This is a genomic window from Immundisolibacter sp. (genome assembly GCF_041601295.1).
Lineage (GTDB): Bacteria > Pseudomonadota > Gammaproteobacteria > Immundisolibacterales > Immundisolibacteraceae > Immundisolibacter.
In genome coordinates, this window is record NZ_JBFIII010000005.1 from 1 (window position 1) to 49,630 (window position 49,630).

A 49,630-nucleotide genomic window follows, 5' to 3' on the forward strand; every position below is an offset into this window, starting at 1 on the left:
AGAACAACGAAGCAGTCAAATAGGAGAGAGCACAAATGACTGGTAAGATCATCTTTAATGTGGCGAGAGCAGGCTTGCTGTTCGCCGCCGGAACTGCAAATGCAGCCGTCATACAGGTTAGCGAAGGTGATTTCATAGCGGGTTCCGGGTTAATCACCTTCAGCGAATTCGGTGTAGGCACAATCAATCCTATCTACGCCCCGGTGACCTACGGCGGTGGCGTGGGATCGCCAACAGTCACGTTTGATGGCTTCTTCGCTGGTCAGGCTCTTAGCGGCGCTCCCGGCGTTGATTGCCCAGGCGCGTCAGCAAGCGCCTGCGTGGCCGGGAGCCCAAGCGATCCTTTGGCGCTTGATGCCGCCTCGCCCGATACCTTTATCACTACGGATAGCGCCAACCCAACGTCGCCAGTTCTTTCCGGTTCGCCAAGATTCAACGGACCGATCGCGGTGTTTTTTGATGTTGATGTCGCCGGAGTTGGCTTCGACGGCGGCTTTTTCGACGCGGTCGGCAGCACGGGCATTACCGCCTTTGCGCGCGATGGCGCCCTTCTCGGCACAGTTGTTAATAGCATCACAGGCATTGAGTTTCTCGGTCTGGTGACTGAGAACGGTCGGGCTGCGATCGCTGGCGTGTTTCTTGACATGGAGGGTTCCGAACCGGCCGGCTTCGCCATCGATAATCTGCGTTTTGGTATTGCCAGCGAGGTTGGTGTTCCTATCGCCCCCGGCCCACTCCCCGGCGACGTTCTCGCGGCCACCGAGGCTGCCAAGACCATGAAGCCCGGCCTGTTCCAGATTTTCTCGGATTCCGGGTTCGCCGATGGGGTGGATGGCTTCGACCCAGCCAAAGAGACCTTTGTACTGGTGAATGGCTGGAATGGCATAGACACGTAAGAAACTTCCGGAAAGAAATATGTTCCGGAGTGGATTTCGGACATGGCCGGCGAGATCCGGAAGAAAAGTCCCGATGCTAATATCCTGGCGTGGAACTGGACGGATCTCGCCGACAGCTTAGCCCCGGATTCGAAATCCGATATTTTGGCATGTCTAGCGGTCGCCGGTGCTTCTCCCGCTTGCGGCATCGTCCCCGTCTCCATGGTGGATTTTCAAGCCGTATATCTCGCGCGGGCATTCGAGAGTATCTATTTGGAGTTCGACGGTGAAGCAGGTGACGTACAGTTTCTGGGTCACAGTCTGGGCGCCGGGATCGCCGCCAACGCGGCCAAGTTACTGGGTTCGGCTAGCTCGGGACCAGCGGAGGATATTGAGAGGCTTACCCTTTTCGATGCGCCCGAAAATATCGCGGCAATCAGTATCGGCGGTAAAGTCAATCTGGATACCGTCCTGCCACGAATAATTCGTAATACCCCCGACATCACGATCGAGAACTATTCTGCGGCGGGGCTTACAGCTGCAGATTCCCTGCTCGGATATGGAATCTCTTACGAAGATGTAGCGAACACACGGCTTCTTGGTTATGTGCATACCAAGGAGTTGCTCGGTCCCACGCCCATGGACTGGTATAAGCCTACCGTCAATCCCGCAGGAGGCGGCAGTAAAAGCGAGCGTGGATTAAGCGAATCGAATGAAGATCTTCACGCCCGAGACGACCAAGTGTGGGCCAACTTGGACACTGACGACGATTGGAACCTGTCTTTGCTGGTTCGCGACATTTCGCGTGTTTCCGCAGTGATGATGGATACTTGGCACGATCTGAAAGACTGGGGGACGAAAGTGATCGTGGATACGGCAAAATATATCGCCGACGCCACCACAACCCTTATGAGTAAGATAGGGACTGAAATTGCAGGGCTGGCGGCGGGAGTTAAAGTCGAACTGTCCGAGCTCACCGACTGGGCGAGCACCGGATTTGCGCGCTTTGTCGTAGGCAAGGGGCTGGAACTGGTTTCGAGTTCGCCGAGCTACGCTTACAGGACGCTTCATATCCCCGATTCGGCCGATAGTCTGTATATCGAATTCCTGCCCGAGGTCTGGGGAGTGGACGATAGCTATGTCGTTTTCTTCGATGACGAGGTTATATACCGACTCGACGGGACTTTCTTCAAGAACGGGTGGATGGACACGGGGTTCCTGGATATCTCGCGCTGGGCGGGGCGCGATGTTCTTTTCACGATTGGTTTGCTGTCCGGTGAAACGGGCCACCAGATCACCACGGGCGGTTTCGGATTTACCAGCCGGGTTTTGGCCAGGTCTCACTCTGTTCCCGCGCCGGGAACCTTGTTCCTGTTGGGCATGGGTCTGGTGGGTATCGCCGCCATGCGTCGCCGTCGAGCGTAATCGCGACCATGGCAGCCGTAATCTGGATCAGCGGAAAGGAATCCGGGATGAGGCAGCTACGGACTCGGCGTATTCCGCTGTGCTCCATAACGGGTATGAGTTGACCTGCGTGGACTAAGTTGACCGACGCGCGGCGCTTTTCTTACGCCTGGTCGGGCTTGGGCGCGGCGATCGCGAGGCGAGCCATTTCTTGAAGGACGCCTGACTCTCGGCGGAAGCTCTTCCGGCCAACAGACCTTCTACGCTGATGTCCTCATCAATGGCCTCCCAATGTATCCCGCGACCCATCCCGATGAAGCGCCAGTTTTTTTTTTCGTCGGGGGTAGCGTGCAAGAGACGCGGATACCACGCGAGCGGCACCGAAATCGTTCGTCCGTCGGCAAGATCGACGTGCAGCGAATCTTGGGTGACCCTCATTGCCTTAGCGAGAGCAACCTCAATTTCAACCGCGGAAATACTCATCCCATGCCTCCATGAGTTCAGACTGATGCTGGCTCACCAACTTCTCGATCCGTCCGATCTCGACGCGCGACAACCCGCCACTACTCTGCAAACGAACCGGATCGAGCCAGAACTTGGCGACGTTGTCCTGGCGTTCAACGTGAACATGGGTCGGCTCACCCCGGTCACTCGCATAAAAGAAAAATCGATACGGTCCGACACGCAGGACAGTGGGCATGCAGCTTATCCCAGCGACGTCATGCAATTATGGGCACTACAACAGCCACGGGAAGCTTGGTCAGGTTCTGCTGGTACGGAAGGTTCTTGTCTACGGTGATGAACGCGTCGAAGCCTCGCCCGGCCAAGACGAGTAACGCTCCGTTCTTGACACCGCCCCAGCCCATTTCCACGACGGTCTTGACGTCGTGAAGGGGAAGATGCTTTCGAAGCCGCCTCGGGACCGACTCGTCAAGCAGCAGACGCATCGTCGAAAAGACGGGCTTTGGCTGCTTCAAGTACGGCTACTGCGACGTCGCGCGGTACGGAAGGGAAGTCTTCCAGGGAACAGGTTCCTTTCAGATAGTCGAACAGGTTTTGGACGGGTACGCGCGTACCGGTGAAGCAAAGCGCTCCACTCATGATTTCGGGGTCTCGGCTGATCAAGGATGCTTTCATGGCTGATTCCAGTTCCACCGGGTTGGCGCGTGTGGGCAGTTAGCCTACTGATCCTCGACGGTCTAAGCAAGGGTGGGAAACGCGCAGCGTGCCACCCATTAACCGCCGATCCGCCTGGGCAGATCCTGACCGCCCTATCCGCGCTGGAGCCGGCCCAGCCACTCGCCGGTACAGATATGTAACGCCGGGCGAAGGCTGATCGGTGTCACGCACGCATCCCCAGCAAGTTGGCCAAGGCGTGATGAACGGTCTGTTCGTCAACTTGGGCCAAACGGCCAAGCTCGCCCCGTACCAGGCGATGGTCGAGGGTGAACAACTTGAAGCGAACGGTGGAAGGGGCAGATAGGCCCGCCGCGGCATGATCCCGCAACGGGCAGTCCAACGGCCATGGGGCGCTGCCGGACGAAGTAATCATCGCCATCACGGAATGTCCCGCCACGGTGTTGAACGCGCCGGCCATGGACAGCACCAGTGCGGGACGGTTTTTTGTGGCGCTGCGTTCGGTGAAGGGAAAGGGCACGCGCACCACGCTATAGCGTTCAAAGGTCACCGTAGGCTGCCTCGTCGGCTTCGCTTGCCCATTCGGACAGGGTCCTTTCGACTGCCTTCAGATACTCGACATCAAGCGGCTGTACCCGTTTGACCCGTGCCGTGCCGTCTTCGAGCACCTCCCAGGCGATCAGGTCTCCCGACACAACGTGCAGCGCGGAGCGCACTTCCTGCGGGATCGTGGTTTGTCCTTTGGCAGTGATTTTGGCGATGGTACCCATTTGCGCCGTCCTCATAGTGCAATGCATTACGTCCTTACGGTAATGCGCTCCTTCCAGCTTGGCAAGCAGTTCGTAAGCAGCCGGTGGCGATGGGGTAGCGCCATGTTGAAGCGGTTTCTGGGTTTCGGTGGTCCCGCGGCGCGCTCAATGAGACTGGGATTGAAACGTGAGCTTCAGATGGCCGGCGACATTCGCCAGACGCTTGTCGCGTGTCCACAGCCGGGCTGGGCTAGCAAGCGCCATCGACGCGATCAGCTGTACGTCGAGTTAACCGATGCCGCGGGGCCCACCAGTTTTATCGATAGCGCGGCTGCAAACGGCGCCGCGGAATCGGCCTGACCTGCGGTTCGCTGCCGCCCAAGCGCGCCGGCCGGCGGGCGCTTTCGCGCTCGATCAAAGCTTTCAAGCCCTCGTGGATCAGCGCCGTGCGCTCGGTCAGACCGGTGATGTGCCGCGCGGATCTGGTCATTTTCGACCCCGCCACGGTCGCCAATGGTGACAAGGAATGGGCCAACGACCTGCCAGGTGGCGGTCGGCGTTTCGTCACCCGCTCCACCGGCATCCGCGCCACTATCGTCAACGGCACCGTGCTGTTCGAGAACGGCGCTTACCGTTCGGACACACTTGCCGGGCGCATGCTCCATAGCTACGACGCTTAGGAAAACTACTAACCGGCGCGCAAGACAAGGACCCACACAGACCCGGCTTTGGGCCAATCCGTCGTGATCTTCTTTCGCAGGCGCGCCTGGCACCCGGAACCTTGCCCCCGAAATCCCTATAATCGACCACAACGCGATACCCATCGCTGCGCTGGGAACCGCATCGCGACGAAGCGATGGGCTGGGGCCATGCCTCCGCCCTGCCACGATTGACCAACGACGCACGCCTCAGTCAGCCGCCCAACCACGACGGGAAAAAGAACAATGGTCGAAAGCCTGCTGCGCAAAAAATTGATCGGTCGGGCGCTGGCCGATGGCGAACATGGCCTGGCGCGCAGTCTGTCCGGGGTCGATCTGACCCTGCTGGGGGTCGGCGCCATCATCGGCGCGGGTATTTTCGTGCTGACCGGAGTCGCCGCGGCGACCAAGGCCGGACCGGCGCTGTCGCTATCCTTTGTGGTGGGCGCCTTTGCCTGCATGTTCGCGGCGCTGGTCTATGCCGAGTTTGCCTCCACCGTGCCGTTGTCGGGCAGTGCTTACACCTACACCTATGTCACGCTCGGCGAGCTGCCGGCCTGGATCATCGGTTGGGACCTGGTGCTTGAGTACGCGCTTGCCTGCGCCACGGTCGCCATCGGCTGGTCCGGCTACTTCATGCGCTTGCTGGAGGGTGTCGGCCTCGGCCTGCCGACGGCACTTACGCACGGACCCACACAGGGCGGAATCATCAACCTGCCGGCCTTTTCCATCATGTTGCTGGTCAGCGGCCTGCTGGCACTTGGGGTGCGTCAGACCAGCCTTGCCAACGGCCTCATCGTGGTGCTGAAACTCGCGGTTATCGGTATCTTTCTGTACACCGCCGTGCCGCATGTCGATCCGGTGAACTGGGAGCCGTTCATGCCGTTTGGTTGGTCCGGGGTCATGGCTGGGGCGGGGCTGATCTTTTTTGCCTACATCGGCTTTGACGCCGTGTCGACCGCCGCCGAGGAGGCGAAAAACCCGCAGAGGGACATGCCAATCGGCATCATTGTTTCGCTGGTCCTGTGCACGATCATTTACATCGCGGTGACGGTGGTGCTGACCGGCATTGCCCCCTACGCCTCGCTGAACGTGTCCGACCCGATGGCCTTCGCCTTGGCGCAGGTGGGCGAGCGCTTTGCCGCCGCCGCCATCGCCGTGGGTGCGGTGGCCGGGCTGACTTCGGTGTTGTTGGTGATGATGTACGGGCAGACGCGGGTGTTTTACGCCATGTCTCGCGATGGGCTGTTACCGAAGGTGTTCTCGGACGTGCATCCGCGTTTTCGCACGCCGGCTCGAACCACGCTGATTACCGGCCTGGTGATCGCGGTGGTCGCAGGACTGGTGCCCATGCAGGAGGTGGCGGCGCTGGTGAATGTCGGCACCCTGGCGGCCTTCATCATGGTGTCGCTGGCCGTGTTGTACCTGCGCCGTGCCCAGCCTGACCTGGCGCGACCGTTTCGCACGCCGTTCATGCCCTGGACGCCGATTCTGGCCATCCTGTCCTGCGGTTATCTTATCTCCAGCCTGGGCGCGGCCACGCTGTGGCGCTTTGCGGTGTGGATGCTGATTGGCGCCGTGGTGTATTTCGCATACGCCCGGCGACGCAGTCTGCTGGGCTTGCCTTCGACACCCTGACCTTACGCACCTGTCGGACGGCAATCCGCTCCTCTGCGGCGTGGTTTCGCCTGTTCTCACCCGCAGGGAAACAGGTCCCCGCCGTTGGCGCGGTGCCACTCCTGGATGCCGTCCCAGACTTCCTGCGCGGTCTCGGCGTACCAGAACAGATCACGATCCTCGGGATCAATGACACCCTCTTCGACCAGAAAATCGAAGTCGACCGCCCGCCGCCAGTAATCCTCGCCGACCAGCACCACCGGCACCGGCTGGATCTTGCGGGTCTGTACCAGGGTCAGGGTCTCGAACAGCTCGTCCAGGGTGCCGTAGCCACCGGGAAACGCCACCAACGCCCGCGCCCGTTGCAGAAAATGCAGCTTGCGCATCGCAAAGTAATGGAAGTGGAAACATAGCTGCGGGGTGATGTAGGAGTTCGGGAACTGCTCGCGCGGCAGCTTGATGTTAAGGCCTACGGACTCGGCACCGGCATCGAAAGCACCGCGGTTGGCCGCCTCCATGATGCCCGGGCCACCGCCGGTCATAACCACCATGCCGCAATCCCGCGGACCGTCACCCGAATCACCGACCAGCCGACCGAGCTCACGCGCTACGTCGTAATAATGACTTTTGGCGGCACGCCTTTCGGCTATTTCCAGCGCGCGCTGGCACTCAGGTTTGCCAGGATCGACCGCCAGCGCGGCGCGGCAGGCCGCCACTTCCCGCGCCGCAGCCGCCGGCTCACTGATGCGCGTGCCGCCGAACACCACGATGGTGTGGCGAATGCCATGCGCCCGCAGCAGCAGCTCGGGTTTCAGATAATCCACGTGCAGACGCAGGCCGCGCGTATCTTCCAGACTCAGGAAATCGGCATCCTGATCGGCGATGCGATAACTCGGGCTGTCCACAATCGCCTGCACCCGGACCGGGGTATCGGGATCCTGGCCAGGCAGGGTTGGCTGCTGGCCAGGCAAGGGCACCGCCCGGCTGAGTGGCGGCGGGACCGGCCAACGGCCCTTACTCACGCCGCGGCGGCCTCGCCCGCCGCCCGCCGCGGACGCCAGCGCAACAAACCATTCTCGACCAGCGAATACACCGCGGGCACTACAACCAGTGTGAGCAGCGTCGATGACACCATGCCGCCGATGACCACGACCGCCAGTGGACCGTTGGTGTCCGAACCGGCGCCAACGCCGAAAGCGGCCGGCATCATGGCCAGGATCACGGTCAATGAAGTCATCAATACCGGCCGCAGGCGAATCGGACAGGCTTCGCGCAGCGCCTCACTGATGCTTTTGCCCTCGGCGCGCGCCTGATTGGTCAGGTCCACCAGCAGGATGGAGTTTTTCGCCACCAGACCCACCAGTAACACCATCCCGATCATCGAATAGACATTCAGCGTATGGCCTGTCAGCCACAAGCCGGCCAGCCCCCCGACCATGGCCAGCGGCTGCGCCACCATGATGATCAGCGGTTGCAGGAACGAGTCAAACTGGCTGGCCAGCACCATGTACAGCATCACCAGGGCCAGCACGAAGGCGGTGGCGACGTAGCCCATGGTCTGCGAGAACTCCCGCGCCGACCCGAGCAACTTGATCGAATAACCCAGCGGAATGACCTCCGCCGCCACCCGTTGGACGTGGTCCACCGCTTCGCTGAGCGGCAGGTCGGGATTGTTGTAGAAACGCGCCGCGTATTGCAGGTCGAAGCGGTCGATGCGGGCCGGGCCAAGCTTCTCGACGAAACTGGCCACCGAATCCAGACGCACCAGTTGCCCGTCCGCCGCGCGCAGGAAAATCTTGCTCAGGTCCGCCGGGGTCTGGAAGGTACCGTCCGGCGCTTTCAGGCGCACATCGTAACGCTCGCCGTCACCCGGTTCGTCGTTCCATTTGGCGATGTCCATACCACCGGACAGCACATTGGCGGCCAGCGCCACATCGCGACTGGACAACCCGAGCACAGCGGCGCGCGAGCGGTCGATTTCGATCTTCAGTTCCGGCATATCCAGCAGCAAGTCCAGATCGATGAACCCGAATCCCGGGATCTGCGACAAGCGCTGGCGCATCTTCTCGGCATACTGCCCAACTTTCTGCAGGTTCGGGCCGCGAACCGCAAATTGCAGCTTCTCGCCGCGCTGCCCGCCAATGGCCGGCGTCGGCACCGCGAATGCACGCACACCAGGCAGAGCGGCGAACTTCGGCCGCAGCTTCATGAGCATCTCGTGCTGGCTTATGTCCCGCTCGGCAAGCGGCTTCATGGTCACGAACACCATGCCCTCGTTGGCCTGGGCGGTAGTGAACAGACCCACCGCGCCGAAGGCGTATTCCACCAGGGGCTCAGCGCTGAGCACATCCTCGATCAGCTTCATGCGCGAGCTGGTGTACTCGACGCTGGACCCAAGCGGGGTCTTGAAGATCACCATGAAACGGCCTTCGTCCTGATCCGGCACGAACTCCTTGCCCAGCGCGCCGAAGAAGTAACCGCTGCTGGCAACGATCAGCGCGGTCACCGCGACCACTCCCCAGCGGCGCCGCAGACTGACATCGAGCAGCCGCCGATAAGCCACTTCCATGCGCTCGAAGAAGCGACCAAAGGTCCCGTACAGCCGTCCATGGCGGGCGCTGACGTCGAGGTAGCGCGAACACAGCATCGGCGTCAGCGTCAGCGACACGAACCACGACACCAGCACGCCGCATACCACGACTACCGAGAAGGCCGCGAAAAACCGGCCCACCATGCCACTCATGAACGCCACCGGCACGAAAATGGCAACCAGCGACAGAGTCGCGGCCAGCACCGCGAACATCACCTGCTTGGTGCCCTCCACCGCCGCGCTGCGCGGGTCGGGATCGATATGCTCGCGATGACGGTGGATGTTCTCAAGCACCACGATGGCGTCATCCACCACCACACCGACCAGCAGTAACAGCGCCAGCAGGGTCATGGAATTGAAGGTGTAATCCAGCACATACATCATCGCGATGGCGCCCAGCAAAGACACTGGAATCGCCGCGGCAATAATCAGCGTGGCCCGCAGGCTGCGCAGGAACAGCAGTACCACCACACCAGCCAGCAGCGTGCCGGCGATCAGATGCTCCTTGAGCGCATCCACCATCTGGGTGATGAACAGCGAGTTGTCGGTCCCCTGTAGCACCTCGATTCCCGCCGGCAACTGCGGACCGATTTCCGTGGCCAAACGCTCCTTGACCTCGTCGACGATGGCCACCGTGTTGGCACCGGTGACCTTGACGATCCCCATGCCGACGACCGGTTTGCCATTGCGACGGGCCAGCCGGCGGTAATCGGCCATGCCATCAACCACCTCGGCGGCCTGCGACAGACGAATTTCGGCGCCATCCCGGTAACCAATGACCATGTTTTCGAGCTGGCGCGGGTTGTGATACTCCAGGTCAAGCTTGAGTAAGCGCTCCTGCGTGTGCGAGGTGACGAAGCCCCCAGGCAACATCAGGTGTTCGTCGCGAAACGCAGTCAGCACATCCTGCACCGTCAGGCCATGCGCGCTCAGGCGGTCCGGGTGGACCTCGACCCGGATGTTGCGCTCGCGCAGGCCACCGATGCGGATGTCACCGACGCCACTGATGGTCTCGATCTGCCGACGCAGGGTATTGGCGACAAAGGTATTCAGCTGTTGCAGCGTGCGGTCGCCCTGGATATGCAACCACAGGATCGGCGAGGCATCGGCATCGACCTTGAAGACCACCGGTGGGTCGGCATCCTCCGGCAATTCGGAGACCACCTGACTGATCTTGGACTGCACCTCCTGGAAGGCGACGTCGATGTCCTTCTGCAGCTTGAAGGTGACGATGACCTGCGACACGCCCGGCGTGGAGCTCGACTGGATGTAGTCGATGCCCGGCACGCTGTTGATCTTGCGCTCGATGATGTTGGTGATGCTGGCGTCGACGATCTCGGGGTTGGCGCCGCGCTGCGTGGTGGTCACCGAAATGATCGGAAAGTCGATGTGCGGGAAGCGATCCACGCCCAGGCTGCGGTAGGCCACCAGTCCGAACAGGATGATGACGCCGCTGAGCATGTACGCCAGCACATGGCGGTTGATGGAAAGCTCTGGCAGGCTCATGAACCACCGTCCTGCACCCGGACCAGGGCACCGTCACTCAGGAAACCGGCGCCGTCCAGCGCCACCTTGGCCCCGACAGGCACACCGGACACAATCTCGACCAGACCGTCACGGTAGGTGCCAGTCTGCACCTTGGCCGCCCTGGCACGGTCGTCCTCGATGATATACACGGTGCTCCCCGAAGGGCGCAGCACCACCGCCTTCTCCGGCACCACCACGGCCCGTTCGCGGCGACCAAGGATAACCTCACCGTTGACGCTGGAGCCGGGCTTCCAACCCCCGGGATTTGGCAGGTCGACCATCACCTGCAGGGCGAGGTTGCTCATGCCCACTGTGGGACGAATCTCGGTGATGTTCGCCTCGACGGTGGTGTCCGGCGCCGCGGGCGAGCGCAAACGCACGGGTAAGCCTGGGCGCAGCGCATCAGCCAGCGATTCCGGATACGGCAGGGTTACCCGCAACATCTGATCGGTGCTCAGGCGCACGATAGGCATGCCCACGGCAACATAGTCCCCAACATCAACCATACGCGCCGCTACGGCGGCGTCCAGGGGGGCCACAATGCGTCCACGCTGCAGGTTGTGGCGTGCCTCGGCATCCTGGGCCACCGCCGCTTCGCGCTGACTGTGCAGGGCAGTCAACTGCGCCCGCGCGTCCTCGACCGCATTCTTGGCAAAGAAATCGCTCTTGGCCAATGTCTCGTAACGTCCCACCAGGCGTTCCTGCTGGGCAATCAGCGCCGCCAGGCGAGCGAGCTCGGCCTGGGCCGAACCCTGACGCAAGCGGTAATCCTTGCTGTCGAGTTCAACCAATGCCTGACCTTTGCGCACCCGGGCGCCTACTTCCACGTTCACCGCCACCACCCGGCCGGCGACCTCGGCCGATACCACCGGCTCGTCCATACTCTCGATCTGGCCAACGCTGGTTTCCAGCGTCTCCATCGCCGCTGTTCCAGCAACAGCGGCGGTGATCAGGACGACCGGTGGTTTAACGCGCGGCTCCTCTGTTTTTCCGCAGGCGGCAAGCGCGACAACACAGACAAAAACCGCAACCGCGGTCGCAAAAAACGGGCGCAAAGCTGGCATGGAATCTTCTTGATGGTGCGTGGGTACGATCAGGGCCAGGCAGGTACGCAACCGCGTGACCCGCGACAGCGGTCAAGTGCGGCGTCCCTGCCTGACGGGCTGTACCGTGTGCCCCGTGGCACGCGAATGTGGGCTGACCAGCGTGCCGGAAACATGCAAGGGCTATCCCGCCCTTTCTTGAAGCCGCCAGGGCCGCCACAAAACCAGCCCGCCCAGCATGAACAATCATGCACAGGCGATGCCAGAGCGGCCCTGGAAACGGCGGTATTTATACCACAAGGCAGCGCCAAAACATGACACAACCGATCGGTCGGTCAGCCAGATTCACGTCGTTAGGCCCCAAGTTGCTGACAGCGTTTCCAGGCACGGTCATATCGAGGTGGGGTGCCAAGGCCGCTCGGCACGCAACACGGCCTGACGCTCACGAAAATCCGGCACAACGGCTGCCAACAGGGCATAAAAGCGCGGCCCATGGTTCATCTCGCGCAGGTGACACAGCTCGTGCAGCAACACATAGTCGATCAGATCGGGTGCCAGCAGCACCAAGCCGAGGTTCAGCGTGATACGGCCGTCACTGGCACAGCTGCCCCAGCGACTGCGCAGGCGTACCACCCGCGGGGCCTTTACCGTCGGCCGTCTGAGCCAGGGCAGGGTTTCGGCGAGCACGCTAAGACGCGGAGGCAACAACGCCTGAGCCTGACTGCGGTACCAACCGTCAAGTGCCCGTGCCACCAGTGATGGGGTCTCCGGTGCGCGGACCCGGACCGAGAAACCGACATCGGTCAGCGCCACTTGGGTGCGTCCCTGCGTGAGCCGCAGCGGGTGGGCCTGGCCAAGGAAGCGCTGCCTGCTGCCTGGCCCGAAAGTGGCGGGCGGCGGGGGCGGCGTTTGCGCCAAGCGTTCCAGCTGACCCACTATCCAGCGCCGGTGACGAACCAGCAAACCGGGCCAGCGGTGCGCGGCCAGACGCTGTGGCACGCGCAATTCGAGCCCGCCATCGGCGCTCACCCGCAACGCGTATGTTCGGCGGCGGGCGCGCAGCACCCGGCAGGTTATCTGGCGACCCTCGAGTTCGAAGGCAAGTTCGACCGGTGCCGGCTCGCTCATACGCCGTCGCCCGGGTACTGAAGACGCTCGAATACCTGCACGCAACGGGGTGGAATCAGACACTGTGCGTCCGCGCCAAAACCCTGACCGTCGCCCTTTCCGTCAACCTCGACAGTGTCGAACACACGCCGCCAGCCGATGCCAAATTCCGGGGCCGGGGCGCGGAACAGCACGGTCTGGTCACCGGCGTACAGGATCACCAGGTAGCTGGCATCAAGGCGCGACTCGTCCTGCGGACCCAGGTGCCCCACTCCGGCCGCGCCATCGATGATGAAGGCGAGCAGCTGCGGAGCAACCGGCCAGTCACCGGCCAGCTTCTCGCTACCGTCCGGGTTCAGCCAGCGGATGTCCTTGCCGACCCCATCCGGCAGCGCCTCGCCCTTGAAAAACCGGTCGCGGCGAAACACGCCGTGGCGACGGCGCAGCACCAACAAACGCCGCAGGTAGCGGTACAGCGAGCCGCCAGCCGGCTGCTGTAGTCGCGCCCAGTCGGGCCAGGCGATGTCATTATCCTGGCAATAGGCGTTGTTATTCCCCAACTGGCTATGGCCGAACTCGTCCCCGGCGAGCAACATCGGCACGCCCTGGGATAGCAGCAACGTCGCCAGCAGATTACGCATCTGACGCAGGCGCAGAGCCTCCACCTGCGGGTCATCGCTCGGCCCTTCGACGCCGCAGTTCCAGCTCAAATTGTTATCGGTGCCGTCTCGACCCTCCTCCCCGTTGGCGCAATTGTGCTTGTGCGCGTAAGACACCAAGTCCCGCAGGGTGAAGCCATCGTGGGCGGTGATGAAATTGATGCTGGCTGTCGGCCGGCGGCCGTGCCGGGCGAAGATATCGCTCGACCCGGTTATGCGCGACGCGAGCGCCGCTGCCTGCCCGGCCTCGCCACGCCAGAAGCTGCGAACGGTGTCCCGGTAGCGGTCGTTCCACTCCCCCCAACCAGGCGGAAATCCGCCCAGGCGATAGCCCTGTGGCCCCAGATCCCAAGGCTCGGCGATCAGCCTGACCCGAGACAGCACCGGGTCCTGGCGCACAGCGTCAAGAAAGCCACTGCCCGGCTCGAACCCGTCATCCTCACGCGCCAGGGTGGTCGCCAGATCGAAGCGAAATCCGTCCACACCCATCTGCTGTACCCAATAGCGCATCGAGTCCAGCACCAGCTGCAGCACCCGCGGCTGGCTGACATTCAGCGTGTTACCGCAGCCGGTGTAGTCCAGAACCTGACGCGGCGTGGCCGCGTCAAGCCGGTAATAGCTGGCGTTGTCAATGCCGCGAAAGCTCAGAGTGGGACCCAGAACGTCGCCCTCGCCGGTGTGGTTGTAGACCACGTCCAGCAGCAGTTCAATGCCGGCGTCGTGCAGTGCCTGGGCCAGCAACCGGAACTCGCCCGGATCCGGGCGGGTAAGGAAGCGGTTATCCGGCGCAAAAAACGCCAGCGAGTTGTAACCCCAGTAATTGACCTTGCCGGCTTGTACCAGGCGCCGCTCGTCGACGTGCGCATGAATCGGCAGCAGCTCGACAGCGCTCACACCCAGCCTTCTCAGATGCGTAATGACGGCTGACTCGGCCAGGCCGCGAAAACTGCCGCGCAATTCGAGCGGAACCTGCGGGTGGCGACGCGTGTAGCCTCCTGCGTGCAGTTCGTAGATCACGCTGCGACGCCACGGTTTGTGTGGCGGGCGGCGCTCGCGTCGATTCTGCGCGTCCCCCACCACCACACACCTGGGCACGTATCGGGCGCTATCACGGCGATCGAACGACAAGTCGGCGCGCGCATCGCCGACGCGATATCCGTACACGGCGTCGTGCCAGGTCAGGGAGCCGTGCAGCAGGCGGGCGTAGGGATCGAGCAACAACTTGTGGTGGTTGAAACGATGCCCCCGCGCCGGTTCGTAGGGACCGTACACGCGATAACCGTACAGCTGGCCCGGGCGCAGATCGGGCAGATAACCATGCCACACCTCGTCCGTGTACTCGGGCAAAACCACCCGCACCGTCTCGTGCCGGCCGGTGGCATCGAACAAACACAGCTCCACCTTTTCCGCATGCAGCGAAAACAGCGCGAAATTGACACCGCGGCCATCCCACTGCGCGCCGAGCGGATACGGCTGCCCGGGCCACACGCGCAGGGGGCTGCTGGCTAAGGTCATATCAGAGCACTGCCGGAAAAACTGCCCAGGCTGGTGGGCTGACGCATTACAGCACGCATGGTTCAGACCATTCTGCCCGCCAAGCGGGAGTTCACTGACCGGCGGCTTCGCGCGCCTCTTGCCGCATCAGAGCCTCTTGCCGCGCGGCCTCGATCTCCCGCAGCACCTCAACGACATCGGCCGGGGTTGTATCCAGCTCTACCTGTCCGGTCAATACGCTGTCGGGGCTGAGGTCGCCAGCAGCATAGAGCTGCCAGATTTCCGGCCCATAGGCGGTGCCGAGCAGCTGTGGCGCGAAATGCCCCAGATAACTGGTCATATTGGCCACGTCGCGCTCCAACAACGCTTGCGCGCTGTTGTTGACGGCCGCCTCCACCGCCTGCGGCAGATCGATGATCACTGGCCCATCGGTGCCAACCAACACGTTGTACTCGGACAAATCGCCATGCACCATGCCGGCACATAGCATGCGCACGATGTCACCGATCAGTCGCGCGTGGTAGGCGCAGGCCTGCTGCGGCTCCAGTACCAGATCGCCGAGCCGCGGTGCCACGTCGCCGCCGGCGTCCACGATCAGTTCCATCAGCAATACGCCGTCGAACAAGCCCTGTGGCACCGGCACCCGCACGCCGGCGGCCACCAGCCGGTACAGGGCGTTGACCTCGGCACTATGCCAGGCCGTCTCCTGCTCGCGCCGACCATAACTGGTGCGCTTCTCCATTGCCCGCGCCTGGCGCGTGTTACGGACCTTGCGTCCTTCCTGGTACTGCACGGCCTGGCGAAAGCCACGCTGACGCACGTCCTTGTATACCTTGGCGCAGCACAGCTCCTCACCACACCGCACGACGTAAACCGTGGCTTCCTTACCACTGCGCAGCGGACGCACCACCTCATCGATGAGGCCGTCCTCCAGCAGCGGTTGTAGCGGCGCCGGAACCTTCACAGCGAGCAGCTGCCAAAAACCCCGGAGCTACTCGCGGCGGGTCGCGGGTGGCTGTTCAATCGCGAAAATTCACAAACTGAAGAGGCAGGTCGAAATCCTCCTGCTGACGCAGCAGGGCGATCACCGCCTGCAGGTCGTCCCGCTTCTTGCCGGACACCCGCAGCTCGTCGCCCTGGACAGCCGTCTGCACCTTCAGCTTGTGGTCCTTGACCAACTTCACCAGTTTGCGTGCGTGGTCGGCATCGATACCCTGGCGCACGGTAATGGCCTGAATGGCCTTCTGGCCAACCTCCTGCAGCTTGCCAAGTTCGAGCGCCTTCAGGTCGATACCGCGCTTGGCCAGACGCATGCGCAACACTTCCAGTAACTGTTCGATCTGGAAGCGGTTGGGCGCCTCGGCAGTCATTACCTCATCCTTGAGCGTCACCTTGGCCCCAGAGTCCTTGAAGTCAAAACGGGTACCGAGCTCCCGGTTGGTCTGATCAACAGCGTTGGCAACCTCGTGGAGGTCCGATTTTGAAACGACATCAAACGATGGCATGCACACCTCGCTCCGGTCCAAAATTGTGAGCAGGATTCGCCCTAATTGAGTGCAGTCAGCGGGTATCAACAGTGTGGTCGGGCGCGGACCGACCGGGCCCGGTTTCGACCTGCGTGAAACCGCTTTCGGCCGGTTGTGGGGTCGGCACCGGCTTCGGCACGAAAGCGGCAACCTCTGCTTGGGTCTGGGTCTGGGCCTCGGCCAGCGAGCGAACGGGCGTGCTCGCTGCCGCTTCCCTTTCCACCTCCCGGGGTGCGGGCGCAGGTACGCTTACCGGCGCCGCTACCGCCACCGGGGCAGCTTGCACCGGCGCTACGGGCGCGTTCACTACCCCCGACGCCGCGTCACCATGACCTGACGTCGGGGCGGGAACTCCCTGCGGCGGCCGGGCATCCTCGGCTACCTCGGGATTCTGGGAACCGGCTTGTTCTTCCTCCCTCGCCCGCCGCGGATTTGGTCGCGCGTCGGCGCCGTTTTGAGGCGCCCGATTCTCGCTGTTGCCTGACCCCTGACCTTGACCTCGCTGACCGCCGCGACGGCCTCGACCGCGTCCGGTTCTGCCTTCGCGCGGCTCGCGCTGGCCATCCCGCGCGGCGGTACCGTCGCGGGCAGCCGCGGGCGCTTGCGGCGCGTGTGGACGGGCCGCGGGAGCCGACGAACGGCGCGCGTCCGGCCGTGCGGAAGTGGCTTCAGTCCGGCCACGTCGGGCTGGCGCCTGACGAACTGCCGGCCCTGATGGCCGCGCTGCTGGCGCTGGCTGGTAGCCAAACAGACTGCGCCAGACACGGGTAAAGACGCCGAGTTGGGACTTCACCGGCGCTGTCTCCGGTTCTTGCACCGAACTGGGTGGCGGGGTGCTGCGGATCAGGCGCTGTACCGCCGGCGGCGCGGCGATCGGCGCAGGGGGAGCCGCAACCCCTTCGACCGCCACTGCCATCAGGGGCAACTCGTGACTGGGCGTATCCAGCAAGCGCTTGTTCATGTCCTGCACGCGGGTCCGTTCAAGCTCGTAATGTGGCGTTTCCAGCGCCGGATTGGGCAGGATGATGGGGTTGACCCCAAGCCGCGACCCCAACTCGGCTACAGCGTCACGTTTTTCATTGAGCAGGTAGGTCGCCACCGCCACCGGCACCTGGACCGCCAGACGCCCGGTTCGCTCCTTGATGGCCTCCTCTTCCAACAGGCGAAGCACGTGCAAAGCAGTCGATTCCACACTACGGATGGTGCCCTGGCCCTCGCAGCGGGGACAGGTGATATGGCTGGTCTCTTTTAACGAAGTCCGCAGCCGCTGACGCGACATTTCAAGCAACCCAAACCGTGACAGCTTGCCGATCTGGATGCGCGCGCGATCGGGTTTGAGCGCATCGCGCAAGCGGTCTTCCACCGCCCGCTGGTTACGGCTTTGCATCATATCGATGAAATCGATCACGATCAGGCCAGCCAGGTCGCGCAGCCGCAGTTGAAGGGCAATCTCGTCGCAGGCTTCAAGGTTGGTGTTGGTGGCGGTTTCCTCGATATCGCTGCCCTGGGTCGCGCGCGCCGAGTTGATGTCGACCGCGGTCAGCGCCTCGGTATGATCGATTACCAGCGCCCCGCCGGAGCGTAGCGGCACCTCTCTCCTGTGAGCGGTTTCGATCTGTTGTTCGATCTGGTACCGGATGAACAGCGGAATTTTTTCGTCATACAGCTTCAGCCGCGGCAGGCTCTGCGGCATCAGCTGCTGCATCAGCAGGTGTGCCTCTTCGTAGGTGGCCGGATCGTCGATCAGGACTTCGGCAATGTCATCCCGGAAGTAGTCGCGGATCACCCGCGCCACAACATTGTTTTCCTGGTAGATCAGAAACGGCGCTGGCTTGCCGCTGCTGGCGGCGTCGATGGCATTCCACAGCTCCACCAGATGGTCCAGATCCCATTGCAGCTCGGCCAAGCTGCGCTCGGCAGCGACGGTGCGGGCGATCGTACCCATGCCATCGGGCAATTGCAGCTGCCCCAGCATTTCCTTCAGTTCGGCCCGATCGTCGCCCTCTATTTTTCGCGACACCCCGCCTGCGTCCGGGCTGTAGGGCATCAGGACCAAATAGCGACCGGCCAGGCTGATATGCGTGGTCAGCGCCGCGCCCTTGGTGCCCCGCTCTTCCTTCTCGACCTGAACGGTCACTTCCTGACCTTCGCGGAAGGCGCCGCGAATACTCGATTTATTACCCTCGCTGCCTTCAGCTATCAGGTAAGAAGAAGCAACTTCCTTCAGCGGCAGAAAACCGTGGCGGGTACCGCCGTAGTCAACGAAGGCGGCTTCCAGGCTGGGTTCGACGCGGCGCACGATGCCGCGGTAGATGTTGCCTTTTTTCTGATTCCGGTTCGGAAACTCGATGTCCAGGTCAAAAAGGCGTTGACCATCGACGATTGCCACACGCAGTTCTTCGGACTGACGGGCGTTGAACAGGATGCGTTTCATTGGGGACGTCTCGTGGCGAGCGCACAGCGGCATACCGCGTGTCGGACGGCAAGGCCCCCAGGAACAGGGGCCAACAGGCCGGCACGCCGTCATGGGGCGTGGCGCAAAGGGCTTGGACTGGACCTGCGACGATTTTGGTCCGCGCGGACCAACGCAGGAGGAATAGAATGGTGCGTGTGAAACTGGTTGCAGCGGCCCCGGCGCGCGAGACCGGAACAGTGAACAAGACGAAGGTGACAACGCCGATGGCGTGGAGCCAACGGCGCAGCATCGCTGCCAAATTCTTTTCGCGGTTCATGGTGGCCACTGCACCGACACATTAACACGCCATGACAAGGGTTTATACAGGGATGCCGACAGCAGCCAACAGCCAAGTGGCCTATGTCAGCGTCGCCGACGATCAGGCCGGACAACGGGTGGATAATTTCTTGCTCGCGCGCTTTCGTGGCTTGCCGCGCAGCCGTGTGTACCGCTTGCTGCGGCGTGGCGAAGTGCGTGTGAACGGCGGGCGCGCCAAACCAGAGCACCGCTTGCAGGCCGGTGATCGAGTGCGACTACCCCCAGTCGATTTGCAAGCCCCACGCCCACCGACACAGGCATCCGCGGACCAGCTCACGACCCTCGCCGGCTGCATCCTGTTCGAAGATGAGCGGTTACTGGTTCTGGACAAGCCGGCTGGTCTGGCCTGCCATGGTGGCAGTGGCATCAGCTTCGGCGTGATTGAAGCACTGCGCCAGATGCGCGCCAATCAGCCTTTTCTGGAACTGGTACACCGACTGGACCGGGACACGTCCGGCTGTCTGCTGATTGCCAAGCGGCGCAGCACCCTGCGCAGCCTGCATGAGCAATTGCGTACCGGCGCGATAAAGAAGCGCTACCTGGCTTTGCTGCTGGGAAACCTGGTCCGAAAACGACAACAGGTAGACGCACCGCTGGCGCGCTATGAGCGCGGTGGGGAGCGGCTGGTTCGGGTAGATCCCGAAGGTAAGCCTGCGCAGACGGTATTTTACCTTCGCGAGCGATTCGCCGCCGCCAGCTTTGTCGAAGCCGAACTGCTGTCCGGGCGTACCCATCAGATCCGGGTACACGCGGCGCACCTGGGTTGCCCACTGGCCGGTGACCCCAAGTACGGAGACCGTGCCGCCGAGGTGGCGCTGGGTCAGATTGGCCTGGACAGGCTGTTTCTACACGCGTCGCGGATCGAAGTCCTGCCGCTGGAGGGTTGCGCACGGCAGGTGTTCGAAGCGCCGCTACCGACCGCTCTTAGGGTGCCGCTTGAGCGTTTACGCGCCGCCAACACAAAGGTGACAAACACATGAATGATGATTCACACCCTGGTTCCTGGGAGCGCGAACTGATTGAACGCGTGCTGCAAGGCACGCTGATCGAGCAGCGGCGAGCCCGCCGCTGGCGCAACTTTCTGCGCCTGCTGTCGCTCAGTCTGATTATGGCCGTGCTGGCAACGGTGCTGTTTCGCAACGAGATGGGAGTGCCCACGGTCACCCGCCGCCACACCGCTTTGGTACAGTTGAACGGCATCATCGCGCCCGGGACTGACGCCAACGCCGACATCATCATTGAGTCGCTGCGCGCTGCCTATGACAACACTCACGTCGCCGGCGTGGTGCTGCGCATCGACAGTCCCGGCGGCAGCCCGGTACAAGCGGGTCGCATCAACGCCGAGATCAAGCGCCTGCGTAAGCTGCACCCGACCGTGCCCTTACATGCGGTCATCGACGACATCTGCGCCTCCGGCGGCTATTTCGTCGCCGTGGCGGCTGACAATATCTACGCCGACCGCGCCAGCGTGGTCGGCTCGATAGGCGTGTTGATGAATGGCTTCGGCTTTGTCGGGGCGATGGACAAACTGGGCGTGGAGCGCCGCTTGGTGACCGCGGGCGCCCACAAGGGATTTCTGGATCCGTTCTCGCCTAGCGACCCGGTCGACCTGCAGCATGCCCGCGGGCTGCTGAAAGCCATTCACGGGCAGTTCATTGAAGTCGTCAAACAGGGTCGCGGCGAGCGACTGAAAAACGACCCGGATTTGTTCTCGGGCCTGATCTGGACCGGCGAGCAAGGGCTGAAGCTGGGACTGGTCGATGCTCTGGGCGATACCGACTGGGTGGCGCGCGAAGTATTCAAGGCCGACAAGGTGGTCGACTACACCGTGCGCCCGGATTATTTCTCGCGCCTGATCCGTAGCACAGGCAGCGAGGCGGCTGCCGGCATGCTCAACGCCCTGGGGGAACGCCTGCGCTGGCAGTAGTCTGGGGCGCCAGCGTCAGGGCATCGCAATGCCCTCCTCGCTCAACAATTCGCTCAGCGCGATCAGCGGCAGGCCCAGGAGTGCCGTGGGGTCATCGCCTGTCATGCGCTGGCACAGAACGATACCCAAACCTTCTGAACGGAGCGCGCCAGCGCAGTCGAACGGCTGCTCACGAGCCAGGTATCGCTCGATCTGACGATCGCTCAATACGCGCATCTGCACCTCGAACGGCACCAGGCGTGTACGCGCCTGCCCGGTTGCGCTATTCAGCAGGCATACCGCCGTCAGAAAATGCACGACACGCCCCGACGCCAACGCCAGTTGCGCCGCCGCGGCCGCATGATTGCCGGGTTTGCCGAGCACCTGCTCACCCACCACCGCCACCTGATCCGAACCGACGATCAGATGTGCCGGCAGCGCCTGGGCAACGGACCACGCCTTGGCCTGAGCCAGGCGAACCGCGAGCTGGGCCGGCGCCTCGCCGGGCTGCGCTGTCTCGTCGGCCTGCGGCGCCTGCACACCAAACGGCAGCCCCAACCGGGCAATCAGCTCGCGACGCGGATTCGACGTGGAGGCAAGCATAAGCACTGGCTGGAGTTCGGTCATCGGCTAATCACGTGGTTAATGAGCAAGCTCAGATTCTAGGCTGCGTGGGCTGACTCAGAAACCGGCGTTGGGATTTTGACAGCACCCAGGGGCGCGACTAAACTGCGCGCCCTTATGCTGGGGCGGTTACCAGAATTCATAGACCCGTACGACTGGGCCAAGGCCGGTCGCGAGCTTTCTGGTCGTCTGCCGCTGGCGAGTCTTGGGCGATTGTGTGCCAACCTGGCAACAGACCAGGGCTGGGTGGAGGTGGCGCTCCGGTTCGCGCTGATTGATACCGGCCGGCCAGTGCTGACCGGGAGCGCATCGTGTGACGTCATGGTGCGCTGTCAGCGATGCGTAGAGCCCTTGCCGGTGCACCTGAACGCACCGATTCAGCTAGGGATCGTACCGAGCGATGCTGCTGCGGCAAGGCTGCAGGCTGGCTATGAACCCTTATTGTGTCGGTCTGGCGAGAATTTGGCGGTTGCCGACCTGGTGGAGGACGAGTTATTGCTGGTGCTGCCGGACTATCCGCATCATGCCGCAGGCGCCTGCCAGGCTGTAACGGTGCCGGCCGAGTCCCAGGAGCAACTACAGCCGTTTGCGGTACTCCGCAACTTAAAGAAAAAAGGGTGATTGCCTATTGGTGAAGTCGCGCAACCGGCCTGGTATCACGCCGGCACCGGCCCACAAGGTTTAAGCATCATACTGTCCTGGTTCTGAACCAGGACTTCTCCCGCGAAAAGACCTCCCGCTCGTCGGGCAAGACCACTTACAGGACCCGTCAATGGCCGTTCAACAGGATCACAAAAGTCGCTCCAAGCGCGGCATGCGCCGCTCGCACGACGCACTTAAGGCACCCACGCTATCGGTGGAACCCACCACCGGCGAAGTGCACTTGCGCCATCACGTCAGCGCCACTGGCTACTACCGGGGCCGTAAGGTCATCGACACCGGCAAGGGCGAGTAAACATTGAGCCTGGTGGTTGCCGTGGACGCGATGGGGGGCGACCACGGCCCGCGCGTCGTGGTCCCGGCGGCGCTCAGCTTCCTGCGCCAGCGCCAGGATGTACGCCTGATCCTGGTCGGTGATCAGGCTGCCATACGGGCACTGATGCCGGTTGACGCCGAAGGCCAGGGGCTGGACGTACACCACGCGAGCCAGGTTATCGAAATGGACGAGTCCCCTGCCAAGGCGCTGCGTAACAAGAAAGACTCCTCGCTGCGTTTGGCCATCGACCTGGTCGCGGCCGGGCATGCCCAGGCCTGCGTCAGCGCTGGCAACACGGGCGCACTGATGGCGACCGCCCGCTTCGTACTACATATGCTGCCGGGTATCGAACGCCCCGCTATCGTACGCGCCTTGCCGACCATGCGCGGCGAAACCTACCTGCTGGACCTGGGCGCCAACACCGAGTGCAGCGCCGCCCAGCTGTGCGAGTTCGCGGTGATGAGTGCGGTGCTGGTCGAGGCCCTGGGCAAACGGGAAAACCCGAGTGTTGGCTTGCTCAATATCGGTAGCGAAGCGACCAAGGGCACCGACACCGTGCAGCGGGCCGCCGAATTGATACGTGACAGCGGCCTCAACTTTCACGGCTACGTTGAAGGAGACGATATCTACGCCGGCACCACTGATATCGTGGTGTGTGACGGGTTCGTCGGAAACGTGGCTCTCAAGACCAGCGAGGGCTTGGCCCGCATGGTCAGCCAGGTGTTACGGGACGAGTTCAGCAAGACCCTGCTGCGACGCCTGTGCGCGCTGGCCTCCTGGCCTGCCTTGCGAGCCGTACGCAAGCAGCTCGACCCGCGCGCCTATAACGGCGCCAGCCTGCTTGGCCTGACTGCGCCAGTGATCAAGAGCCACGGTGGAACCGACGAAGTCGGCTTTACCCATGCCATCGCTGAAGCGGCTGCGCAGGCGCAGGCGCAGGTACCGCAGCGCATCGCCGAACGCCTGGCCACCTCATCGCTACAGGCCTGCAGCGCATGATGTACTCACGTGTTGTCGGTACTGGCAGCGCGCTGCCGGAACGAGTCGTGACCAATGCCGACCTTGAATCCAAGGTCAACACCAGCGACCGCTGGATTTTCGAGCGTACCGGGATTCGGGAACGGCGTATTGCGGCGCCCGGCGAAACGTCCACTGATCTGGGCGAGCAGGCCGCCCGCGAGGCGCTTGCCATGTCCGGGCTGAGTGCTTCCGACATCGGCTTGGTAGTGGTGGCTACCTGTACGCCCGAAAAGGTGTTCCCCAGCACCGCCTGCCTGCTGCAGAGCCGGCTTGGCATACACGGCGGACCGGCATTTGACGTGCAGGCCGCATGCGCTGGCTTCATCTATGCGCTCAGCGTCGCCGACAGCCTGCTGCGCAGTGGCGCGGCAGACACGGCGCTGGTGGTCGGCGCGGAAACCATGTCCCGCATCATCGACTGGCAGGACCGGCGTACCTGCATTCTGTTCGCCGACGGCGCCGGTGCCATGGTGCTGCGACGTGACCCAACCCCAGGCATTCTGTCCACCCACTTGCATGCGGATGGTAAATACAAGGACCTGCTGTGGGTTCCAGGTTGGGTCTCGGATGACTATGCCGACCTTGCCGACACTCCGCCCTACATGGTGATGGCAGGTTCAGAGGTATTCCGGGTGGCGGTCGAAAAGCTCGGCGACGCCGTCGAAGAAGCGCTCGCCGCTAACGGCCTGGACAAAGGCGCGATTGACTGGCTAATTCCGCACCAGGCCAATCTGCGTATCATTTCCGCCATCGCCAAGCGCCTGCGCCTGCCGATGGAACAGGTGGTGCTGACCATCGCCGAGCATGGCAACACCTCGGCGGCCTCGGTGCCGCTGGCTCTGGACGTCGCTGTGCGCGACGGCCGTATCAAGGCCGGACAAACTTTGCTGCTGGAAGCCTTCGGTGGCGGCTTCGCCTGGGGCTCAGCCCTGTTGCGCTTCTGACCCCAGCCCCGCAGGACCGAGACCCGATGTTGGCACTGGTGTTTCCCGGACAAGGCTCGCAGTCGGTCGGTATGTTGGCCCAACTGGCGCTGGAGTTTTCCGAAGTCGAACAAACCTTTGCCGAAGCGAGCGCAGTCCTCGGCTACGACCTGTGGCAAGTGATCCAGAACGGGCCGGACAGTGAACTGCAGCTGACCACCATTACCCAGCCGGCGATGCTAAGCGCCGGGGTGGCCGTTTGGCGGGTGTGGCAGGCAGCCGGTGGACCGACCCCGATGGTCATGGCCGGCCATAGCCTCGGCGAATACAGTGCACTGGTGTGCGCCGGCGCGCTGCCATTTGCGCAGGCCGTGCAACTGGTTCGTCAGCGTGGCGAGTACATGCAACAGGCAGTGCCGGTTGGTGTCGGTGCCATGGCCGCCGTACTCGGCTTGGAACGTGCGGCCGTTGAGCGAATTTGTGCCGACGCCGCCGGCAGTCAGCAAACAGTAGCCGTTGCCAATTACAACGCACCGCTGCAGAGCGTCATCGCCGGGCATGCCGACGCCGTGGCGCGAGCCAGCGCCGCGGCCCAGGCGTCCGGTGCCAAACGGGTAATCGCCCTACCAGTCAGTGCGCCGTTTCACTGTGCATTGATGCGCCCGGCCGCTGAACGTCTTGCGCCCGCTATCGTCGCGACCAGCCTGAGTGAACCCGGGATACAGGTCATCAATAATGTCGACGTCGAGGCCGCCACCGAGCCGGATGCTATCCGAGACGCTCTGGTACGCCAGATCTACTCGCCAGTTCGTTGGGTCGAAACTGTGCAAGCCATGGCCGCGCGCGGCGTTACTCACATGGTCGAATGCGGTCCCGGAAAAGTACTGGCCGGCCTGACCAAGCGAATTCACAGCGAGCTCGACAGCCTTTCGGTGCAGGATCCCCCCAGTTTGCGCCAGGCGCTGGCTGAGCTGAGCTGAGCTGAGCAGAGTAAGGAGTCGCAATGGAAATCAGACTCGACGGGGAAGTCGCGCTCGTGACCGGTGCCAGCCGTGGCATCGGCAAGGCCATCGCCCACGCGCTGGCGCGGGCCGGCGCGACGGTCATCGGCACCGCAACCACCGAAGCCGGCGCAAACCGTATCGGCGAGGAGCTGGCCGCCGCCGTCCTGAAAGGCGAAGGCATGGCACTTAACCTCGCCGACCGAACTGCCACGCTCGCATTGGTCGAAACCATCAAATCGCGCCACGGGGCCGTCTCCATCCTGGTCAACAACGCCGGCATCACCCGGGACAACCTGCTGTTGCTGCTCAAGGACGACGACTGGGACCAGGTGCTCGATACCAATCTGGGGGCGGTTTTCCGCCTGGCGCGGGCCTGCACCCGCGGCATGACCAAGGCCCGCCGCGGACGCATTATCAACATTGGGTCCGTGGTCGGTGCCATCGGTAACGCGGGACAGGTAAACTACGCTGCCGCCAAGGCTGGCTTGGCCGGCTTCACGCGTGCTCTGGCGCGCGAATTGGCCAGCCGCAGCATCACCGTCAATACGGTGGCGCCCGGTTTCATAGACACGGACATGACCGCCGCCCTATCGGCAGATCAGCGTACAAATTTGATGGACTCGATTCCGCTGGGCCGCTTTGGCGATGCGCAGGAAGTGGCCGCACTGGTGACGTACTTGGCCTCGACCCAGGCCGGCTACATCACCGGCCAGACCCTGCACATCAATGGTGGTATGTATCTGGCCTGAGGCAATCCCTCAGCCAAATTTTTTAGTGGTTTTGTTTGGGAGGATAACTGGCGATGAGCAGTATTGAAGAGCGCGTCAAGAAAATCGTGGTCGAGCAATTGGGCGTCAAGGAAGACGAGGTCAGCAACGACTCCTCCTTCGTCGATGACCTGGGTGCGGATTCCCTCGATACCGTGGAATTGGTAATGGCGCTCGAGGAAGAATTCGAGTGCGAAATTGCTGACGAAGCGGCCGAGAAGATCACCACCGTGCAGGAAGCAATCGACTATGTAGAGAAAGAACTGGCCTCCCGCAAGTAACTGCGGGCAGAGTCCAGATGCGAGGGCGACGCGGCTTTGGGTAAACGACGGGTCGTAATTACCGGGCTAGGCATGGTCAGTCCGCTCGGGCTGGACGTAAAAAGCTCCTGGTCCGGCATTCTGGCCGGAAAAAGCGGTATCGGGCCCATCACTCACTTCGATGCCAGCGCCTTCAGCGTGCGGTTTTGCGGGGCGGTCCAGGGCTTTGATATCGAGCGCTACCTTGTCCCCAAGGAAGCCCGCAAGATGGATCCGTTTATTCATTACGGGATAGCGGCAGCCGACGAGGCTCTGGCTGATGCCGGCATCGAGGTCACGCCCGAGAATGCCGAGCGCATGGGTGTCGCCATGGGCTCGGGCATTGGCGGGCTGGCCGGTATCGAAGCCGGGCACCTTGAATATCTGAACGGCGGTCCAAGACGCATTTCGCCGTTCTTCGTGCCGGCCAACATCATCAATATGGTCGCCGGTAACGTTTCCATCAGGTTCGGACTCAAGGGCCCAAACCTGTCCGTGGTCACGGCCTGCGCGTCGGCAACTCATAGCATCGGCGATTCGGCCCGGCTAATCGAGTATGGGGATGCGGATGTCATGCTCGCGGGCGGCGCCGAGATGGCCACCTCGCCGATGGGGGTCGGCGGTTTTTCCGCTGCCCGGGCCCTGTCAACCCGCAACGACGATCCACAGCGTGCCAGTCGGCCCTGGGACCGGGACCGTGACGGCTTCGTGCTCAGCGATGGCGCCGGCATCCTGGTGCTGGAAGAACTGGAACACGCGCGTCGGCGTGACGCACGCATCTATGCCGAGCTGATCGGCTACGGCATGAGCGGCGACGCCCACCACATGACCCAGCCGGATGCCAGCGGTGATGGTGCGTTTCGTTGTATGCGTGCGGCGCTGCGTAACGCCAGCCTGGCCGGGGAGGACATCCAGTACATCAATGCTCACGGCACTTCCACGGTGGCCGGCGACGTTGCCGAGACAGTTGCCATCAAACGTACGTTTGGCGATCACGCTCATGCCCTGGCGGTCAGTTCCACCAAGTCGATGACCGGTCATCTGCTGGGAGCTGCGGGGGGGATTGAGGCGGTCTTCAGCGTACTCGCGCTCCGTGACCAGGTTGCGCCACCGACCATCAACCTCGACCATCCGGGCGAGGGCTGTGACCTCGATTACGTACCCCATACCGCTCGACCCATGCGCATTGACCACGCTCTGAGCAACTCCTTCGGTTTTGGCGGTACTAATGGCACGCTGGTGTTCAGTCGTCCGCGCTGAATCCCGTCCCGACGTTTGGCAGCCTGAACGCGGGCACCGATGACCTCGCCAAAGAACACAGCCGGCGCCGCTTCACTTTTTCGACCATGGCAACTGATTGGGCTGGCGTTGTGCATCACCACCGGTTTGTTTGCGTGGCTGGGTCAGCAGGCGGGAAAACCGCTGACCCTGGCAACACCCGCCAGCATTGAAGTGGTGCGGGGTGACACACTAGCGGTAGTCCTGCGCCGCTTGTCGGCCGCCGGCTACCTGCCCCAGCCCCGGGCAGTACATGTCTGGGCACGCCTCACCGGCCGTGGCGATCGCATCGTCGCTGGCGAATACGCGCTTGACCCCGGCATTACCCCGACCCGCCTGCTTGCCGATTTTGCCAGCGGCCGCCAGCGCCAGTACCTGGTGCGCCTTCCCGAAGGGGGTACGTTCCGGCAGGCCATGGCGGCGTTGTGGGCATCTCCGGTTCTCAAGGCAAGCTTGCGTGGGTCCAGTGACGCGGACATCATGCGAGCGTTAGGCGCCGAACACCTGCCGGCAGAGGGCTGGTTCTTTCCCGATACCTATTTCGTTACCCGCAGCGACAGCGACCTTGACGTGTTACGCCGCAGCCACGCCGCCATGCGGAAACAACTGGCCGCGCAATGGCAGACGCGCGGCCCCGGCGCACCCAGCTCGGCGCGGGAAGCCTTGATCCTGGCGTCCCTGGTGGAAAAGGAAACCGCCCGCGCGGACGAACGGCCCCTGGTCGCGGCCGTGTTGCTCAATCGGCTACGTCTGGGAATGCCTCTACAGATCGACTCCACCGTAATCTATGGCCTGGGCGAAGCGTTCGACGGCAATCTCACCCGCCGCGACCTGCACACGCCCACGCCGCACAACACCTATACGTCAACGGGCCTGCCGCCGACGCCGATCGCCCTGCCGGGCCGGTCGGCGCTGCATGCGGTAACTCACCCTGCCGCTGTGGACTATCTTTACTTCGTGGCCCGCGGTGATGGGAGTCACCAGTTTTCGCGCACGCTGGCAGAGCACAACCGGGCGGTGGACTGTTACCAACGCCGACGACCAGCCGGATGCGCGTCGTGAACCGGGGCCGCTTCATCACCCTAGAGGGCATGGAAGGCGCCGGCAAGACCAGCCGCCTTGCGGACCTGCAAGCATTCCTGCAACAGCGGGGCAAGACCGTGCTGGCCACGCGCGAGCCAGGCGGCACCGCGCTGGGCGAGAAACTCCGCGCCCTCCTGCTGGCTCCCGAACATGGGCCGATGACGCCCTTGACGGAACTGCTGTTGATGTTCGCGGCGCGCAGTGAGCACGTACAGCAAGTGATCTTGCCCGCTCTGGACGCTGGTCAATGGGTGTTGTGCGATCGCTATGTCGACGCGAGCTATGCTTACCAGGGCGCCGGGCGAGGCCTGGGTAACGCACCGGTGGCGGCCCTTGAAGCCCTGCTACCCTCGCAGGCGCACCCCGACCTGACCTTGCTGCTCGACCTGCCGGTGGAAAGCGGCCTCGCGCGCGCCAAACGACGAGGAGCCGCCGACCGCTTCGAGCAGGAAACATCCGGCTTTCACCAACGGGTGCGCGAGGCCTACCTGAGTCGCGCGCGCCAACGGCCGCAGCGCTACTGTCTTATCGACGCGGCGCTTAGCCCGTTCGAGGTGTCCGCAGCCATCGAGCGCGCGGTTGGCCGCCTGCTTTGAATCAGCTGCTGCCCTGGCACACGGCGCAATGGGAAACCGTGACAAGTGCTCGCGCGGCCGGGCGGCTACACCATGCCCTGCTGGCAACGGGCCCGGCCGGCGTCGGAAAAGCACAGTTTCTCGCCACACTTGCAGCCTGGCTGCTATGTAGTTCACCCAATGGCGACCAGCCGTGCGGTGCCTGCCGCGCGTGTTTGCAGAACACCGCCGGCACGCATCCGGACTGCGCCGTGCTCAGTCCAGACCCCCTGGAGCGCGCGGCTTTTAGTACCTATCCAGGACAGCGCTGCCAGATGGAGTCTTCGCGCAAGAAGCCGGCAACTGTCATCAGTGTCGACCAAGTGCGCGAACTGTCAACGCGCCTGGTGACGACGGCTCATTACGGCCACTACAAACTCGCCGTTCTGCTACCGGCGGATGCCCTGAACCTCGCGGCTGCCAATGCCCTGCTCAAGCTGCTGGAAGAACCGCCCGATAACACCGTGTTTCTGCTGTTATCGCAGCGGCCAGCTTTTTTGCCCGCCACCTTGCGCAGCCGGTGTCAGATGCTGCGCTTTTCGGCGCCACCGACGAGCCAGGCGCGCGCCTGGCTGAACAGCGACGGGCCGGCCGCGGATTTAGCGCTCGAACTCGGCGGCGGTGCGCCCCTGCAGGCGGCCAAGCTGCTGGCACAGGATCTGGAGACTGTATGGAATGTGGTATGCGTGGGACTCGCCGGCCTGCTGGCCGGAACAGCCGACCCAATGCGGCTTGCCCGCGACTGGCTAAAGCTGCCGCAACAGACGCTCGATACCGCACTGTATGGATGGTTGCGTCGGGCTCTACGAAATGCGACCGGCGCGCCTGATGCGAAACTTGGCAATACATTTCGCGCGCCGCCACCACAGCGCCTACAGGCCTTTGCAAGCGAACTTGAGGACTTTCTGCGCTTACGCGAGCATCCGCTCAGCCGGGACTTGGCGCTGGAGCGGCTGCTTTACCCACTTTGGGTAAACTGACCCTGCTCCAGGAAGCACGCCGCGGAAACTGCCATGAACGAACAGACCGAAAAAGACGCGCATACCGGCGTGCTGGCCATCACCATCCGGGACAAGAACGCCCTGTACGCGTCGTACATGTCGTTCGTGAAGGGTGGCGGCCTGTTTGTGCCCACGGCGCGCGCCGTCAGGCTGGGCGATGAGCTGATCCTGCTACTGACGCTGATGGACGAGACGGAGAAACTTCCCGTGGCCGGGAAGGTCGTATGGATCACGCCAAAGGGTTCTCAAAACGGCAAGGTAGCGGGCTTTGGCGTTCAGTTTGTCGATGATGACAGCAGCCGTGTCGCGCGCAACAAGATCGAAACTTACCTGGTTGGCACGCTGCAAAGCGAACGCCACACCCACACGCTCTAACCATCATGCTGGTCGACTCACACTGCCACCTGGATCAGGTCGACCCAACACTGTCCCAGACGGACGCCCTGCTGGAAGACGCCGCCCTGGTTGGCGTCGGGCACTTCCTGAGCGTCTGTGTGTCTCTCGAAAATGCCCCGGTGGTGCGGGACATAGCGGCTCGCTATCCGCAGGTGTCGGCCTCGGTGGGCGTTCACCCCAATCACCTGGATGGCGACGAACCGACGGTTGCCCAACTCGCGGGACTGGCCAGCGATCCGTTGATCGTCGCTCTGGGCGAAACCGGGTTGGACTACCACTACGGGCCGGATTATGTGCCGCTTCAACAGGAGCGCCTTCGCACCCACATCCGCGCCGCACGCGAAGTGGGCAAGCCGCTCATCGTTCATATGCGGGACGCCACCGAAGACATGCTACGCATCCTCACCGAGGAGAAAGCCCACGAGGTTGCCGGTGTAATGCATTGTTTTACCGGCGATTGGATGACCGCCCAGCGCGCGCTGGAGCTTGGTTTCTACATTTCGTTTTCGGGCATCGTCACTTTCAAGAGCGCCGACGACATCCGCGAAGCAGCGCGCCTGGTACCCGCCGAGCGCCTGCTGGTGGAGACCGACGCGCCTTACCTGGCCCCGGTGCCGTATCGAGGCAAACAGAACCAGCCCGCCTATGTTCGCCAGGTTGCTGATTACGTGGCGGACCTTCGCGACATGGAGCAGGACGAGCTTGATGCCCTGGTGGGGCGCAATTTCTTTGAGTTGTTCCCGGTCATCCCGCGGACGTCATGAGCCCCGTCACCGCGCCTTGCGCGCTGCTAACAGGTAATTGACATCCACCTGGGCGCGTAAACCGGCGCGCCGTGTCAGCGGGTTGTAGCCGAGTCCCTGGATATCAATCACGCTCAACCCAGCGCCACGGCACAGGGTCGCCAGTTCCGCCGGCCTCAGGAAACGCGCGTACTGATGCGTGCCGCGCGGCAGCAGGCGCAGCACATACTCGGCGGCGAGCACCGCCTGCAGGTAGGCCTGCGGGCTACGGCTCAAGGTCGAGAAAAAAGCCACTCCCCCCGGTCGCAGCAGGTCCGAGCAGGCCTGCACGACGCTTGCCGGCTCCGGCACGTGCTCAAGCAGCTCAAGGCAGGCGACCGCATCGAACGTGGCCGGTGCAGTTGCCGCCAATGCCTCGGCAGATAGCTGCCGGTAATCGATCGCAAGCCCCTGTGCCAGAGCATGCTCATGCGCCGTCGCCAGCGCATCGGCCGCAAGATCAACACCAGTCACCACGGCACCCGCGCGCGCCAAGCCCTCCGTCAGAACCCCACCCCCACAGCCCACGTCAGCCATTCGCGCGCCTGCAACACGCGCATGGCGCGCTATCCAGGCCAGGCGTACGGGATTGATCTCGTGCAGCGTGTGCAACGGCCCGTCCTGGTCCCACCATTGATCCGCGTGAGCATCGAACTTGGCGGTCTCGGCTGAGTCAACATTGGCCGGCATGAAATGTCTCTTGTTTGAATCAGGAGTCCAGCCAACCGGCCATTTCAGCGCGAGCCAGCTCGGCCAACGCGTCCAGCCAGACCGGGCCGTCATTCAGGCAATCAATGTAATGGAACTGGCCGCCGCCTGCGCCAAGAAAGATCCGCCGGCCACCGATCGCGATCTCTTCCAGCGTTTCCAGGCAGTCGCTGACAAAACCCGGGCAAACCACGTCCACCCGGCGCAGACCCTGCTCGCCCCAAGCCCTCAGCGTGGCATCGGTCGCGGGTAGCAGCCAGCGCGCCCGACCAAAGCGGGACTGATAGGCCAGTTGCCAGTCACCGGCACCCAGATCGAGCGCCTCCGCGAGCAGAGCCGCCGTGCGCTGGCACTGGTCAGCATAGGGGTCACCCGCATCGACGTTACGTTGCGGCAGGCCGTGAAACGACATCAACAATCGCTCGCCTCGGCCTTTGGCGGCCCAGTAGGCCCGGACGCCAGCCGCGAGCGCCGTGATATAGCCCGCCTGGTCATGAAAATCGGCCACCACACGCAGTGCCGGCAGCCGCCGGACGCGCTTCAGCGCCGTGGCCACGGCGTCAAACGCCGCACCCTGGGTGCTTGCCGAGTACTGGGGAAACAGCGGTAACAGCAGGATACGTTCACACTCCACAAGCGCTGCCAGGCCATCGGCAAGCGACGGCGTGCCATAGGTCATGGCAAACCCCACACGCACACCCAGTGGCGCCAATCGTGTCGCCAGGCCCGCTGCCTGGTGCCGGGTATTGACCAGCAGCGGCGCGCCCTGCTCCGTCCAGACCCTGCTATAAAGCCGCGCCGAGCGACGCGGCCGGGTGGTCAGAACAACGCCGTACAGGATCGGCAGCCATAGTCCCGGCGGCAGATCCACCACCCGCCGATCACTCAGAAACTGCTTCAGATAGCTCCGCACGGCCCGCGCTGTAGGTGCCTCCGGGCTGCCAAGGTTCACCAACAAAACGCCAGTGCGGCAAGCGCTTGTCATCTGCGGCAATCCGCTGCAAAGCCGGCGGGCCGGCCCTGTATCAGCCTCAGGCAGCCTGTTCCATCTGCGACTGGTATTCGCCGCGGCAGGCCGCGCCGTTGAGCAGCGCCCGCTTTTGCACAGCATTCTGGGCCGCGGTCACATTGTCCTTTTTCCCCTGCCACGCCTTCAGCGCGGGTGCTTGCAGCGCGCGGCCGTAGGAAAAACTGAATATCCACGGATGACGGGCGGACAGCGCGTTGATCGCATTCAGGTTTTCGGTGGCCTGGACCTCGTTCTGGCCGCCCGACAGGAACATGATGCCCGGCACCGCCGCCGGCACGGTGCGACGGAAACAGCGCACCGTGGCCTCGGCGATCTGCCGGGCATTGGCTTGTACGACACATTCCTTGCCGGAAATCACCATATTGGGCTTGAGCACCATCAGTTCAAGCGCCACACCCTCGGCTGCCAACGCCTCGAACACGCCTTGCAGCACAACCGTGGTGACCTGTTCGCAGCGCTCTATGCTGTGAGTACCGTCCATCAGCACCTCCGGCTCGACAATCGGCACCAGGCCGGATTGCTGGGTTATGGCGGCGTAGCGCGCCAATCCCAAGGCGTTGAGGCGAATGTTGCGCGGCGAGGGAAGCTCGTCGGTGATGCAGTAAACGGCACGCCACTTGGCAAAGCGGGCACCGAGCTGGTGATACTCCTCGTAACGCTTGGCCAGGCCATCGAAGCCCTCGGTAATCTTCTCGCCACTGCCGGGAGCCATGACGATGGTGCCCTTGTCGACCTTGATACCGGGCACGATTCCCTTGCTCTGCAGGATGCTCGCCAGGCTGCGTCCATCGTCGGCACTCTGGCGCAGCGTTTCGTCGTACAGGATCACCCCGGAGATCGCCTCGTCCAGGCCCGGTGTGGTGAACAGCATCTGCCGGTAGTCGCGCCGGGCGGTCTCGGTGGACTCCACGCCGATGCTGTCGAAGCGCTTCTTGATCGTGCCACTGCTTTCGTCTGCGGCCAGCAGGCCCTTGCCGCGGGCGGTCATGGCACGAACAGTGGCTTCGAGTTCGGTGGTGTTCATCGGACGGGCTCCTTGGGCTGTGCTGAACCGCGCCACAGCTGTATGCGGGCTGGCGTTAGGGTCGGTAATTATAGGCTGGGGGGCGGTGGCGAGGACCTGGACGGGGATCAAAGGAATCGCATTTGCGATGTTTCGCTTGGAACTGGGTGCATTCTCAAGTCACGCAACCGAACACTGCCAAATGGCGATCGGTCAATTCCTCCACCGTCAATCCGCCAAGGCCGCCGGCCGACAGTTGATGGCGTACCTCCCCAACGGTGAACGCCGCGCGCAGGGAAGCCTCGAAATCGCGCCGCAGCACGACCGGGCTCGGGCTGCTGTGAGCCTCCACCAGCCGCTGGAGACTCGCCTCATCCCTGGGCCGACGCAGGTCCGTGACATACACGGCCGCACCGGTCGCCGCCGCGACACGAACCGTCCGCCACAACACCTGGGGTTCGTGCAGGTGGTGCAACAGACTGTTGCTGACCACCACGTCATAGCCGAGGCCAGGCAACCGGTCGCCCGGCAGGCGTGTCAAATACAGACGAATCCGCGCCGCCAGGCCAGCCTCGACCACCCGCTCCCGGCCCTGGTCCAACATGGCGGGCGCGCCATCCACGCCATCTATTTGCCAACCCGGATAAGCGACCGCAAGACGAACTGTAACGTCAGCCGGCCCACAGCCAAGGTCCAGCACCCGCGCGAAGGTCGGCAGCCCGGGAAGCAGGCGACTGATCTGGTCGACGATAAACTGATGTGGAGTGGAAAAATCGGCTTGAGCGTATGCCGCAGTCTGCTCGGCATCGTCCATCAATTCCGCCTCTGGCTGCCGCCGCATCCGCGTGCGCGCCCAGTGTCAGACCAGCGTCGCCAGGGTCTCGCGCCGAAACGGCAGCAGTTCGTTCCAACGGCCGGTACGCACCTTGGTGGTCCAGTCCGGATTCGCCAGCATGGCTCGACCGACGGCGATCAGGTCAGCATCACCGTTGGCCAGCATCTGTGCCGCCTCGGCCGGGTCAGCTATATGGCAGTCGGCGCCCATCAACGACTCGCCTATGGTGGCGCTATAGGTCACACCACCTGCCGCGCTGACCGGGAGCCCGGAAGCCTGGCGAACGTGCCAGGCAAGGCCGTGGCCTGCGGGGTCCGCTTCGGCGGCGAACCCGGGATTGTTGATCCGATGTGCAGCAACGTGAAAACCGTCTACGCCGGCCGCCTTGAGGCAGTTCACGGTTACCGCCAGGTCGGCCGGAGCGGACCAGGTCACCCAACCGTAATCGCTGACAGAAAACTGGGACAGCCCCATCAGCAAGGGATAGTCGGCGCCGGTACCGGCGCGCGCCGCGCTCACGATCTCGCACGCAAAGCGCGCCCGTGCCGCGGTATCGCCGTTGTAGGCATCGTCACGGCGGTTGCTGTCGGCATTGAAGAACTGCTGGATCAGGTAGCCGCTTGCGCCGTGGAACAGCACCCCGTCAAAACCGATCCGCCGGGCGCGTCCGGCCGCCGCGGCAAAGGCGCCAACCACAGCATCGATGTCGGCTTGCGTCATCGCCTTGGGTTCGACATAGCTCAAGTGGCCGTCGAAGGTACTGGGGTCGGCAACGTCGAGGTACGGTCCACTGGCAGCGACCGCGCTTGGCGCAACCGGCTGCGCGCCGGCAGTGGCACGTGGATGGGACAGCCGCCCGCAGTGCCACAGCTGCACCATGATCCTGCCACCAACGGCGTGAACCGCCTCTACAACCATCTTCCAGGCGGCTTCCTGCGCGTCATCGCACAGGCCTGGCACGCCCAGGTAACCGCGCGCCGGACCCATGTCCACGACCGTCGCCTCGGTAAAAATAAGGCCGGTACCCGCCGCCGCACGCGCGGCGTAATAACGGACCACTTCAGGGCTCGGCACCCCTCCCGACCCACAAAAGGAACGCGTCATCGGTGCCATGACCACCCGATTGGGCAACGTCAGACTCCCAATACGGGTGGGCTCGAACAGGGCACTGGGACCGGCCATATGAGGTTACTCGTTCATCATGAACTGTAGGAAGTTTTGGGCGCCGAGCTTGTCGAACAATTCCAGATGCGTCTCCAGCCAGTCCACATGCTCCTCTTCGCTTTCCAGAATGTCTTCCAGAAGCTCGCGGCTGACGTAATCGGCACAGCCCTCGCAGTGGGCAATCGCCTCGCGTAACAGCGGGATCGCCTCGTGCTCCAGACGCAGGTCGCACTCCAGCAGTTCCCGCACGTCCTCGCCGATATACAGCTTGCCCAGATCCTGCAGGTTGGGCAGTCCTTCCAGGAACAGTACCCGCTTTATCAGACGGTCGGCATGCTTCATCTCGTCAATCGATTCCTCGTACTCCTTTTTGTTCAGCTTGACGAGTCCCCAGTTCTCCGCCATGCGGGCGTGCAGAAAATACTGGTTAATGGCCGTCAGCTCGTTCTTGAGCACGCGGTTCAGGTATTGGATGACTTTGGCATCGCCTTGCATGAGCTGATCTCCGGACTGCGTGGGGGCGTGTCCATTATAGGGGGCCAGCGGTACCGATCAGCTGGCACCGACGACGCGTATCAAGAACGGGTCAGCCGATGCTGGCCAGGCGAACCGGAGCTGCCGGCGCGGTGCGATCGGCCGCTTCGAGAAGGGTCTTGGCGATATCCGCACATTTGCCACAGCAGGTAGCCACGCGCAGGGTCTGCGCCAGTTCGGCGAGGCTGCACGCGCCGGCCTGCGCCGCCTGCCGGATGGCCCGATCCGTCACACCATGACACAGACACACATACATCTGAACGCCATCCCCGCGTATATCCCGTTGCTGTCATTCGATTCGAAATGCGAATGATTGTCAACAACGTGACTTTCGGCCTCAGAAAAACATCGACAGATTCGGCGCCAATACGGTGGCCTGGTCCAGGTGAATGGTGCGCCGGGCAATCTGGAAACCGTACGCGGTGTCCACCCGCCGCAGGCGGTCGATGCGCTCGCCGTAGAACAGGTCCACGTCCCGCTCCAGGCGGCTGCGGTGCAGGGCAAAGTAGCTGTTTACGGTGTACTCGCCGTTGTCCGCGTCGGCAATGCGCACGTTGGTGACCAGGTGGCGGGTGCGCGACGGCGGCTCCTCCGCCCAGGCCAGACCCGTATTCAGGCGCCGGATGCGCACCACCATGCTGGGCTTGTCCTCGTCGAACAGGGCCACCTCGTCGGCAGCCGAGTATTCGAGGTCGCGCTCGCGACGCAACGTGGTGCGCCGGGTCGGCATGAAATAGTGCAGGTCATCGGCCAGCAGGGTCAGCCAGGTGTCGAACTCACGCGCGTCCAGGAGCGCTGCTTCGGCATATAGAAACTGCTCGATTTCCTGCTGCAGTTCCGGCGCCACGCGCGCCGGCAGGAAGGTGTCAACCATTGCTCGCCACCTCGCCCAAACCACGCGGGGCCAGTTCCGCCCAGCTTTGCGCGCCCATCACCTGCGCCCAGCGCCGGTACATGCCGCGCGCCGCCAGTTCCCCGTAAACGTAGCCAATACGGCCAGGCAGGTCCGGATCGTCACTACGGTCCATGCCAAGACCCATCTGCGCGTTGAACGGCTGTTGGCGCGCCATGTGGCCGCGCAGGACTTTCTGGATTTCGGTCCAGTTCTCGCCGTCGTCCTGTTCCAGGATGCCGCCCGGCGAGAAGGTGCGCAGCACCGCCTTGCGATAGGCCTCCTTGACCTCGGCCGGCGCGGCCTTGTCGACCAGCGTCCAGGCCCAGACTTCGATTTCATTCGGTCCGCGTGGGTGCCACACGCGCAGCGTGTTGATGCCAGGCAAGAACGACAACGTCGGGAACACCGTCATATGGGCGCCGTTTATGCGCTGCGCACGCATGTCGCCCAGGCGCTCTGCCGCCGCCGCGCTGCTTTGCAGGTAGTAACCGGCCGCCGTCTCGCCGAGCAGCGGGAACATGAACTCTGGCGTGTCCATGAAAAACCCGGTGCCATGACCGAGCGGAGAACTGAACTGCTTGCCCTGCATCGGCCAACCGGCCTGGCTCAGATCAATGTCCGGCGGCAGGCTGGCCAGCACCGGCGAGGAATGGCTGAACGGCGCGTGGTACATATCCGAACAGAATTGCTCGGCGGCGAACTTCCAGTTGCAGCGAATCACCCACTTGTGTACGCCGCCCACCGCCTCCGTTCCCCCCGGCAAGCGGTCCAGGAACATGTCCACATACCAGGCCATGTCGCCCAGATACTCGGTCACCGACGGCACGTCGGCATCCCAGCAGCCAAACACCAGGCCCTTGTAGACCTCGACCCGCGGTACCCGACGCGGACTCCAGCGTGCCTTGTCAACCTGGCCGTAGGCTTCCTTCTCGAATGGCACCTCGGCCAGGTTGCCGCCCATGTCGTAGGACCAGCCGTGGTAGGAGCAGGTAAAGGCCTTGGCGTTGCCACTGTCGGCCCGGCACAGGCGCATGCCGCGGTGGCGGCACTGGTTCAGAAAGGCTTTGATCGAGCCATCCTTTTGGCGCACCACCAGAACCGGATCTTCGGCCATGTAGGTGGCGAAGAAGTCGCCGGGTTGCTTCAGCTGACTCTCGTGCGCCAGGAACAGCCAGCAGCGCGTGAACACGCGCTCCAGCTCCTGCTGGTAAATGGCCTGGTCCTGGAAGATGCGCGGGCTGAGCAGACCATGGTCGGCATCGATCAAGGCGGCGAGCTGCGCGGGCGTGAACGCTGGCATGAGGGTCCCTCCTCTGAAAGTGTTTTCGAAGATTCATTGGGCTTATAGCCTGTGACGGCCACCCCAAGCAAGGCTCGATGTGGGATCATGGCGCGCGCTTTTTGAGTCGCCCGCCGTTTTCCCTACTTTTACGCCGAGGACGTCATGTTCCGCATCGCCCTACCGATGGCCATTGCCGCCATTTTCTCTACCGCCACTCTGGCGGCTGATTTGACCACTGACGCCAAAAAGGCTGCGTATGCCATCGGCTACCAGTTCGGCGCCAATGCCAAACGGGACGGTTTGGCTCTGGACCCAACCGCCGTCGCCGATGGCATCAAGGACGCGCTGGCCGGCAACAAACCGGCGGCCGATCCGGAAGTCCTGCAGACAGCACTCAACAAGCTTCGGGGCGAGCTGGAAGCCAAGGCCAAGGCCGCTTCGGACAAGAATACCCGGGACGGCAACGCATTTCGCGCCAGCTACGCCAAAACCCCAGGGGTCAAGAAAACCGCCTCCGGCCTGATGTACCAGGTGTTGACCGCGGGTACCGGCGCCAAGCCCACGGCCACAGACGCGGTGAAGGTCAACTATCGCGGCACGCTCACGGATGGTACCGAATTCGACAGTTCCTACAAACGCGGCGAACCGGTCAGCTTCCCGGTCAACCAGATCCTGCCCGGCTGGCAGGAGGCCCTGGTCCTGATGCCCGAGGGCTCGAAGTGGAAAATCGTGCTGCCGCCTGAACTTGCCTACGGCGCCAAAGGTGCCGGCGGCGCGATCGGCCCCAACCAGACCCTGGTGTTCGAGATCGAGTTGCTGGATATCGGCAAGGTCGAGACTACAGGCGCCACCCCATAGCGTCCGCCTCAAGCAGCGGGTCACCCGACCCGCTGCGTTTCCCGATGGCCGCCAGCGGGACGGTCGACAAATGAACTATCGCCACGCCTTCCACGCCGGCAACTTCGCCGACGTATTCAAACACCTGTGTCTGGTCGCCCTGCTGCGCGGCCTGTCCCGCAAGGACAGCCCCTGGGCCTACCTGGACACCCACGCCGGCGCCGGCATGTACGACCTGTCCAGCGTGCCGGCACAGAAAACCGGCGAATACCGCCAGGGCATCGGTCGGTTATGGCAAGCGCCGGGACCGTTTCCGGCCGCGCTCGCCGACTACCTGGCGGTACTGCGGACACTGGTCGGCGGCAACGCGCCGCACCATTACCCTGGCTCACCGCTGATCGCTGCCGCCGTGGCGAGGCCACAGGACCGGGTGATCGCCTGCGAACTCAATCCGATCGAATATGCCGCCCTGGCTGCACATCCATCCACCGTGATGACCGTCCATAACAGCGACGGCTACCAGGGACTGAAAGCCTTCCTGCCGCCGGTCGAGCGCCGCGGCCTGGCACTCATCGACCCGCCCTACGAGGACGCCACAGAGCTCACGCGCCTGCCGCGCGAACTGCTGGCCGCCCACCGACGCTTCGCCACCGGCTGCTACGCCCTGTGGTACCCACTCAAGGACGAAGGCCCGCTGGCAGGTCTCAAACGCAGCCTGCAGGACAGTGGCCTGCGCCGCCTGCTGCTGGCGGAGCTGCGCCTCAGCGCGCTGGTACAGGGCGGCATCCTGCACGGCTGTGGCCTGCTGGTGATCAACCCGCCGTGGGGCTTTGTCGAGCAACTACAGGAAACGCTGCCAGTTCTGACGAAAATTCTGGCGCCCGGCAGCGGCAGCTCGCGCGTCGAATGGCTGGTACCAGAATAGCTGGCTCGCAGACCAGTCAGCCGCCACCACGATGGGCAACCAAATCCTCCACCACCGCCGGGTCAGCCAGGGTGCTGGTATCACCCAGCGCGGCAATATCGTTCTCGGCGATCTTGCGCAGGATACGGCGCATGATTTTACCGGAGCGGGTCTTCGGCAGCCCGGGCGCCCACTGGATGACGTCGGGCGTGGCGATGGCACCGATTTCCTTGCGCACCATGGCCACTAAATCCTGGCGCAAGGCGTCGCTGGGTTCTCGGCCTTGCATCAGGGTGACGTAGGCGTAGATGCCCTGGCCTTTAAGGTCGTGCGGATAACCTACAACGGCGGCTTCCGCCACCGCCTCGTGCAGCACCAGCGCGCTTTCGATCTCTGCCGTGCCCAACCGATGGCCGGACACATTGATGACGTCGTCGACGCGACCGGTGATCCAGTAATAGCCATCCTCGTCACGGCGGCAACCGTCGCCGGTGAAGTAGTAACCGGGGTAGGCCTTCAAATACGTGTCGACGAAGCGCTGATGATCGCCATAGACGCTGCGCATCATGCCCGGCCACGAGCGCTTGAGCACCAGATTGCCGCTGGCGGCGCCGGGCAGCTCCTCGCCATTGGCGTCCATCAGCGCCGGCTCCACACCGAACAGCGGCGTGGTGGCCGAGCCCGGCTTCAGCGCCGTCACACCCGGCAACGGCGCAATCATGATGCCGCCAGTCTCGGTCTGCCACCAGGTATCGACGATCGGACACCGTCCATCACCAACCACCCGGTGGTACCACTCCCACGCCTCCGGGTTGATGGGCTCGCCGACTGAACCGAGCAGGCGCAGCGATTTTCGACTCGTGCCCTGCACCGGCGCGTCTCCGGCGCGCATAAGGGCACGAATGGCCGTGGGCGCGGTATAGAAGATGTTGACCTGGTGCTTGTCGATAACCTCCCAGAAGCGGGCCGGCGACGGGTAAGTCGGCACGCCCTCGAACACCAGACTGGTGGCACCGTTGGCCAGCGGCCCATAGACGATGTAACTGTGGCCGGTGACCCAGCCGACATCGGCGGTACACCAGTAGACGTCGCCATCGTGGTAGTCGAACACGTACTTGTGGGTCAGCGCCGCGTAGGTCAGGTAGCCACCGGTGGTGTGCAGCACGCCCTTGGGCTTGCCCGTGGAACCAGAGGTGTAGAGGATGAACAAGGGATCTTCGGCATCCATCGGCTCGGGCGGACAGTCGGTGCTCGCCGCGGCCAACAGTTCCTGATACGAGCCGTCGCGGCCGTCTTTCCAGGCAATCTCGGCACCCGTGTGCCGGTACACCAGCACGGTATGGACATTCGGGCAGCCTTCCAGCGCCTGGTCGACGTTGGCTTTCAGCGGAATCGGTTTCCCCCCACGCAGGCCCTGGTCGGCCGTAATCACCACCCGACAGTCGGAATCCAGAATGCGGCTTTTGATGGATTCCGGCGAGAAACCGCCGAATACCACCGAGTGCACGGCTCCGATGCGGGCACAGGCCAGCATGGCCGCCACCGCCGACGGGATCATCGGCATGTAAATGCACACGCGGTCGCCTTTCTTGACGTCGCGTATCTTCAGCACATTGGCCAGACGGCATACCTCGTCATGCAACTGGTGATAGGTGATGTGGCGTGAGAAGTCGGGGTCGTCGCCCTCCCATATGAGGGCCGTCTGCTCGCCACGGCTGGGCAGATGACGGTCCAGACAGTTGTAGGCGACGTTCAGCTTGCCGCCAACGAACCAGCGGATGTGGCCACGGGCCATATCTTCCTGGCACACGGTGTGCCAGGGCTCCTGCCAGCTTACGAATTGCTCCGCCTGCTCGGCCCAGAAGCCATCCCGGTCGGCCAGCGAACGCTGGTACATCGCCTCATAATCGGCGAGCTTCAGATGCGCCCGGGCGGCAAATTTGGCCGGTACCGGATAGGATTTGGCGTCGGACATGGGTTCTCCTGCTAATGGTCGGGCGCGCGCCTGCGCACTGGCGGAATGGTACACAGCGTGCCGGACACGTCGAGCAGCCCGGCGACGCAGAATGTCGATCAGCGCTTTTCGACCTTCGGATCGGCCCAGGTGCCAGTCACGTGGTAGCGCTGCTCGGTCACTTTGTCGATGGCGCCTTCGAAGATCTTTTGACCCAGATAAATGGCAGCCCCAACACCCGGCGCGGCAATGGCGCCGGCCAGTGGCAGGCTGGAGGTGACCTGCGGCGCACTGAGCACCTCCACATCCAGGCTGCGGTCGGTCAGATTGGTACGCCCGTTCAACGTCAGGTGCGCGGCGGGACCGCGCACGCGCAGGTTCTTCAACTGCGCCTGTCCGGCCGCGAGCAGCAACTCGCCATCCATGCGGTCAATGGCAAAGCCGCGACCAAAAACGTCCCGAAAATCAAGCGACAGACGGCGCGCCACACTGTCCAGGCTCAGGATGCCGAACAGCCTGCCCACGCCAGGCTCAACATCCGGCAGCGTACCCTTGCGCAGAGCGCCGCTGACCTTGCCGTCAAGCGCGGCAAAGGCAAACGCCCCGGGGCTACCCGGCCAGCTCACCTCGGCGCGCAGTTTGCCGCGGCCCTCACGTACCAGATTCTTGACGCCAAAATGTCCCAGAAAGGCCCCGAAGTCCTTGAAGTCGGCGCTGGCATCCAGGCTGCTGGTACTGTTCTTCTGATGACCTCGCCAGGCGCCGGTGCCGCTGATGCCACCAAAATCGCCCTCAAGGCGCAGGTTGTCGAAGGCAAGTCCATCCGCGAGCCGCCGACTGGACAGCTCCAGCGCGCCAAACGTCTCACCACCGTAATGCAATTCGCCGATGCGCCCGCGCAGCACCGGCACCTTGGCCGGATCGACGCCGGCGGCGGTCCTGCCGTCGTTTTCTTCGTCGCGTTTCAGGTGCAGCCGGTCCAGTGCCAGCTCGACCTGCTGCTCGGCGCCGCCGCCGCGCACCCGAACCTGACCGGCCACGTCGGCCGCGTCCAGCGCAATATCCCAACCCTCGCTACGTGCCACTTGCAGCCGCAACTGATCGAAAGACTGGCCCAGATAGTCCAGCTGGTCCACATAAACATCGACTTGCGGCACCGGCCAGCTGCCGCCTCCATCGCTTCGAAAATGTTCCCCAAGCCAGGACAGCCACGGACTGAGCGGCAGGCGCTCGATGCGACCGTGCATCTTGAATCCGGCCGACGGCAACCGCGACTCGACGGCGATGGCCAGGTCACCGCGTCGCAGGGCCATGGCGCTGTCCTCGCGCGGACCGATATCCAGGTGCGCAACCAGCGGCTGGGCCGCCAGCACCACGTCCCAGGTACGCGGCGTGCTGCCGCCGCACTCACAATCCGCCCGTACCTGCAGCGGCCCGAGCTTCAGCGCGTCCAGGGGCGTGGGCAAATCGCCCACCGCCGCGGCGACGTCAAGATTCAGATCGAGGCCCAGCCGGCCATCGCCAGCAATATCCACGCGCCCTGGCCAGGGCAGTTTGCCCCTGAATAAAAACGGCCGCGGCAGGCGCAGGTAGCGCTGCAGCAGCAGCGCGTCGGCCTGACCACGCGGCTCGATGCGGACTGCATTCGCGGGTGCGGTTTCAAGATCGAACGCAACCGGGCCACCGAACAATTGGGCCTGAACACCCTGCGCCCGCAGACCGGTCGCACTGAAACCGACCTCGCCACGCAAGGCGTCGAGCGTGAGTCCGGTGCTGCCGATGCGCAGGCGATTGTCGGTCAGGCGAGTGACGCCGCTGATTTTGGTCGACCTGACCGGGCCGCTGAATACCAGGTCCAGGCTCACCGAGGTCTGCGCGGGTCCATCGAAGCCCAACAGGCTGACCGCCTTGCCAAAACGCGCTGCCAGCGGCGACTGCTGCACAAAATGAATCACGTCCTGCGCGCTTCCGCTGGCGATGCCATCCAGCAACAAGCGTTTACTGCGCAGCGCCACATCGGGAATTCGCACTTGCAGTTCAGTAGCACGGCTATCGAGCAGACGACCGTCGTCCAGCGTCAACTCAAACTCCGGGCCACGCAGCGCAAACCGGCCGTCGCCTTCGCTCACTACCGGCCAGCCGGCACCAGGTCGATAATCGAGCTTGATGTCCGTGAATTCCGCCGTGCCCAGAAACTGCCCTCGGGCGTCCCGATACGGAAAACGCCGCGGATCCCCGCGCAGCAAGGCTTGCACCTTGCGCAGCGTACCGCCCTGGATAGCGTCTCGACCCCAGTCGATGAACTTCGGGGACAAGGCGCGGTCCGGCAGCAGGGCAAAGAACTCCGCGGCCGGGGCCTGGGGGATGCTGGCCTGCATGAACAACTCAGGTTCGCCGTCCTGGGCCGGCAGCGACAGTCGGCCGCGCACCGATACCGGAATGCTGCCTACGAGAACCGCAAAATCCTTCAGCTGTGCCTGCCTGCCCTCGGAGGACCATTGCACTGCCAGTTCGCCGCGTGCCCTATCCATCTGTAGGGGCGCGGCATAGGCACTCGGCGCGTCCAGGGTCAGGTGCGGCGCGCCTTGCAACGTGAAGCTCGCCGCTGCGTCCGTGAGACGCAAATCGCCCGCGACGCCCGCCAGCCCTGGCAAGCGCGGCATAGGCCGCCAGGCCAGTTCATCGACTTGCGCGGCCAAACGCAAACGCTGCCCCAAAGTCGCGGTGCGATCGATCACGGCTTTCAGATCTCGCGCCCGCACCGTGGGATCGGCTTGGGCCAGCATCGCGCCAGAGCTGCCGTCCTCTGCCTGAGAGGGCGGCAGAAGATCGGCCAAGGGGCCGAGCTGCGGCACGTCTAACAATCCAGCCGCCAGGGTCCACCTGTCGCCGCTACGCTCGACATAACCGTGATCCAGACGCCAGGCACGCTCGCCCAGCCCAAGCCGCAGGCTATCGATACCTGCAACCCAACCCTGTGGCTGGCGCTGCCAGACCCCCTCCAAGTGCAGCGCATCGAAGGGAATGGTCGTTTTCGCCTGCGCTTGATGTAGCTCACCAAGACCGTCGATGCGACCGTGAACACGTTCAATGTTGCCCTGCTTCCAGCGCAACCAGACTTCGGCGTCAAGCCGCCCGCTGAACAGACTGCGCCACAGGGGCACGTCGACTCCCTGCATATCGCGTGCAATCGCGTAGACGCGGCCCTCGCTGGCACCCAGATCCTGGCCAAGTCCGTCGATTTGCGCCTGCAGGTGCAACGCGCCGCTGGCGGCCCCCGCCACACCCACGCGCAGGTCCAACCAATGGTGGCCGCCGTGGCGGCGCATTTGGACCTCGGCGTCCTGCAGGCTGATTGCCCGCGCCGCCTGCTGGTCGTCGCGGATATCGATCACGGCGGCGCTCAAGCGCACCTGCGGTTGCGCCAGCAACCAGGCGGAGAAACCCGCATTCGCGCCACCGTGGCCCAGCTGCATGCCGCCGATGCGCCAGCGAGCGTTGGCGTCGCGCACGATGCCCAAATGCAGGCCGACGATCTCAATATCCGCCAGGCGTGGCTGACGCGCGAGCAGCGATGCCCACCAGGCGAAACGCAGGCGAAGCGCCTCGACCCGCGTCACACTGCCGTCGCTGCCGGTGAGCCCGACCTGCTGCAGGGTCAGCTCCGGCGTGATGCCGCGCAGACCCGCACGCAGCTGTGTGAACTCGACCCGATAACCCACCGCCTGGCTGACCCACTGCGCTACCTGCTGCGGATGGGTATCCAGGCGTGGCAACAGCACGCGCAGTGCGGTCAGTCCCACGGCGCTCGAAACAAGAATACCGAGCGCGCTCCATAGCAGCAGACGGCGCATCACGGACACAACCTCATCCCCTCTCAGCCAGCGGTCGAACCGCGCAGGCAGTGGACAATCATCGGGCCGTCAGCCCCGGCGGGCGCTCAGTGCTCACGGTGATACGGCAGGTTGTGCAACAGGCTGAAAGCGCGATACAGCTGCTCTGCCACCAACACCCGCGCCAGCATGTGCGGGAAGGTCAGTGCTGACAAGGCCCACTGGGAACGGACCCGCTCCCGGACCCCTGGACCAAAACCATCGGCGCCCCCGATCATTAACGCCAGCGGGCCACCCTGCGCCAACCAGTCAGACAACGCCACCGCCAGGCCGGGCGAGTCGTACTGTCGGCCACCGGCATCCAGCAACACCGGCCAGGCACTGTCCGGCAGGGCGGCGAGCAGGCGCGCGTCTTCCTGTGCCAGGGCCGCATCGCGACTGACGGCGCCGCGACGCGCGGGGGCGATTTCTCTGAGTTCTACTTTCAGACGACGTCCGAAGCGCCCGAGATAATCGGCACACGCGGCACTGACCCAACCCGGCGGCCGCTGGCCGACCGCCAGAATGAGCACCTGACTCACGCGCTGTCGCCGACCTGTTCTGCCTTCGGACGACGCGGCAGCGCCGACCACAGATCCTCCAGGCGATACAGCTCGCGCGTCTGTGGCGACATGACATGGACCACCACGTCCACCAGGTCCACCAGCATCCACTCGGCGTCGCTGTCACCCTCTACGCCAAGTACGGTGAAACCGGCTCCCTTGGCAGCCTCGCGCGCCGCGTCGGCAAGCGCCCGCACGTGGCGGTTTGAGGTTCCGGTGGCTACCACCATCACCGAGGTGATGGTGGTCAGACGGCTCACATCGAGCACTTTCACGTCGACGGCTTTGAGGTCGTCCAGGGCCGCGAGCACCACGGATTGCAGGGAGGCAAGGTCTTTCGGCATATTCAATCAATGTAGAGGCGATGGTGACGAATGTACCGCAGGCAGCTGTCGGCCACGAGAAAACGCGCGCTTTCTCCGGCTCCCAGCAACGCGCGTACCCGCGTCGCTGAGATGTCGAGTGGCGGCAGTGCCTGCCGCCAGACCACACCAGCACACGAGCCGCGCAGTGCTCGCGCGCTGTCCGCCAGACGACCGCCGATGGCTTGCGCCAGCTTGGCCGGCAACGGCGGCGCGGCCTGACCAGCCGATAAGGGGCGCTGCATCACCACCAGGTGCGCAAGCTCGAACAACGCCTGCCAGCGATGCCAGCCGGTCAAGCCGGCGAACGCATCGGCGCCCAGCAGCAGGCAGATCGGCCGCTGGCCGAGCTCCTGGCGCAACTCTCCCAGAGTATCCACGGTGTAGGACGGACCGGCACGGCTCAGCTCTCGTGCGTCCACGCGCAAGCCAGCCACGCCGCGCACGGCGCGCCGCAACATCGCCAGACGGTGCTCGGCGGCCGCCCGCGGCTGAGGTCGGTGTGGTGGCAGGCGCGCCGGTATGAGGCGCACCTCGGCCAGATCGAGGGCTGATTTGAGCTCAATGGCGGCCCGCAGATGGCCCACGTGAACCGGATCGAATGTGCCGCCCAGGATGCCGACTGGCCGCGGTGCAGGACGGCCTCTTCGCGGAAAATTTGTCAGGCGCGCACCTCGCCATTGCCGAGCACCACCCACTTTTGATTGGTCAGGCCCTCCAGGCCCACCGGTCCACGGGCGTGCAATTTGTCGGTGCTGATGCCGATTTCGGCGCCAAGACCATATTCATAGCCATCCGCAAAGCGGGTCGAGGCGTTCACCATGACCGAACTCGAATCTACCTCGCGCAGGAAACGATCGGCGTGGCCGAGGTCACGTGTCACGATGGCGTCAGTATGGGCCGAGCCGTACCGGGTGATGTGCTCAATGGCGGCATCAATATCATCCACCACCCGCACAGCCAGAATCGGCGCCAGATACTCGGCGTACCAGTCAGCCTCAGTTGCCGACAGCAGGCCCGGCACCACGGCCTGGGTCCGCGCGCAGCCGCGCAGCTCCACGCCTTGGGCCTGCAACTCGGCAACAATCGCCGGCAGCACCGCCGTCTCACTGTCCGCTACCAGCAGCGTTTCCAGAGCATTGCACACGCCATAACGATGGGTCTTGGCGTTCAGTACGATGCGCCGCGCCATGTCCAGGTCGGCCCCGGTGTCGATGTAAACATGGCAGACGCCGTCCAGATGCTTGAGTACCGGCACCCGCGCCTGCTGAATCACCGCCTCGATCAGCCCCTTGCCGCCGCGCGGCACGATGATGTCGACATAAGCCGCCAGGCCCGCCAGAAGACCGACCGCTGCCCGGTCGGTGACTTCCACCACCTGTACCGCCGTCGCCGGCAGGCCAGCGCTTTCCAGCCCACTCGTGATACAGGCGGCGATGGCAAGGTTGGAGTGCAGGGCTTCGGAACCACCGCGCAGGATGCAGGCGTTGCCGGACTTCAGGCACAGACCGGCGGCGTCGGCGGTGACATTGGGGCGCGACTCGTAAATGATGCCGACCACCCCCAGCGGCACCCGCATACGCCCCACGCGGATGCCGGACGGACGAGCCCGCAGGTCGTCGATCGCACCCACCGGGTCGGCCAGAGCCGCGATCTGACGCAGGCCGTCAGCCATGGACGCGATGCGTGACCGGTCCAACATCAAACGGTCAAGCAGCGCCGCGTCCAGGCCGGTTGCCTTGCCGGAGGCCAGATCCCTGGCATTGGCCGCCAGCAGCGCCGGTTCGGCCCGCTGCAGCGCGTCGGCCATCGCCG

At 63.7% G+C, this 49,630-nt stretch carries 52 protein-coding genes; 21 read left to right on the forward strand and 31 right to left on the reverse strand.

The genetic code is table 11. The annotated features are described in order from the left end of the window. Positions 1-35 precede the first annotated feature (35 nt). Together ABZF37_RS01250 and ABZF37_RS01255 are read left to right on the forward strand one after the other, a co-directional pair. On the forward strand, positions 36-896 hold the full coding sequence (locus ABZF37_RS01250; protein WP_372715903.1) for a PEP-CTERM sorting domain-containing protein: 861 nt from the start codon (positions 36-38) through the stop codon (positions 894-896). Between the two features lie 42 nt (positions 897-938). Further along, entirely contained in the window at positions 939-2,300 is a 1,362-nt protein-coding gene (locus ABZF37_RS01255) for a PEP-CTERM sorting domain-containing protein (RefSeq protein WP_372715905.1), read from the forward strand. Between the two features lie 114 nt (positions 2,301-2,414). On the opposite strand, the gene ABZF37_RS01260 is transcribed toward ABZF37_RS01255, so the two are convergent. The 7 genes from ABZF37_RS01260 to ABZF37_RS01290 all read right to left on the reverse strand — a co-directional run bounded on the left by ABZF37_RS01260 (position 2,415) and on the right by ABZF37_RS01290 (position 4,655). Then, positions 2,415-2,762, reverse strand: a complete 348-nt coding sequence (locus ABZF37_RS01260) for a DUF2442 domain-containing protein (RefSeq protein ID WP_372715906.1) — start codon at positions 2,760-2,762, stop codon at positions 2,415-2,417. Continuing rightward, entirely contained in the window at positions 2,743-2,979 is a 237-nt protein-coding gene (locus tag ABZF37_RS01265) for a DUF4160 domain-containing protein (protein WP_372715908.1), read from the reverse strand. The genes ABZF37_RS01260 and ABZF37_RS01265 overlap by 20 nt, the downstream gene beginning before the upstream one ends. Before the next feature lie 19 nt (positions 2,980-2,998). Then, positions 2,999-3,226 (reverse strand): DUF5615 family PIN-like protein, encoded by a 228-nt coding sequence (locus ABZF37_RS01270; protein ID WP_372716002.1) that lies wholly within the window; start codon positions 3,224-3,226, stop codon positions 2,999-3,001. Beyond that, positions 3,210-3,416, reverse strand: coding sequence for a DUF433 domain-containing protein (locus ABZF37_RS01275; RefSeq protein WP_372715910.1), 207 nt, complete (start codon positions 3,414-3,416; stop codon positions 3,210-3,212). The genes ABZF37_RS01270 and ABZF37_RS01275 overlap by 17 nt, the downstream gene beginning before the upstream one ends. A gap of 205 nt (positions 3,417-3,621) precedes the next feature. Then, entirely contained in the window at positions 3,622-3,966 is a 345-nt protein-coding gene (locus tag ABZF37_RS01280; protein ID WP_372715912.1) for a type II toxin-antitoxin system PemK/MazF family toxin, read from the reverse strand. Continuing rightward, positions 3,956-4,186, reverse strand: coding sequence for an AbrB/MazE/SpoVT family DNA-binding domain-containing protein (locus ABZF37_RS01285; RefSeq protein ID WP_372715914.1), 231 nt, complete (start codon positions 4,184-4,186; stop codon positions 3,956-3,958). Before ABZF37_RS01285 ends, ABZF37_RS01280 begins: the two co-directional genes overlap by 11 nt. A gap of 295 nt (positions 4,187-4,481) precedes the next feature. Next, positions 4,482-4,655: a type II toxin-antitoxin system VapB family antitoxin gene (locus tag ABZF37_RS01290; RefSeq protein ID WP_372715916.1), complete on the reverse strand. Its 174-nt coding sequence runs from the start codon at positions 4,653-4,655 to the stop codon at positions 4,482-4,484. Here ABZF37_RS01290 and ABZF37_RS01295 point away from each other — a divergent pair. Together ABZF37_RS01295 and ABZF37_RS01300 are read left to right on the forward strand one after the other, a co-directional pair. Continuing rightward, positions 4,612-4,845 (forward strand): hypothetical protein, encoded by a 234-nt coding sequence (locus tag ABZF37_RS01295; protein ID WP_372716006.1) that lies wholly within the window; start codon positions 4,612-4,614, stop codon positions 4,843-4,845. The genes ABZF37_RS01290 and ABZF37_RS01295 overlap by 44 nt on opposite strands. Positions 4,846-5,109: 264 nt before the next feature. Further along, complete coding sequence (locus ABZF37_RS01300) at positions 5,110-6,501, forward strand: amino acid permease (protein WP_372715918.1); 1,392 nt, start codon at positions 5,110-5,112, stop codon at positions 6,499-6,501. A gap of 56 nt (positions 6,502-6,557) precedes the next feature. On the opposite strand, the gene ABZF37_RS01305 is transcribed toward ABZF37_RS01300, so the two are convergent. The 8 genes from ABZF37_RS01305 to ABZF37_RS01340 all read right to left on the reverse strand — a co-directional run bounded on the left by ABZF37_RS01305 (position 6,558) and on the right by ABZF37_RS01340 (position 18,860). After that, positions 6,558-7,502: a TIGR00730 family Rossman fold protein gene (locus ABZF37_RS01305; RefSeq protein ID WP_372715920.1), complete on the reverse strand. Its 945-nt coding sequence runs from the start codon at positions 7,500-7,502 to the stop codon at positions 6,558-6,560. After that, on the reverse strand, positions 7,499-10,576 hold the full coding sequence (locus ABZF37_RS01310) for an efflux RND transporter permease subunit (RefSeq protein ID WP_372715922.1): 3,078 nt from the start codon (positions 10,574-10,576) through the stop codon (positions 7,499-7,501). The genes ABZF37_RS01305 and ABZF37_RS01310 overlap by 4 nt, the downstream gene beginning before the upstream one ends. Then, positions 10,573-11,661 (reverse strand): efflux RND transporter periplasmic adaptor subunit, encoded by a 1,089-nt coding sequence (locus tag ABZF37_RS01315; RefSeq protein WP_372715924.1) that lies wholly within the window; start codon positions 11,659-11,661, stop codon positions 10,573-10,575. Before ABZF37_RS01315 ends, ABZF37_RS01310 begins: the two co-directional genes overlap by 4 nt. 369 nt (positions 11,662-12,030) lie before the next feature. Beyond that, positions 12,031-12,768, reverse strand: coding sequence for a M48 family metallopeptidase (locus tag ABZF37_RS01320; protein WP_372715926.1), 738 nt, complete (start codon positions 12,766-12,768; stop codon positions 12,031-12,033). Beyond that, entirely contained in the window at positions 12,765-14,921 is a 2,157-nt protein-coding gene (gene glgX, locus ABZF37_RS01325) for a glycogen debranching protein GlgX (RefSeq protein ID WP_372715928.1), read from the reverse strand. The genes ABZF37_RS01320 and glgX overlap by 4 nt, the downstream gene beginning before the upstream one ends. Positions 14,922-15,012: 91 nt before the next feature. Continuing rightward, complete coding sequence (locus ABZF37_RS01330) at positions 15,013-15,864, reverse strand: PA4780 family RIO1-like protein kinase (RefSeq protein ID WP_372715930.1); 852 nt, start codon at positions 15,862-15,864, stop codon at positions 15,013-15,015. Between the two features lie 55 nt (positions 15,865-15,919). Further along, the gene (locus ABZF37_RS01335) at positions 15,920-16,405 is read right to left on the reverse strand and encodes a YajQ family cyclic di-GMP-binding protein (protein WP_372715932.1); all 486 of its coding nucleotides are present in this window, start codon (positions 16,403-16,405) and stop codon (positions 15,920-15,922) included. A gap of 55 nt (positions 16,406-16,460) precedes the next feature. Then, the gene (locus ABZF37_RS01340; protein ID WP_372715934.1) at positions 16,461-18,860 is read right to left on the reverse strand and encodes a ribonuclease E/G; all 2,400 of its coding nucleotides are present in this window, start codon (positions 18,858-18,860) and stop codon (positions 16,461-16,463) included. A gap of 350 nt (positions 18,861-19,210) precedes the next feature. On the opposite strand from ABZF37_RS01340, the gene ABZF37_RS01345 reads away from it, so the two are divergent. Further along, a complete protein-coding gene (locus ABZF37_RS01345; RefSeq protein ID WP_372715936.1) occupies positions 19,211-20,179 on the forward strand; it encodes an RluA family pseudouridine synthase in 969 nt (322 codons plus the stop codon). Continuing rightward, the gene (locus ABZF37_RS01350; RefSeq protein ID WP_372715938.1) at positions 20,176-21,126 is read left to right on the forward strand and encodes a S49 family peptidase; all 951 of its coding nucleotides are present in this window, start codon (positions 20,176-20,178) and stop codon (positions 21,124-21,126) included. Before ABZF37_RS01345 ends, ABZF37_RS01350 begins: the two co-directional genes overlap by 4 nt. Before the next feature lie 15 nt (positions 21,127-21,141). On the opposite strand, the gene ABZF37_RS01355 is transcribed toward ABZF37_RS01350, so the two are convergent. Next, entirely contained in the window at positions 21,142-21,732 is a 591-nt protein-coding gene (locus ABZF37_RS01355; protein WP_372715940.1) for a nucleoside triphosphate pyrophosphatase, read from the reverse strand. A 114-nt stretch (positions 21,733-21,846) separates the two neighbouring features. Here ABZF37_RS01355 and ABZF37_RS01360 point away from each other — a divergent pair, with 114 nt between their 5' ends. The 13 genes from ABZF37_RS01360 to ABZF37_RS01420 all read left to right on the forward strand — a co-directional run bounded on the left by ABZF37_RS01360 (position 21,847) and on the right by ABZF37_RS01420 (position 31,854). Further along, a complete protein-coding gene (locus ABZF37_RS01360; protein ID WP_372715942.1) occupies positions 21,847-22,350 on the forward strand; it encodes a DUF177 domain-containing protein in 504 nt (167 codons plus the stop codon). 151 nt (positions 22,351-22,501) lie between these two features. Further along, positions 22,502-22,684 (forward strand): 50S ribosomal protein L32, encoded by a 183-nt coding sequence (gene rpmF, locus ABZF37_RS01365; RefSeq protein ID WP_372715944.1) that lies wholly within the window; start codon positions 22,502-22,504, stop codon positions 22,682-22,684. 3 nt (positions 22,685-22,687) lie between these two features. Continuing rightward, complete coding sequence (plsX, locus tag ABZF37_RS01370) at positions 22,688-23,704, forward strand: phosphate acyltransferase PlsX (RefSeq protein WP_372715946.1); 1,017 nt, start codon at positions 22,688-22,690, stop codon at positions 23,702-23,704. Next, entirely contained in the window at positions 23,701-24,669 is a 969-nt protein-coding gene (locus ABZF37_RS01375; RefSeq protein ID WP_372715948.1) for a beta-ketoacyl-ACP synthase III, read from the forward strand. Before plsX ends, ABZF37_RS01375 begins: the two co-directional genes overlap by 4 nt. 26 nt (positions 24,670-24,695) lie before the next feature. Next, the gene (gene fabD / locus ABZF37_RS01380; protein ID WP_372715950.1) at positions 24,696-25,628 is read left to right on the forward strand and encodes an ACP S-malonyltransferase; all 933 of its coding nucleotides are present in this window, start codon (positions 24,696-24,698) and stop codon (positions 25,626-25,628) included. Positions 25,629-25,651: 23 nt separating this feature from the next. Continuing rightward, the gene (fabG, locus tag ABZF37_RS01385; protein WP_372715952.1) at positions 25,652-26,401 is read left to right on the forward strand and encodes a 3-oxoacyl-ACP reductase FabG; all 750 of its coding nucleotides are present in this window, start codon (positions 25,652-25,654) and stop codon (positions 26,399-26,401) included. Between the two features lie 53 nt (positions 26,402-26,454). After that, positions 26,455-26,700 (forward strand): acyl carrier protein, encoded by a 246-nt coding sequence (gene acpP / locus ABZF37_RS01390; protein ID WP_068803058.1) that lies wholly within the window; start codon positions 26,455-26,457, stop codon positions 26,698-26,700. Between the two features lie 36 nt (positions 26,701-26,736). Beyond that, positions 26,737-27,978, forward strand: coding sequence for a beta-ketoacyl-ACP synthase II (fabF, locus tag ABZF37_RS01395; protein WP_372715955.1), 1,242 nt, complete (start codon positions 26,737-26,739; stop codon positions 27,976-27,978). A gap of 39 nt (positions 27,979-28,017) precedes the next feature. Continuing rightward, complete coding sequence (gene mltG / locus ABZF37_RS01400) at positions 28,018-29,058, forward strand: endolytic transglycosylase MltG (protein ID WP_372715957.1); 1,041 nt, start codon at positions 28,018-28,020, stop codon at positions 29,056-29,058. After that, positions 29,046-29,675, forward strand: coding sequence for a dTMP kinase (gene tmk, locus ABZF37_RS01405; RefSeq protein WP_372715959.1), 630 nt, complete (start codon positions 29,046-29,048; stop codon positions 29,673-29,675). The genes mltG and tmk overlap by 13 nt, the downstream gene beginning before the upstream one ends. Further along, positions 29,672-30,673 (forward strand): DNA polymerase III subunit delta', encoded by a 1,002-nt coding sequence (gene holB / locus ABZF37_RS01410; RefSeq protein WP_372715961.1) that lies wholly within the window; start codon positions 29,672-29,674, stop codon positions 30,671-30,673. The genes tmk and holB overlap by 4 nt, the downstream gene beginning before the upstream one ends. A 33-nt stretch (positions 30,674-30,706) precedes the next feature. Further along, a complete protein-coding gene (locus ABZF37_RS01415) occupies positions 30,707-31,069 on the forward strand; it encodes a PilZ domain-containing protein (protein WP_372715963.1) in 363 nt (120 codons plus the stop codon). 5 nt (positions 31,070-31,074) lie between these two features. After that, positions 31,075-31,854 carry a TatD family hydrolase gene (locus ABZF37_RS01420; protein WP_372715966.1) on the forward strand — a complete coding sequence of 260 codons (780 nt, stop codon included), beginning with the start codon at positions 31,075-31,077 and terminating at the stop codon, positions 31,852-31,854. A 6-nt stretch (positions 31,855-31,860) separates the two neighbouring features. Here the strand turns inward: ABZF37_RS01420 and ubiG are convergent, their stop codons facing one another. From ubiG to ABZF37_RS01465, 9 genes are all read right to left on the reverse strand, one after another. Then, entirely contained in the window at positions 31,861-32,562 is a 702-nt protein-coding gene (gene ubiG / locus ABZF37_RS01425) for a bifunctional 2-polyprenyl-6-hydroxyphenol methylase/3-demethylubiquinol 3-O-methyltransferase UbiG (protein ID WP_372715968.1), read from the reverse strand. A 19-nt stretch (positions 32,563-32,581) separates the two neighbouring features. Then, positions 32,582-33,565, reverse strand: a complete 984-nt coding sequence (gene hemH, locus ABZF37_RS01430; RefSeq protein ID WP_372715971.1) for a ferrochelatase — start codon at positions 33,563-33,565, stop codon at positions 32,582-32,584. Between the two features lie 46 nt (positions 33,566-33,611). Further along, entirely contained in the window at positions 33,612-34,634 is a 1,023-nt protein-coding gene (locus ABZF37_RS01435) for a class I fructose-bisphosphate aldolase (protein WP_372715973.1), read from the reverse strand. Positions 34,635-34,788: 154 nt separating this feature from the next. After that, complete coding sequence (locus tag ABZF37_RS01440) at positions 34,789-35,427, reverse strand: trans-aconitate 2-methyltransferase (RefSeq protein WP_372715975.1); 639 nt, start codon at positions 35,425-35,427, stop codon at positions 34,789-34,791. Between the two features lie 45 nt (positions 35,428-35,472). Then, the gene (locus tag ABZF37_RS01445) at positions 35,473-36,630 is read right to left on the reverse strand and encodes a 12-oxophytodienoate reductase (protein ID WP_372715977.1); all 1,158 of its coding nucleotides are present in this window, start codon (positions 36,628-36,630) and stop codon (positions 35,473-35,475) included. Positions 36,631-36,636: 6 nt separating this feature from the next. Continuing rightward, positions 36,637-37,107: a bacterioferritin gene (gene bfr / locus ABZF37_RS01450; RefSeq protein ID WP_372715979.1), complete on the reverse strand. Its 471-nt coding sequence runs from the start codon at positions 37,105-37,107 to the stop codon at positions 36,637-36,639. A 91-nt stretch (positions 37,108-37,198) separates the two neighbouring features. Then, positions 37,199-37,402 (reverse strand): (2Fe-2S)-binding protein, encoded by a 204-nt coding sequence (locus tag ABZF37_RS01455; protein WP_372715981.1) that lies wholly within the window; start codon positions 37,400-37,402, stop codon positions 37,199-37,201. An 81-nt stretch (positions 37,403-37,483) separates the two neighbouring features. After that, positions 37,484-38,020 (reverse strand): 3-phenylpropionate/cinnamic acid dioxygenase subunit beta, encoded by a 537-nt coding sequence (locus ABZF37_RS01460; RefSeq protein ID WP_372715983.1) that lies wholly within the window; start codon positions 38,018-38,020, stop codon positions 37,484-37,486. Beyond that, complete coding sequence (locus ABZF37_RS01465) at positions 38,013-39,341, reverse strand: aromatic ring-hydroxylating dioxygenase subunit alpha (RefSeq protein WP_372715985.1); 1,329 nt, start codon at positions 39,339-39,341, stop codon at positions 38,013-38,015. The genes ABZF37_RS01460 and ABZF37_RS01465 overlap by 8 nt, the downstream gene beginning before the upstream one ends. A gap of 144 nt (positions 39,342-39,485) precedes the next feature. Here ABZF37_RS01465 and ABZF37_RS01470 point away from each other — a divergent pair, with 144 nt between their 5' ends. Beyond that, positions 39,486-40,181, forward strand: coding sequence for an FKBP-type peptidyl-prolyl cis-trans isomerase (locus ABZF37_RS01470; protein ID WP_372715987.1), 696 nt, complete (start codon positions 39,486-39,488; stop codon positions 40,179-40,181). A gap of 70 nt (positions 40,182-40,251) precedes the next feature. After that, complete coding sequence (locus tag ABZF37_RS01475) at positions 40,252-41,085, forward strand: 23S rRNA (adenine(2030)-N(6))-methyltransferase RlmJ (protein WP_372715989.1); 834 nt, start codon at positions 40,252-40,254, stop codon at positions 41,083-41,085. A gap of 16 nt (positions 41,086-41,101) precedes the next feature. Here the strand turns inward: ABZF37_RS01475 and acs are convergent, their stop codons facing one another. The 6 genes from acs to ABZF37_RS01505 form a co-directional block, all read right to left on the reverse strand. Beyond that, complete coding sequence (acs, locus tag ABZF37_RS01480; protein WP_372715991.1) at positions 41,102-43,039, reverse strand: acetate--CoA ligase; 1,938 nt, start codon at positions 43,037-43,039, stop codon at positions 41,102-41,104. A 98-nt stretch (positions 43,040-43,137) separates the two neighbouring features. Further along, positions 43,138-46,872 carry a YhdP family protein gene (locus tag ABZF37_RS01485; protein WP_372716004.1) on the reverse strand — a complete coding sequence of 1,245 codons (3,735 nt, stop codon included), beginning with the start codon at positions 46,870-46,872 and terminating at the stop codon, positions 43,138-43,140. Positions 46,873-46,958: 86 nt separating this feature from the next. Continuing rightward, positions 46,959-47,432: a 23S rRNA (pseudouridine(1915)-N(3))-methyltransferase RlmH gene (rlmH, locus tag ABZF37_RS01490; RefSeq protein WP_372715993.1), complete on the reverse strand. Its 474-nt coding sequence runs from the start codon at positions 47,430-47,432 to the stop codon at positions 46,959-46,961. Beyond that, a complete protein-coding gene (gene rsfS, locus ABZF37_RS01495) occupies positions 47,429-47,797 on the reverse strand; it encodes a ribosome silencing factor (protein ID WP_372715995.1) in 369 nt (122 codons plus the stop codon). The genes rlmH and rsfS overlap by 4 nt, the downstream gene beginning before the upstream one ends. Positions 47,798-47,799: 2 nt before the next feature. Beyond that, positions 47,800-48,513 (reverse strand): nicotinate-nucleotide adenylyltransferase, encoded by a 714-nt coding sequence (nadD, locus tag ABZF37_RS01500; RefSeq protein ID WP_372715998.1) that lies wholly within the window; start codon positions 48,511-48,513, stop codon positions 47,800-47,802. Continuing rightward, positions 48,477-49,630: glutamate-5-semialdehyde dehydrogenase (locus ABZF37_RS01505; protein ID WP_372716000.1), on the reverse strand; the 1,154-nt coding region annotated here is incomplete at its 5' end. The genes nadD and ABZF37_RS01505, both read right to left, overlap by 37 nt.

Excerpts from the sequence above, each read along its gene's own strand:
- ABZF37_RS01250 (WP_372715903.1), top strand. The coding sequence starts at position 36 with ATGACTGGTAAGATCATCTTTAATGTGGCGAGAGCAGGCTTGCTGTTC.
- ABZF37_RS01255 (WP_372715905.1), top strand. The coding sequence starts at position 939 with ATGGCCGGCGAGATCCGGAAGAAAAGTCCCGATGCTAATATCCTGGCG.
- ABZF37_RS01260 (WP_372715906.1), bottom strand. The coding sequence starts at position 2,762 with ATGAGTATTTCCGCGGTTGAAATTGAGGTTGCTCTCGCTAAGGCAATG.
- ABZF37_RS01265 (WP_372715908.1), bottom strand. The coding sequence starts at position 2,979 with ATGCCCACTGTCCTGCGTGTCGGACCGTATCGATTTTTCTTTTATGCG.
- ABZF37_RS01270 (WP_372716002.1), bottom strand. The coding sequence starts at position 3,226 with ATGCGTCTGCTGCTTGACGAGTCGGTCCCGAGGCGGCTTCGAAAGCAT.
- ABZF37_RS01275 (WP_372715910.1), bottom strand. The coding sequence starts at position 3,416 with ATGAAAGCATCCTTGATCAGCCGAGACCCCGAAATCATGAGTGGAGCG.
- ABZF37_RS01285 (WP_372715914.1), bottom strand. The coding sequence starts at position 4,186 with ATGGGTACCATCGCCAAAATCACTGCCAAAGGACAAACCACGATCCCG.
- ABZF37_RS01290 (WP_372715916.1), bottom strand. The coding sequence starts at position 4,655 with ATGACCAGATCCGCGCGGCACATCACCGGTCTGACCGAGCGCACGGCG.
- ABZF37_RS01300 (WP_372715918.1), top strand. The coding sequence starts at position 5,110 with ATGGTCGAAAGCCTGCTGCGCAAAAAATTGATCGGTCGGGCGCTGGCC.
- ABZF37_RS01310 (WP_372715922.1), bottom strand. The coding sequence starts at position 10,576 with ATGAGCCTGCCAGAGCTTTCCATCAACCGCCATGTGCTGGCGTACATG.
- ABZF37_RS01315 (WP_372715924.1), bottom strand. The coding sequence starts at position 11,661 with ATGCCAGCTTTGCGCCCGTTTTTTGCGACCGCGGTTGCGGTTTTTGTC.
- ABZF37_RS01320 (WP_372715926.1), bottom strand. The coding sequence starts at position 12,768 with ATGAGCGAGCCGGCACCGGTCGAACTTGCCTTCGAACTCGAGGGTCGC.
- glgX (WP_372715928.1), bottom strand. The coding sequence starts at position 14,921 with ATGACCTTAGCCAGCAGCCCCCTGCGCGTGTGGCCCGGGCAGCCGTAT.
- ABZF37_RS01335 (WP_372715932.1), bottom strand. The coding sequence starts at position 16,405 with ATGCCATCGTTTGATGTCGTTTCAAAATCGGACCTCCACGAGGTTGCC.
- ABZF37_RS01340 (WP_372715934.1), bottom strand. The coding sequence starts at position 18,860 with ATGAAACGCATCCTGTTCAACGCCCGTCAGTCCGAAGAACTGCGTGTG.
- ABZF37_RS01345 (WP_372715936.1), top strand. The coding sequence starts at position 19,211 with ATGCCGACAGCAGCCAACAGCCAAGTGGCCTATGTCAGCGTCGCCGAC.
- ABZF37_RS01350 (WP_372715938.1), top strand. The coding sequence starts at position 20,176 with ATGAATGATGATTCACACCCTGGTTCCTGGGAGCGCGAACTGATTGAA.
- ABZF37_RS01355 (WP_372715940.1), bottom strand. The coding sequence starts at position 21,732 with ATGACCGAACTCCAGCCAGTGCTTATGCTTGCCTCCACGTCGAATCCG.
- ABZF37_RS01360 (WP_372715942.1), top strand. The coding sequence starts at position 21,847 with ATGCTGGGGCGGTTACCAGAATTCATAGACCCGTACGACTGGGCCAAG.
- rpmF (WP_372715944.1), top strand. The coding sequence starts at position 22,502 with ATGGCCGTTCAACAGGATCACAAAAGTCGCTCCAAGCGCGGCATGCGC.
- ABZF37_RS01375 (WP_372715948.1), top strand. The coding sequence starts at position 23,701 with ATGATGTACTCACGTGTTGTCGGTACTGGCAGCGCGCTGCCGGAACGA.
- fabD (WP_372715950.1), top strand. The coding sequence starts at position 24,696 with ATGTTGGCACTGGTGTTTCCCGGACAAGGCTCGCAGTCGGTCGGTATG.
- fabG (WP_372715952.1), top strand. The coding sequence starts at position 25,652 with ATGGAAATCAGACTCGACGGGGAAGTCGCGCTCGTGACCGGTGCCAGC.
- acpP (WP_068803058.1), top strand. The coding sequence starts at position 26,455 with ATGAGCAGTATTGAAGAGCGCGTCAAGAAAATCGTGGTCGAGCAATTG.
- mltG (WP_372715957.1), top strand. The coding sequence starts at position 28,018 with ATGACCTCGCCAAAGAACACAGCCGGCGCCGCTTCACTTTTTCGACCA.
- tmk (WP_372715959.1), top strand. The coding sequence starts at position 29,046 with ATGCGCGTCGTGAACCGGGGCCGCTTCATCACCCTAGAGGGCATGGAA.
- ABZF37_RS01415 (WP_372715963.1), top strand. The coding sequence starts at position 30,707 with ATGAACGAACAGACCGAAAAAGACGCGCATACCGGCGTGCTGGCCATC.
- ABZF37_RS01420 (WP_372715966.1), top strand. The coding sequence starts at position 31,075 with ATGCTGGTCGACTCACACTGCCACCTGGATCAGGTCGACCCAACACTG.
- ubiG (WP_372715968.1), bottom strand. The coding sequence starts at position 32,562 with ATGCCGGCCAATGTTGACTCAGCCGAGACCGCCAAGTTCGATGCTCAC.
- hemH (WP_372715971.1), bottom strand. The coding sequence starts at position 33,565 with ATGACAAGCGCTTGCCGCACTGGCGTTTTGTTGGTGAACCTTGGCAGC.
- ABZF37_RS01435 (WP_372715973.1), bottom strand. The coding sequence starts at position 34,634 with ATGAACACCACCGAACTCGAAGCCACTGTTCGTGCCATGACCGCCCGC.
- ABZF37_RS01440 (WP_372715975.1), bottom strand. The coding sequence starts at position 35,427 with ATGGACGATGCCGAGCAGACTGCGGCATACGCTCAAGCCGATTTTTCC.
- ABZF37_RS01445 (WP_372715977.1), bottom strand. The coding sequence starts at position 36,630 with ATGGCCGGTCCCAGTGCCCTGTTCGAGCCCACCCGTATTGGGAGTCTG.
- bfr (WP_372715979.1), bottom strand. The coding sequence starts at position 37,107 with ATGCAAGGCGATGCCAAAGTCATCCAATACCTGAACCGCGTGCTCAAG.
- ABZF37_RS01455 (WP_372715981.1), bottom strand. The coding sequence starts at position 37,402 with ATGTATGTGTGTCTGTGTCATGGTGTGACGGATCGGGCCATCCGGCAG.
- ABZF37_RS01460 (WP_372715983.1), bottom strand. The coding sequence starts at position 38,020 with ATGGTTGACACCTTCCTGCCGGCGCGCGTGGCGCCGGAACTGCAGCAG.
- ABZF37_RS01465 (WP_372715985.1), bottom strand. The coding sequence starts at position 39,341 with ATGCCAGCGTTCACGCCCGCGCAGCTCGCCGCCTTGATCGATGCCGAC.
- ABZF37_RS01470 (WP_372715987.1), top strand. The coding sequence starts at position 39,486 with ATGTTCCGCATCGCCCTACCGATGGCCATTGCCGCCATTTTCTCTACC.
- ABZF37_RS01475 (WP_372715989.1), top strand. The coding sequence starts at position 40,252 with ATGAACTATCGCCACGCCTTCCACGCCGGCAACTTCGCCGACGTATTC.
- acs (WP_372715991.1), bottom strand. The coding sequence starts at position 43,039 with ATGTCCGACGCCAAATCCTATCCGGTACCGGCCAAATTTGCCGCCCGG.
- ABZF37_RS01485 (WP_372716004.1), bottom strand. The coding sequence starts at position 46,872 with ATGCGCCGTCTGCTGCTATGGAGCGCGCTCGGTATTCTTGTTTCGAGC.
- rsfS (WP_372715995.1), bottom strand. The coding sequence starts at position 47,797 with ATGCCGAAAGACCTTGCCTCCCTGCAATCCGTGGTGCTCGCGGCCCTG.